Raw genomic sequence first — 56,433 nt, 5'->3', positions numbered from 1 at the left:
TTCTGCTGGAGATCGTCATGGAATGGCCTGATCGGGGTCGGTAGAGGGGTCCGGCGGGAAGGAGGAGGCGTCGGCAGCGGCGCGTGCGGGGCGGCCTCAGGCCGCGGCCGGCAGCGGCATCGCCTGCTCGATCAGGCCCGCGTGCAGCGCCGCGCCCAGCGGCAGGATCTCGTCGTTGAAGTCGTAGCGGCTGTTGTGCAGCGCGCTGTTGCCGGGGCCCGTGCCCTGGCCGATGCGCAAATAGGCCCCCGGCTTGCTCTGCAGCATGAAGGAGAAGTCCTCCGCGCCCATGCTGGGCTCCAGGTCGCGCACCACGTTCTCGGCGCCCACCAGCGACTCGGCCACGTCGCCCGCGAACTGCGCGTCGCCCTCGGTGTTGATCGTGGCCGGATAGATGCGCTCGTAGCGCACCGTGGCCGTCGCGCCGAAGCCCAGGGCCACGGCATTGCACAGCTCCTTGAGGCGCTGCTCCACCATGTCCTGCACCACGGGCGAGAACGTGCGCACGGTACCCACCAGCGTCGCCGTACCGGGCAGCACGCTGAAGGCGCCCAGGTCGCCCGCGTGCACCGCGCAGAGGCTGACCACCGCGCTGTCGAGCGGCCGCACGTTGCGCGAGACGATGCCCTGCACCGCCGTGATGATGTGCGCCGCCACCAGCACCACGTCCACCGTCTGGTAGGGATGCGCGCCATGGCCGCCGCGGCCCGCGATCTCGATCGTGATGCGGTCGGCCGAGGCCATCATGGCGCCGGAGTTGAGGCCGATGGTGCCGGGCTTCATGGCCGGCCAGTTGTGCATCGCGTAGACCGACTGCACGGGAAAGCGCTCGAACAGGCCGTCCTCGATCATCACGCGCGCGCCGCCGAAGCCCTCCTCACCGGGCTGAAAGATCAGCACCGCCGTGCCGTCGAAATTCCGCGAGGCTGCGAGGTAGCGCGCCGCGCCCACCAGCATGGCCGTGTGGCCGTCGTGCCCGCAGCCGTGCATCAGTCCCGGCTTGCAGGACTTCCAGGTGAAGTCGTTCTGCTCGGCCATGGGCAGCGCGTCCATGTCGGCACGCAGCCCGACCATGCAGCCGCTGGAGCGGCTGCGGCCGTGGATCACGGCCACGATGCCCGTGCGGCCGATGCCGTCGTGGATCTCGTCCACGCCGCAGACCTTGAGCGACTCCTTCACGCGCGAGCCGGTATAGACCTCTTCGAAGCCCAGCTCTGGGTGGGCGTGCAGGTCGCGGCGGAAGGCCGTGAGCTCGGGGTGGAACTGCGCGATCTGCGCGAAGGCCCGGCCCCCGGCCTTCAGGCGCGGCGCCTGGACGAGCGCTGCGGCGGCGGTGGCTGCTGCGGCGTTCATCTCAATGCCCTCCCGCCTTGCCCACGCGCAGGCGCGGATCGACGGCGAAATACAGCAGGTCCACCACGAGATTGATCGCCACGAAGATCAGCGCGATCAGGCACAGGTAGGCCGCCATCACGGGAATATCGGCGAAGGTCACCGCCTGGATGAAGAGCAGCCCCATGCCGGGCCACTGGAACACCGTCTCGGTGATGATCGCGAACGCGATCAGCCCGCCCAGCTGCAGCCCGGTGATGGTCATCACCGGCACCAGCGTGTTCTTGAGCGCGTGGCCGAAATGGATGGCGCGGTCCGAGAGACCGCGCGCGCGGGCGAACTTGATGTAGTCGGTGCGCAGCACCTCCAGCATCTCGGCGCGCACCAGCCGCATGATCAGCGTGAGCTGGAAGATCGCCAGCGTCACGGCCGGCAGCGTGATGTGGTGCCAGCCCTTGGCGGAGAGCAGCCCGGTGCTCCACCAGCCCAGCTGCATGACCGGGCCGCGCCCGAAGCTCGGGAACCAGCCCAGATACACCGCGAACACCAGGATCAGCAGGATGCCGATCAGGAACGTGGGCAGCGACACGCCCAGCAGCGACAGCGTCATGAACAACTGGCTGCTGAACGTGCCGCGCCGCAGCGCCGCATACACGCCCATCGGCACGCCGACCAGCAGGGCCAGCGCGGCGGCCACCAGGGCCAGCTCCAGCGTGGCGGGAAAACGCTCCGCGATCAGGCGCGACACCTTGGCGCCCTGGCGTAGGCTCAGGCCGAACTCGCCCTGCGCCGCATTCACGAGAAAGTGCCAGAACTGCACGATGAAAGGCTTGTCCAGCCCCAGCGAGGCCCGCATGTCGCGGATCTGCTCGGGCGTTGCGTCCTGCCCCAGCAGGAAGGTGACGGGATCGCCCACATACTGGAACAGCATGAAGGAGATGAAAGCCACCGCGACCATGACGATCACGGCCTGGATGAGGCGTCTCAGAATGAAGGCAAGCATCGGAGGTGCGGCAGAGAATCGGGCATGCTAGCAGGGCGCATCCCGGGGCATGCAATACCCGGGCCATCATGGAGCGTGAATGCATATACGGGAATCGGATAAGACGCCAATCCCACTGTGCGGGAAATCCCATCGGGCCTTCGCAATGCAAAAACCCCGCGCACCGCATGGCGCCAGGATGGGGCGGCCAGTGCCCCGTGCGTGCGCCGGCGCGGGCTGAATGCCGGTGCACCGCCCCAGGCCCCACCGATCGTCGGTGCCTGCCCACCCTCGGTGCGGGCGCACGGCCTGGGGGCTGGCCGGCTTGTTCCATCCACCGGCCCGGAGAAGAACGCCGCCACCGGCGAGCGCCGGTGGCAGGAGGCTCAGAAACGATGCCGCAGGCCGATGGTGTAGCCCGTGCGGCTCTTGGCCCCGTTGGGCTGGCCCGCGAAATTGTTCAGGCTCACCTGATCGCCCTTGAGCTTGGTGTGGTCCAGCTCGATGTAGGCATCGGTGCGCTTGGAGAAGGCGTAATCGAGGGCCATGGTGAAGAAGTCGGCCTTGCCCTCCGAGGTGGCGGCGGCCCCCTTCTGCTCCGCGCGGAAATAGTGCGCGCCGAGGTTGATCTGCGGCGTGATCTGGTAGCCCACGCCCACCTTGTAGATGGTGCGCTTGTTGGCCGCGGTGAAGGCCGGGCCGCCGAAGCCGCCATTGATACCGCCCTGCCACATGGCCGCGAGCACGGCACGGTCCACGGCGGTCAGGCCGTCATCCACCTTGTTCTGGCCGTAGCCGGCATTGAAATACCAGTCGCCCATGCGGTAGGAGCCGCCCACGGTCCAGGCATCGATCTTCTTGCCGGACGCGAACTCGTAGTTCTGGTAGCCCAGCCCGGCAGCCAGGCCACCCGCCGCGTAGCGCACGTAGCCGCCGGCCGTCTTGCCACCCGTCGGGCTTTTCTCATCGAACGAATACTGCAGCCCCCCACGCCACGGCCCCACCTCGGCCATGTACTTGATCATGTTGTCGGCGCGGGCGCCCAGGGCGAAACCGATCTCGGGCTTGTACACGTCCATGTACGGCGAATACGGATACGACGCATAGGTACTCGTCACCAGGTCGAAAAGAATGTTGTATTGCCGACCCAGCGTCACGCGCCCGAAGCCGCCCTGCAGCCCCACCCAGGACTGCTGGAAGTACGGCGTGGCGGGGGTTCCCGTATCCGCGCCAAAGCGGTTCTCCAGATTCACGAGGGCCCGCATGCCCCCTCCGAGGTCTTCGTTCACGTTGATGCCCCAGCGACTCTGGGACATGCCGCCACCCACCATCTGGTTCAGCGAAGCATTCGGATTGCCGGCCGGCCCCTCGTTGTTGGTATGGCGATAGGCCACGTCCACGATGCCGTAGAGCTGCAGGCTGCTGGCGCCTGCGGTCTGCGCAAAAACAAGGGGGGATACGGTGGCCACTGCTGCACAGGCAATGGTTCTTCTCACAAACGAAGTACGCATGTGTTGTCTCTTTCTGCCGTATGAATAAAGGGAAATTTCATTGTAGAAACGCCTTTTTTCATGGGCCAGCCCATGCGGCGGCTCATTCACAGTCGTTTTCCCTAACCTTTGTTACATAGGTGACAGCACACGCCCGCAGCGGCGGCACACAACAAAAAAGCCGCTGACCCGAAGGCCAGCGGCTTGATTTCTTCTGAAAAGCTGACGGTTACGTCAGCCCGTCATTAGAAGGAGTGGCGGATACCGACTTGGTAGCCGTTCACGTTGTTGCCCAGACCCACGGCAGCGCCGGTCAGGCCGTTCGTGCCGGTGGTACCGTTGCCCAGGATGCGGTTGGCGCCGTTCTTGTTGTCCAGACGGGCGTACGTGCCGTACACGGCGGTGCGCTTGGACAGGTCATACACGTAACCCACAGCGAAAACGCTGGAGTCGTTGTTCGTGTTCTTGTTGTTGACGTTGAAGTAGGCAGCCTTGACCGAGCCAGGACCCACGGGAGCCGTCAGGCCAACCAGGTACGTGTTGTACTTGGTCTGCACAGCAGCGTTGTCCTTCTCGGAGTGCCAGATGGCCACGGGCTTCACAACGCCCAGGTCGTACGAACCGGCGATGGAGTAGGTGGTCACGTCTTGGGCAGCCGTAGCGCCGCGCAGCTTGTCGGCAGCCAGGGTCACGCTCAGGGGACCGTTTTCGTAGCCACCGGCCAGGCCCAGGTAGTTGCCAGCCTTGTCGTAGGCAGCGTTGGAAGGCGTTTCGCCGAAGGCGTAGTGCACCACGCCGAAGAAGCCACCCAGGTTGCCAGGGGTACGGTAGCTCACGCCGTTACCGATACGGGAGGGGGAGCCCAGCACGCCGAAGCCGAAGAAGTTGGCCACGCCCACCTGACCGAACGGGTCATAGGAGCTGGGCTTGTCGTAGCCAGCGGTCAGTTCGCGGCCCAGACGCAGTTCACCGAAGTTGCCCATCAGGCTGACCGTGGCGCGACGCTTGAATTCGAAGCCGGGGCCTGCTGCACCGCCACCAGCGCCGGTGCCGGTGTCGTTCTGGATTGCGCCTTCGAGCCAGAAGCCAGCCTTCAGACCACCACCGAGGTCTTCAACGCCACGGAAACCCAGGCGGCTCGTTGCATTGCCGCTGTTGAAAACGCCGGTCACGGACGAGTCGCCAGCGATGCGGCCCACGCCTGCATCGACGATACCGAACATCGTGACGGAAGATTGAGCCATTGCAGCGCCGGAAGCAGCCAGCACAGCCAGGGCAATCAGAGATTTTTTCATTGCGAGTTACTCCAAGGTTAAACGAGGGCGCCGGTTCGGGGGGCTGGTACGCACAGGCGCAGTCCGCCAACCCCGGGCCAACCTCCTGGTGGGGAAGTTGCCCTTATTGCAACAGAGCCCGTTCCGTTTCGCAAAGGAATTCCCGCACAATCGCCGTGAAAGGGCCAATCCGTTGCGGTATCGCAACATCGCCCATAGTGTCTCGGAACTGAAATATGGCAAGACAGTAATGAGCTTCTTGCTATGCTTTTCGAAGCAGAATTTTTTTCGAACCATCGAAACCCAACGCCATGGACCACATCCTGATAGCCGCCGATAACGCATTGCGCACGCTCTTTGCCAAGCCCAGGGCCGCCCAGGCATCCCCCGCGAAAGGCATTCCGGAAGGCGACCTGTCGCCTGCGCAGCGGCGCGAGGCCGGCGCGCTCATGCGGGTCAATCACGTGGGCGAGGTCTGCGCGCAGGCGCTCTACATCGGGCAAGCCGCCGTCACGCGGGACCCGGCGCTTCGCGCGCACCTGATGGAAGCCGCCCGCGAGGAGACGGACCATCTCGCCTGGACCGCGGAGCGGCTGGAAGCCCTGGGCAGCCGCCCCAGTCTGCTCAATCCCCTGTGGTTCGCCGGCGCGTTCGCCATCGGCTGGACCGCGGCGCGGGTCAGCGACAAGGCCAGCCTGGGGTTCGTGGTCGAGACGGAGAAGCAGGTGTCTAGGCACCTCCAGGGGCATCTGAAACGGCTCCCTCCCGAGGATGCGGCATCCCGCGCCGTCGTGGCCCGCATGCAGACCGACGAAGAGCGCCACGCCGAGGCGGCCCTCGCCGCAGGCGCGGCCATCCTGCCCAAACCCGCGCGCGCCCTGATGTCCGTGGCCGCCCGGGCGATGACGGCAACGGCCCACTATATATAGAGCCCCCGGGCGTCCCGCCCCAGGAATCCGCCGCCCTCAGGCTTCCACGATGTCGAAGCCGGTGGTGATCTCTGCGGTCTTGCCCAACATGATGCTGGCGGAGCAGTACTTCTCGTGGCTCATGGCGATGGCACGCTCCACGGCCGCCGGGGTGAGCGCCTTGCCGGTCACTGTGAATTGCATGTGGATGCGCGTGAACACCTTGGGATCGGTGGCCGCGCGCTCCGACGTGAGCTTCACGCTGCAGCCGCGCACGTCGTGCCGGCCCCGCTTCAGGATGAGCACGACGTCGTAGGCCGTGCAGCCGCCGGTGCCCGCCAGCACGGTTTCCATGGGCCGCGGCGCGAGGTTCTGTCCTCCGTTGGCCGGGTTCGCGGCATCCGGCGCACCGTCCATCGCGAGCACGTGGCCGCTGCCGGTTTCCGCGATGAATCCCATGCCGGAGCGCGCGCCCGAGGCACCGGTCCAGGTGACTGTGCATTCCATGTTGTTTTTTCCCATCAAATGAACGGCAGCAGGGTTTTCCTGCTCGCCAATCTGCAATTTTGCTGCATCGCAGCATCGATTGCGCTACACTTCAAACCATGCGTTGCCCGCAAGGGTGAATGGCAAAGCCCCAAGGCCCCGCCCAACGCGCTGATTGTCTCCTCCATCTCCTCAAAGGATGGATTCGGCCCCGGGTCTCACGATCCGGGGCCGTTTTTTTTGTGCCGGCCCCAGTCTGCGCACCGCGCGGGCCCGGGCCTATGATGGCGGCCCGCCGCCGCTGCGGCGACCAGGCAGCATTCGGGCGGGCAGCCTCCTGCGCCCGCGGACCCCATGACGAAGACCACCCAGCCCTCCCCCGCCCTCACCCCCGCCGATTACCTCAAGAAGATCCTCACGGCGCGCGTCTACGACGTGGCCGTCGAGTCCGCGCTGGAGCCCGCGCGCGCGCTGAGCCGCCGGCTGCACAACACGGTGCTGCTCAAGCGCGAGGACCAGCAGCCGGTGTTCAGCTTCAAGCTGCGCGGCGCCTACAACAAGATGGCGCACCTCACCCCCGAGCAATTGCAGCGCGGGGTGATCTGCGCCTCGGCCGGCAACCATGCCCAGGGCGTGGCGATGAGCGCCAAGCGCATGGGCGCGCGCGCGGTGGTCGTGATGCCGACGACCACGCCGCAGCTCAAGGTGGATGCGGTGAAGACGTTGGGCGGCGAGGTGGTGCTGCACGGCGACAGCTATTCCGACGCCTACGAGCACGCGGCCCGGCTGCAGCACGAGGAAGGCCTGACCTTCGTGCACCCCTTCGACGACCCGGACGTGATCGCCGGCCAGGGCACGATCGCCATGGAGATCCTGCGCCAATTGCAAAGCCTGGGCAGCAACCGCCTGGATGCCGTGTTCGTCGCCATCGGCGGCGGCGGGCTGGTGAGCGGCGTGGCCAACTACATCAAGGCGGTGCGGCCGGAGATCCGCATCGTCGGCGTGCAGATGAACGATTCCGACGCGATGATGCAGTCGGTGGCGTCGGGCGGGCGCGTGGCCCTCGCGGACGTGGGCCTCTTTTCCGACGGCACGGCCGTGAAGCTGGTGGGCGAGGAAACCTTCCGCGTCGCGAGCGGCCTGGTGGACGAGTTCATCACCGTGGACACCGACGCCGTGTGCGCGGCGATCAAGGACATCTTCGTGGACACGCGCAGCATCGTGGAGCCCGCGGGCGCGCTGGCCGTGGCGGCGATCAAGCAGTACGTGGCCGCGCGCAAGACCCGGGGCGAGACCTACGCCGCCATCCTCTGCGGCGCCAACATGAACTTCGACCGCCTGCGCTTCGTGGCCGAGCGCGCCGAGGTGGGCGAGGAGCGCGAGGCCCTGCTGGCCGTGACCATCCCCGAAGAGCGCGGCAGCTTCCGGCGCTTCTGCGAGGCGGTGGGCCAGTTGCCGGGCGGCCCGCGCAACGTGACCGAGTTCAACTACCGCATCAGCGATGCCGCGCGCGCCCACGTGTTCGTCGGCCTCGCCACGCACGGCAAGGGCGAGTCGGAGAAGATCGCGCGCAACCTGCAGCGCCACGGCTTCGAGGCGCTGGACCTCACGCACGACGAACTCGCCAAGGAGCACCTGCGCCACCTCGTGGGCGGCCGCTCGGGGCTCGCGCAGGACGAGCGCCTGCTGCGCTTCGTCTTCCCGGAGCGGCCCGGCGCGCTCTTCAAGTTCCTGAGCCTGATGCAGCCGAGCTGGAACATCAGCCTCTTCCACTACCGCAACCAGGGCGCGGACTACGGCCGCATCCTCGTGGGCATCCAGGTGCCGGCGAGCGATGCCGCCGCGTTCGACGCCTTCCTGCAGACGCTGGGCTACCCCTACGTGGAGGAAACCCGGAACCCCGCCTACCAACTATTCCTGCAGGCCCCCGCGGCCCGTTCCTGAGATTTTGGGGGTCTTTCAGGCTCCATGTCGCCGTATTTGCTACGGATATTGCTACATAAACAATAGCAAATGCAAGCCCTTCGGCATTTCCTGCTGGCCGTGCAGTTCTTCACGCGGATTCCGGTCACGGGCCGGCTGGCCGCGTGGGTGGGCTACAGCCCGGCGATGCTGCGGGCCAGCGCGGCGCATTTTCCGGGCGTGGGCTGGATCGTGGCGGCCGGGGCGGTGGCCGTGTACGCGGCGCTGCACGGGGCGCTGGGTGCGCAGCCGTTCGCGGCGCTGGTGTGCGCGGCCCTGAGCACCGTGGCCACGGTGCTGCTGACGGGCGGATTCCACGAGGACGGCCTCGCCGACGTGGCGGACGGCCTGGGCGGCAGCGCGCAACGCGACCGGGCGCTGGAGATCATGAAGGATTCGCGCATCGGGGCCTTCGGTGCCATGGCGCTGTCGCTGGCGCTTGCCAGCAAGCTGGCGCTGCTGGCGCTGCTGGGCAGCCAGGGGCCGGGCGTGGCGCTGTGCGCGCTGGCGGGCGCGCACGTGGCCTCGCGCTTCTGGCCGCTGCTGCTGGTGCGCACGCTGCCCCACGCGGGCGATGCCGCCACCTCGAAAAGCAAGCCGCTGGCCGACCGCATCTCGGGCCCGGCGCTCACCGTGGCCGGGGCCTGGACCGCGCCCGCGCTCATGCTGGTGGGCGGGGTGCTGGGCACCGCCGTGCTGGCCGCGAGCCTCTTGGCCGGCGCGGTCGCGGCGGGCGTGATGCGCGCATGGTTCGCGCGGCGCCTGCAGGGGTTCACCGGCGACTGCCTGGGCGCCACGCAACAGGTGTGCGAGATCGCCTTCTACCTGGGCACGGCCGTGGCCCTGGGCCCGGCGCTGCGGTGACGGAAACCCGCCCCCAGCCTTCCCACCCACCGGCGCGGCTCTGGCTGGCGCGACACGCGGCGCCCCGCGTGGCCCCGGGCCTGTGCTACGGGGCGCTGGACGTGCCCGCCGATGCGCGGGCCACCGCCGAGGCCGCGCGCCGGCTGGCGGCGACGCTGCCCGCCGCGGTGGCCGCCATCCGGCACTCGCCGCTGCGAAGGTGCGAGCAGCTCGCCCGGCTGCTGCACCGGCATCGGCCGGACTGGCGCCCGGCGCCCGATCCCCGGCTGGCCGAGATGGACTTCGGCCACTGGGAGGGCCAGGCCTGGAACGCCATCGCGCGCGCCGAGATCGATGCCTGGACGGCCGACTTCGCCGGCCACGCCCCCGGCGGCGGCGAAAGCCTGACCCGCATGATGGCCCGTGTGGACGCGGCACTGGCCGACGCGCGCCGCGCGGCCTCGGCGGCCCGGGCGCGGGAGGGCGTGGCGGATGTGGTCTGGATCACCCACGCCGGCGTGGCGCGGTGCGTGCGCTGGCGCCTGGAGCACCCCGAGCGGCTGCCGTGCGCCGGCGAATGGCCATCGCAGGCGCCGGGTTGCGGCGAATGGCACTGCGTGGAACTGCCAACCGATGCTCCGCCGGGCTGACGCGCCAAGGCCCGGCGAAGGCCCCGCGCGGCGCCGATTTCAGGTCTTCGGCGGGGTATGTCACAGGCTGTTACGCCGGTTGCTCAGCCTCCTTTTTCCGGCACTTCGAGGGTGACGGTGGTCTCTCCGCCCGGCGTGGACCCCAGGCGCACCTGCTTGCGGCCGAGGGCCTGCACCACGAGGCCATCGGCCACGGTGGCGCCCAGGCGGAACGGACGGGCGGGCTGGTTGTCTACCGCGATGAGCGCCGCGCCGCCGCCGCTCGCGGTGCCCGCCAGCACGCCCTCCAGCGCGAAGCGGCTGGGCTCGCGCGCGGCGGGCGCGCTGGGCGCCGCCGGCCCGGCGCCGAGCAGGCGCGCCAGGGCGAGCGCATCGGGTTGGGGCGGCGCGGGAGCGGCCACCGGCGCAGCGAGCGGCGCGGGCCGCACCGAGAGCTTCAGGCCCCAATAGACGACGCTGGCGCCCGCCAGCGCCCAGAGCACGAGCGTGCCCAGCCGAACGCCCCAGGGGCCGGATATGTTTGTCACCATTGCACGATTATCATTGACCGGATATGCCCCAGACCCTCCCGAAGAACGCGATCTCCCGCAACGCCCACGCCTTCGCGCGGCACGCACGCAACGCCCGCCGCCGGATCGCGCGCGGCTTCACGCTGATCGAGTTGATGGTGGTGCTCGTCATCATCGGCGTGCTGGCCGCGCTGATCGTGCCGAACGTGCTCGACCGCGCCGACGACGCGCGCGTGACGGCCGCCCGCACCGACATCACCAACATCGTCCAGGCCCTGAAGCTCTACCGCCTGGACAACCAGCGCTACCCCACGGCCGAGCAGGGCCTGCAGGCCCTCATCGTGCGGCCATCGAACAGCCCCGTGCCGAACAACTGGCGCCCCTATCTCGAAAAGCTGCCCAACGATCCGTGGGGCCGGCCCTACCAGTACCTGAGCCCCGGCATCAAGGGCGAGGTGGACGTCATGTCCTTCGGTGCCGACGGCCAGTCGGGCGGCGAGGGCAAGGATGCCGACATCGGCAGCTGGCAATAAGCACGTGCCCATGACCTCCAGGGGGCCGCGCCGCGGCCCTTGCGGAGCAGGGTGCGTGCCGCGGCGCGCCGCCCGGGGCTTCACCCTGCTCGAACTGCTGGTGGTGATCTCCATCATCGCGCTCGCCACGGCAGGCGTGGCCTTCGCGATGCGCGACGACGGCCAGGCCACCCTGCAGCGCGAGGGCGAGCGGCTGGCCGCGCTGCTGGAGGCCGGCCGCGCGCAGTCGCGCGCGTCGGGCGCACCCGTGCGCTGGCGCGCGGCGGGCGGCGCCTTCCGCTTCGAAGGGCTGGCCGGCAACCCCGCGCCCGGGGCCTGGCTGGACGCCTCGACCTACGTGCGCGGCCAGGCGCTGCTGCAGCTCGGGCCGGAGCCGCTGATCCCGCCGCAGCAGGTGGTGCTGGCGAGCCAGGCCCATCCAGGCCGCGCGGTCCGCGTGGCGACCGACGGGCTGCGGCCCTTTTTCGTGGAGGCGCTGCCGTGAGCGCGCCGCGCCGCGCCGCGCCGGCCGGCCGCGCAGGCCACGCCGGCTTCACGCTCGTGGAGGTGCTGGTGGCGCTGGCCATCGTGGCCATCGCGCTCATGGCCGGCACGCAGGCCACCTCCGCCCTCACGCGCAACGCGGCGCGGCAGGCCGACGTGCTGCTCGCGCACGTCTGCGCCGAGAACGAGCTCGTGAAGGTGCGCCTGTCGCGGCAGATGCCCTCCATCGGCGACAGCACGGTGCCCTGCGAGCAGGCCGGGCTGCGCTACGACGTGGCGGTGGCCGTGCGGCCCACGCCCAATCCGCAGTTCCGCCGGGTGGACGCGCAGGTCTTCGACGGCACCGGCCCCGTGCTGCGGCTCTCCACCATCGTGGGACGGTACTGATGGCCCCCCTGAGTCGCCTTCGGCGCCTTCCCCCCGAGGGGGACGACGCCAGTGGCCGGGCCAAGCCCGTTCCACGGCGTCTGCTGGCCTGGCCTGCTCCGCGGCCTTCCGACGGGAAGCGCGGCGCCGGGTCCAAGCGCTGTGGACTGTGCGTTGCCCCCCCGACCCCTGGCACATCGAGGGCGTGCCGCGCCCAGATGCCGGTTCAGCGCCGCGCCGCAGGCTTCACCCTCGTGGAGCTGCTGGTGGCGATCGCCGTGATGGCCCTGCTGGCCTTGATGAGCTGGCGCGGCATCGACGGCATGGTGCTCGCGCAGGAGCAGACGAACGAGCGCGCCGACGAGTTGCTGGTGCTGCAGGCCGCGCTCACGCAGTGGAGCGCCGACCTGGATGCGTTGCAGGCCATCGACCAGACCGAGCCCATCGCATGGGACGGCCAGGTGCTGCGCCTCACGCGCCGGGGCAGCGCCACGCCCGACGAGGGGGCCTACGTGGTCGCCTGGGCGCGGCGCGCGGTGAACGGCACCGACCACTGGCTGCGCTGGCAATCGCCCCCGGTGCGCACGCGCGGCGAATGGCGCAACGCCTGGCAGCGCGCGGCGCTCTGGGCCCGCTCGGGCGGCGCCGGCAGCGCGGGCGGGGAGCGCGGCGAGACCGCCCTCATGCCGCTGCAGGACTGGCGGCTGTTCTATTACCGCGACGGGGCCTGGTACAACGGCCTGTCGAGCAGCGCCACCAACACGGCGGCGCAGACCATCGGCCCCACCGCCCCGACCAACATTCCCGACGGCGTGCGGCTGCAGATCGTGCTGCCGCCGGGCCGGGCGCTCGCGGGCACCATCACGCAGGACTGGGTCAACCCCACCAACGGCGGAGGCAAGTCATGACGCGCCGCGCCGCACGGCATCCCGGCCCCCGCGCGCGTGGCGCGGCGCTGCTGGCCGCCATGCTCACCGTGACCCTCGTGGCCACGTTCGCGGCGGCGGCCATGTGGCGGCAGTGGCGCGCGATCGAGGTGGAGACCGCCGAGCGCGCGCGCGTGCAGTCGGCCTGGCTGCTGGCGGGCGCGCTCGACTGGTCGCGGCTCATCCTGCGCGAGGACCTGCTCGCGCGCAACGGCGACGGCACCGACCACCTCGCCGAACCCTGGGCCGTGCCGCTGGAGGAAGCGCGCCTGTCCACCTTCCTCGCGGCGGAGCAGGGTGCCGCGGCCGTGCAGGATGCCAGCACCGACACGGCCAACGCCTTCCTGTCGGGCCAGATCATCGACCTGCAGTCGCGGCTCAACGTGTACAACCTCGTGGACAACGGCGCGGTGTCGGCCACCGCGCTGCGCCAGTTCACCCGCCTCTTCGAGGCGCTGGGCCTGCCGCAGCAGGAGCTGGGCCAGCTCGCGAACGGGATGCAGAAGGCCCTCGCGCAGAGCAGCGCCTCCGGCACGGGGACATCGGGCACCGGCACCTCCGGCACGTCGTCCAGCGACCCGTCCAGCGTGCCGCTGATGCCCCGCAGCTTCTCGCAGCTCACCTGGATGGGCCTCTCGCCCGCCACCATCGCGGCGCTGGAGCCCTACGCCACGCTGCTGCCCCGGCGCACGAGCGTCAACCTCAACACCGCGAGCGCGCAGGTGCTGCAGGCCAGCATCGAGGGCCTGGACCTGGCGGGCGCGCAGCGGCTCGTGCAGGCGCGGGAATCGCGCCACTTCAAGACCGCCGACGACGCCAGCAAGCAGCTCGGCGGCACGCTCCAGATCGATACCGGCACCCACACGATTGCGTCCGCCTACTACGAGGTGCGCGGCCGCCTGCGCATGGGCAGCACCGTCGTGGAAGAGCGCTCCCTGGTCTACAAGGCCGGCAGCACCGCGCGCACGCTGTGGCGCGAGCGCGGCGCGTTCGTGAGGAGCACCGCCGCCACCCGCTGACCGCTGCGGCGGCCCGCGCGGCCGTTCATGCCACGCCCCTAAAATGGCCCGCGAATTCCATCCATGAGCACCCTCATCCTTTTCCTGCCCCAGGGCAGCGCCCCCGGGCCGGCCACCGAACTCGGCTACACGCTGACCGCCGACGGCCACACCGCCACACGCCACGCGAGCGCGCCGGCGCCCCTGCTGCCCGACCCAGGCCGCGCGGGCGAGGTGGTCGCCGTGGTGCCCGCGCGGGCCCTTTCCTGGCAGCGCGTGACACTGCCGCAGGGTGCCGCCGCGCAGGCCGGGCGGCTGCGCGCGGTGCTCGAAGGGCTGCTGGAAGAGCGGCTGCTGGACGACCCCGCACAACTGCATTTCGCGCTGGAACCCGGCGCGCGTCCCGGCACGCCCGCCTGGGTGGCCGTGTGCGACCGGGGCTGGCTGCGCACCGCGCTGCAGGCGCTGGAGGCCGCGGGCCGGCCGGTGCAGCGCGTGGTGCCCGAATTCGCGCCCGGCCCCACAGCCGGCGGCGCGCCCGAATACTTCGCGCTCGGCACGCCCGAGGACCCGCAGCTCGTCGCCACCAGCCAGGGCGCCGACCAGGCACTGGCGATCCTGCCGCTCTCGCCGGCGGCGCTCCAGCTCACCGGCGCCATGGGCCATGCCCATGACGAAGAGCCCCCGGCCCTGCGCGCCGAGCCCGCCGTGGCCGCGATCGCCGAGCAGATGCTCGGCCGCCCGGCCGTGCTGCACACCGCGAGCCAGCGCGCCCTGGCGGCCGCGCGGGGCGACTGGGATCTCGCGCAGTTCGAATTCGCCAGCAACCGCCGCACGCGCACGCTGCGCAAGGCCACGGCGTCCGCCAGCGCCTTCGCGCGCGCGCCGCAGTGGCGCGCGGCGCGCTGGGCCCTGGGGGTGTGCGTGGCCGCGCAGCTCGTGGGCCTGAATGCCTGGGCCTGGCAGGAGCGGCAGGCGCTGGCGGCCAAGCAGGCCGGCGTGCGCGCGGCGCTCACCCAGACCTTTCCGCAGGTGCAGGTGGTGGTCGATGCCCCGGTGCAGATGGAGCGCGAGCTGGCCCAGTTGCGCCAGGCGGCGGGCAGCGTCTCGGCGCGCGACCTCGAACCGCTGCTGGCGGCGGCCGGCGGCGCGCTGCCGCCCGGGCGCCTGCCCTCCGCGATCGACTATGCCCCCGGAGAGCTGCGCCTGCGCGGCATCGAGCTGCAGCCCGAGGAACTGGCCTCGGCCAATGAACGCCTGGCGGCCAACGGATACCGCGCCAGCCAGCAGGACGGCATGGTGGCGCTGCGCGAAGGAGAGCGCCCATGAAGCCATCCCCCCGCCCCACCGCGGCCACCGGAGCCGCCGGCGCCGTGCTGCGCGAGCGCTGGAAGGCGCTGGAGCCGCGCGAGCAGATCCTCGTGCTGGCCGCATCGGGCCTGATCGCGCTGGCGCTGCTGTGGTGGCTGGCCATGGCGCCCGCCCTGCGCACGCTGAGCGAGGCGCCCCAGCAGCACGCCACGCTCGATGCGCAGTTGCAGCGCATGCAGGCGCTGCAGGCCGAGGCGCTGCAATTGCAGGCCGCGCCGCGCCCGCCGGCCGGCGATGCGGCGCAGGCGCTGCGCGCCTCGCTCACGCAGCGCCTGGGCGCCAGCGCGCAGATCGCCATCCTGGGCGACCGGGCCACCGTCACCCTCAAGGCGGCGCCGGCCGACGGCGTGGCCGAGTGGCTGGCCCAGGCCCGCGGCAATGCGCGCGCCGTGCCCGTCGAGGCGCGGCTCGTGCGCAGCACCGCCGGTGCGCCGGCCACGGCCGGCGCGGCCGTGATCGGCCCCTCCTCGCCCACCCGGCCCGCCGGCGGCGCTCCGGCCAGCCGCACCCCGGCCGCGCCCGCGCCGGGCGATGCCATGCCCCGCTGGGACGGCACGCTGGTGCTGGCCCTGCCGCCGGCACGGTAACCCCCGACCCCGATCGTTTTCCCCAGCCGACCCCCCACCACCGTGTCCCGCTCCTTCCGCGCTCCCCGCTCCGCCGCCCTGGCCTCCCGCGCGCCCCGCTCGCCGAGGGCCTGGGCCCTGGCCGGCTGCCTGCTGGGCGCCCTGCCCGCCCTGCTGGCCTTCGCGCCCGCGCAGTGGCTGGCCCAGGGTGTGGAGTGGGTCAGCGGCGGGCAGGTGCTGCTCGCGCAGGCCCGCGGCACGGTGTGGACGGGCTCGGCCCAGGTGGTGCTGACCGGCGGGCACGGCAGCGCCGACCAGGCCGCCCTGCCCGGCCGCCTGCAATGGCAGGTACGGCCCGCATGGACCGGGCTGCGCGCCCTGCTGAGCGCCGACTGCTGCACGGCCGCGCCACTCGCGGCGCGGATCACGCCGCGCTGGGGCGGCGTGCACGTGGCCATCGCCGACGGCCAGAGCCAATGGCCCGCCGCCGTGCTCTCCGGGCTCGGCACGCCGTTCAACACGCTGCAGCCCCAGGGGCAGCTCGCGCTGCGCACGCAGGGCCTCGCGCTCGACAGCGCCGCCGGGCGGCTGGTGGTCGAAGGCCAGGCCCAGCTCGACGCGCTCGGCATGTCCTCGCGCCTGTCCACGCTGCGGCCCATGGGCAGCTACCGCCTGGCCCTGCGGGGCGGCGAGGTGACCACGCTCACGCTCTCCACGCTGGATGGCGCGCTGCGCCTGACGGGCAGCGGCCGCTGGATCGGCCAGCGCCTGCGCTTCGAGGGCGAGGCCACGGCCGCCCCCGAGCGCGAGGGGGCGCTCGCCAACCTTCTCAACATCATCGGGCGGCGCACCGGCGCCCGGTCCCTCATCACCGTGGGTTGAACCCTATGACATCCATGACTTCGCAGCGCCTGCGGTTTGCTCTTAATTCCATAGCATTCGGAGCAATGATCGCCACGACATGCGGCCCGCTGCAGGCCCAACCGGCTGCGGGCGCCGGCACGGCCAGCGTGCGCCCGGGCGAACCCGTCACGCTGAATTTCGCCGGCGCCGAGATCGAGGCGGTGGCCCGCACCATGGCCACGATCACTGGCCGCAACGTGGTGGTGGACCCCCGCGTGAAGGGCCAGCTCACGCTGGTCACCGAGCGGCCGGTGCCGCCGGCGGCGGCCTTCCAGCAGTTCCTCGCGGCGCTGCGGCTGCAGGGCTTCACCGTGGTGGAGTCCGCGGGCCTCTACAAGGTGGTGCCTGAGGCCGACGCCAAGCTGCAGGCCGGCTCGGTGAGCGTCACGCAGGGCGGCTCGGGCAGCGCGCCGGGCGGCGGGCAGATCGTGACGCAGATCTTCAAGCTCAATTTCGAGAACGCGGCCAACCTCGTGCCGGTGCTGCGCCCGCTCATCAGCCCGAACAACACGATCAACGTGAACCCGGGCAACAACTCGCTGGTCGTCACCGACTACGCCGACAACCTGCAGCGCATCGCGCGCATCGTGGCGGCCATGGACGTCTCCAACGCGAGCGACGTGGAGGTGATCCCGCTGCGCAACGCCGTGGCGAGCGAACTCGCGCCGCTCGTCTCGCGCCTCATCGACGGCACCGGCAGCGCCACGGGCACGACCCCCACGGGCACGGCCGGCGCCACGCCGGGCCAGAGCGACACCGGCTACCGCACCACGCTGCTGCCCGAGCCGCGCAGCAACTCGCTGATCGTGCGCGCAGCCAACCCGGCGCGCCTGTCGCTGGTGCGCACGCTGGTGCAGAAGCTCGACCAGGCGCCGGTGCCCGGCAGCGGCGCCGCCACGGGCAACATCCACGTGGTGTACCTGAAGAACGCCGACGCCACCAAGCTCGCGACCACCCTGCGCGCCGCCCTGTCGGCCGCCATGGGCAGCGGCGCCTCGGGCTCCAGCGCCCCTTCGGGCGCGGGCGCCACCAGCACCGGGGGCCTGGGCTCCACCGGGCTCTCCAGCTCGGGCCTCACGCAGACCAGCAGCACGAGCGGCTCGATGACCGGCGGCGGCCTGGGCAGCGGCACCAGCGGCGGCCTGGGCAGCAGCTCGGGCAGCCTGAACTCGGCCAACAGCAACCAGCCCTCCACGGGCGGGCAGATCCAGGCCGACCCCTCGACCAACTCGCTCATCATCTCCGCGCCCGAGCCGCAGTACCGCCAGTTGCGGGCCGTGATCGAGCAGCTCGACGGGCGCCGCGCCCAGGTGCTGGTCGAGAGCCTGATCGTCGAGGTGGCCGCCAGCAAGGTGGCCGACTTCGGCATCCAGTGGCAGGGGGTGATGGGCAACTACGGCAGCGGCACCGTCGGCGTCGTCGGCACCAACTCCACCGCGGGCGGCGGCGCGAACATCCTCAACCTGGCCCTGGCCGCCGCGAGCGGCACGTCGGGCCTGAGCACGGCCCTCTCCAGCTCCAGCGCGACGCCCAGCCGCGGCCTCAACGTCGCCATCGCGCCGCGCATCAACGGCAACTACTACCTGGGCGCGCTCGCCAACTTCCTGGAGAACACGGGCGACGCCAACGTGCTCTCCACCCCGAACCTGATGACGCTGGACAACGAGGAGGCCCGCATCATCATCGGCAACAACGTGCCGTTCGTCACCGGCTCCTACGCCAACAGCACGGGCAGCAGCACGGTGAACCCGTTCACGACGGTGGAGCGCAAGGACGTGGGCCTGATGCTGCGCGTGCGCCCGCAGATCAACGAGAACGGCACCGTGAAGCTCACGCTCTACCAGGAGGTGTCGCAGGTGGACGCATCCACCCTGTCCGCGACCAACGGCCCGACCACCAGCGTGCGCTCCATCGAATCCACGGTGCTCGTGAACGACGGCAACGTGATCGTGCTCGGCGGCCTGCTGGAGGACCGCTACTCGCTCGGCCAGGACAAGGTGCCCGTGATGGGCGACCTGCCGCTGGTGGGAGCGCTCTTCCGCAACGAGAACCGCTCGCGCCGCAAGACCAACCTCATGGTCTTCCTGCGGCCCGTGGTGATCCGCGACACGGCCACCAGCGACGCGCTCATGGTGGACCGCTACGAGGCCATCCGCGCGCTGCAGCAGAACATCCAGCCCGCGCCCAGCACGGTGATGCGCGCGGTGTCGGAAACCCCCGTGCTGCCGCCGCTGGCCGCGCCCGCGCCCAATCCGCAGGCGCCCGCCCGCGCCGCGCCGCCCGCGCCGCCCGCACCGCTGGCGCCGCTGATGCCCGAGCGCTCCGCCCCCGCGCCGACGGACACCACGGCCCCCGCGGAAAAGCTGAGCCCGCAATAGTCCCGCCACCGCCATGCGACACCCGCTCCCCTACGCCTTCGCGCGCAGCGCCCAGCTGCTGCTGGAGGACGACGGCCACACCTGCGTGCTCTGGCACGGCCCCGCGCCGGACGCCAGCGCGCTCTCCGAGATCATGCGCAAGCATGCCGTGCAGCAGCTCATGCCGCTGGAGCCCCATGCCCTCGCGCAGCGCATCAGCGCGGCCTACTCGCAGGGGGAATCGAGCGCGGCCACCGTGGTGAGCGAGGTCGAATCCGACGCCGACCTCTCGCGCATGATGCAGGAGCTGCCGGCCGTGGAGGACCTGCTGGAGTCGGCCGGCGACGCGCCCATCATCCGCATGCTCAACGCGCTGCTCACGCAGGCCGCGCGCGACGGCGCGAGCGACATCCACATCGAGCCCTACGAGCGCCATTCGAGCGTGCGCTTCCGCGTGGACGGCACGCTGCGCGAGGTGGTGCAGCCCAACCGCGCGCTGCACGCGGCGCTGATCTCGCGCCTGAAGATCATGGCCGACCTCGACATCTCCGAGAAACGCCTGCCGCAGGACGGCCGCATCAGCCTGCGCCTGGGCACGCGCGCCATCGACGTGCGCGTCTCCACCCTGCCGAGCGCCCATGGCGAGCGCGCCGTGCTGCGCCTGCTGGACAAGAGCGAGAGCAAGCTGAGCCTGGAGGCCGTGGGCATGCAGGGCGAGACGCTGCGGCGCTTCAACCACCTCATCCACCAGCCGCACGGCATCGTTCTCGTCACCGGCCCCACGGGCTCGGGCAAGACGACGACGCTCTACGCGGCGCTTGGCCGCCTGGACGCGACGAGCGGCAACATCATGACGGTGGAAGACCCCATCGAATACGAGCTGCCGGGCGTGGGCCAGACGCAGGTCAACAGCAAGATCGACCTCACCTTCGCCAAGGCCCTGCGCGCCATCCTGCGCCAGGACCCGGACGTGATCATGATCGGCGAGATCCGCGACTTCGAGACCGCGCAGATCGCCATCCAGGCCTCGCTCACGGGCCACCTGGTGCTGGCCACGCTGCACACCAACGACGCGGCCAGCGCCGTCACGCGCCTGACCGACATGGGGGTGGAGCCCTTCCTGCTTTCCAGTTCGCTGCTGGGCGTGCTCGCGCAGCGCCTCGTGCGCAAGCTCGACCCCACCGAGCCGAGCGGCTACCGGGGCCGCACGGGCGTGTTCGAGCTGCTGGTGGTGGACGACACGCTGCGCGCCCAGATCCACGGGCAGGCCGCCGAGGCGGACCTGCGCGCCACGGCCATCGCGGGCGGCATGACGCTCATGCGCGAGGACGGCGAGCGCCTCGTGCGCGCGGGCATCACCAGCCCCGAGGAAGTGCTGCGCGTCACGCGCGAGTGAACGCGCGAGTGACGGCGCGCCCGCCCATCAGCCGGCCGGCAGCAGTTCCAGCACCGTCTCCGGCGGCCGGCACAGGCGCGCGCCCAGCGGGGTGACCACGATGGGCCGGTTCATCAGTTCGGGGTGCCGGGCCACGGCGGCGACCAGCGCCGCATCGCCGATGCGCTCGTCGGCCAGGCCGAGCGCCTGGTAGGCCGCCTCCTTGGCACGCAGCAGCGCGCGCACCGGCCCGCCCACGGCGACGAACAACGCCCGCAGCGCGGCCTCGTCCAGCGGTTCGGCGAGGTAATCCACGATGCGTGGCTCGATGCCGCGCTCGCGCAAAAGCGCCAGCGCGCCGCGCGAATTGCTGCAGCGGGCGTTGTGGTAGATCGTGATGTCGGGGCGATGCGTGGAGGCGTTCATGCCCGCGAGTGTAGGAGCGGGCCATGCACTTTGGCGTACCCGCAAAACTAGCGGGCGCTGGAGGCCCGCAGCGTGCGGCTCAGCAGGATCACCGGCACCAGCCCCACCGCCACCAGCGCGAGCGAGGGCAGCGCCGCCTCGCCCAGCCGCTCGTCGCGCGCGAGCTGGTAGGCCACCACGGCCAGGGTGTCGCTGTTGAAGGGCCGCAGCACCATCGTGGCCGGCAGCTCCTTCATCACGTCCACGAACACCAGCAGCGCCGCCGCCGCCGTGGAGCGCCGCAGCAGCGGCCAGTGCACCCGCGCCAGCAGGCCCGCGCCGCCGGCGTCGAGCATGCGCGCGGAATCGTCCAGGCTCGCCGGGATGCGCGCATAGCCGCTCTGCACCGACTGCAGCGCCACGGCACAGAAGCGCACGAGGTAGGCCCACACGATGCCCACCGCCGTGGCCGTGACGATCGCGGGCACGCCCCAGTCCGGCGCCACGGCCTGCAGCCAGCCCACGGGCAGCAGCAGGCCCACGACGATCACCGCGCCGGGCACGGCATAGCCCACGCTGGCGAGCTGCACCACGGCCTGCGTGAGGCGCCCGGCCTGCCGGCGCGCCGCGAACGCCAGCGCCAGCGCCACGCCCACGGCCAGCGCGGCGGTGATGGCGCCCAGCCGCACGCTGTGGCCCGCCCATTCCAGGAAACGGTCCCAGGGCAGCACCGACCAGTCCGCCGCCAGGGGCCGCAGCATGAAGGCCACCGGCGCGAAGAACCCCATCAGCACGGGCAGCCCGCACACCGCCCACGCCGCGGCGCAGCCCCAGCCCGTGAGCCGTTGCGGCTGCGCCTCGGCCGAGCCGGCGCGGCCCACGCCGCCCGCGGCGAAGCGCATGCGCCGCTGCGCGCGCAGCTCCAGTTGCAGCAGCAGCACCACGAAGACCAGCAGGATGGTGGCGAGCTGCGCGGCCGCGAGGCGGTTGTCCATCGACAGCCAGGCCTTGTAGATGCCCGTGGTGAAGGTCTGGATGCCGAAATAGCTCGACACGCCGAAGTCCGCCAGCGTCTCCATCAGCACCAGCGCCACGCCCGCCGCCACCGCCGGGCGCGCCAGCGGCAGCGCCACCGAGCCCACGCGCCGCGCGAGCGGCGCGCCCAGCAGGCGGGCCGCCTCCATGAGATGCGCCGCCCGCTCGCCCAGCGCCGTGCGCGCCAGCAGGTACACGTAGGGATAGAGCGCGAAGATGAACACCCACACCGCCCCGCCCAGGCTGCGCACCTCGGGCAGCAGCCGGCCCTCCAGGCCATAGGTGGCGCGCAGCCAGACCTGCAGCGGCCCGCTGAACTGCAGGAAGTCGGTGTACGCATAGGCCGTGACGTAGGCCGGCATGGCCAGCGGCAGCAGCAGCAGCCACTCCAGCGTGCGCCGGCCCCGGAAATCGAACAGCGTCACCGCCGCGGCCGTGGCCGAGCCGACGATGCCCGCGCCCAGGCCCACGGCCAGCCCCAGCCACACGGTGGTGGCGAAATACCCGGGCAGCACGGTCGCCGCCATCTCGCGCAGGATGGCCAGGGCCTCGGCGCCGCCATGGCCCCAGGGGAGCCAGGACGCCAGCACGGCCAGCACCGGCAGGGTCAGCAGCGCGGCCAGCAGCAGCAGGGGAAGGGAACGCAGGGCGGGCAGGAGGCGGCGCAAAACGGAGGGAACGGTGGAGAGGGATGGACGGATGGCGGCGGCGCGGCAGGGCGCGGCGGAGCCGCCCCGGATGCAAATGCGAATTCTACGCATTGCCCCCTTCTAGAATCGGCGCCATGTTCCTCGAAGTCACCCAACTGGAAGTGCGCTACCCGGGCCGCGCGCAGGCGGCCGTGCGCGGTGTCACCATGGGCCTGGCGGCCGGCGAGATCGGCGTGCTGATCGGCCCCTCGGGCTGCGGCAAGACCACGCTGCTGCGCGCGGTGGCGGGCCTGGAGCCCGTGACGGCCGGCGAGATCCGTCTGGCCGGCGCCAGCGTGGGCAGCGCGGGGCGCAGCCTGCCGCCGGAGCAGCGGCGCATCGGCATGGTGTTCCAGGACTATGCCCTCTTCCCCCATCTCTCCGTGGGCCGCAACGTGGCCTTCGGCATCCACCGGCTGCCCCGGGCCGAGCAGGCCGCGCGCGTGGACGAGGTGCTGCGCCTCGTGGGCCTGGAAGGCAGCGCGGCGCGCTATCCGCACGAGCTCTCGGGCGGCCAGCAGCAGCGCGTGGCGCTGGCCCGCGCCCTGGCGCCCCGGCCGCAGCTCATGCTGCTGGACGAGCCTTTCTCCAACCTCGACGTGGACCTGCGCGAGCGCCTCGCGCACGAGGTGCGCGGCATCCTCAAGGCCGCGGGCGCCACGGCGCTCTTCGTCACCCACGACCAGCTCGAAGCCTTCGCCATCGGCGACCGCATCGGCGTGATGGAAAGCGGCGCGCTCCACCAGTGGGACGATGCCTACGCGCTCTACCACCGCCCCGCCACGCGCTTCGTGGCCGACTTCATCGGCCACGGCGTCTTCGCGCCCGCTACGCTGGAGCAGCGTGGCGACACCGTGGTGGCGCGCACGCCGCTGGGCGATCTGGCGGATCTGGCGGAATGCCCCCTGCCCTCCAGCTACGCAGGCGGCGAATGCGACGTGCTGCTGCGCGCCGACGACGTGGTACACGACGACGCCGCCCCCGTGCAGGCGCGCATCGTGCGCAAGGCGTTCCGGGGATCGGAGTTCCTCTATACGCTGCAGCTGGCCGACGGGCTCACGGTGATGGCCCACGTGCCGAGCCACCACGACCACGCCGTGGGCGAGTGGATCGGCATCCGGCCGCAGGTGGACCATGTGGTGACGTTTCCGCGCGGATGATGCTCGGGTAACGCTTGAGTAATGGGCCGGTGCCGGCCGCGCCCCCGGGCGATCGGATCGTTCAGGGCTGCCGCAGGCCGTCCACCACGCGCCGCAGGTCCTCCGCCCACACCCGCCGGTCGCGCCCCGCGGCCCGCTCGGGCGGGCCGTAGTGCACGAAGGCCGTGATCGCATCGGCGCGCAGCACGCGCCAGAGCGAGCCCACCAGCGTGTCGTCGCCCACGTAGAGGACGGCATCGCTGGGTCGGCCCGTGGCGCGGTCGATGAAGCCCAGGCCCACGGGCTGCACCGGCGCGTCGGCCAGCACGGCCGCCTGCAGCAGGTTGGCGTGGAAGGGCAGCAGCGCGCTGCCATCGCCCGTGGTGCCCTCGGGGAAGACGCCCAGCACCTCGCGCCGCGCCAGTGCCTCCTGCATGAGGCGCACGATGCGCATCGCGTCGCGGCGCGTGTTGCGCTCGATATAGAGGGTGCCCGCCGCCGTGGCCAGCCGGCCGATCACCGGCCAGCGCTCCACGTCCGACTTGGAGATGAAGCGGCAATGCCGCGCCGCATGCATCACCGGGATGTCGAGCCAGGAAAGGTGGTTCGCCACCAGCAGCACCGGGCCGTCCACGGGCGGCGTGCCCCGCACCTCCAGCGCGATGCCGGCATGCGCCAGCAGCTCGCGCGCCCAGGCCTGCACGCGCGCGTGCCGCTGGTCGGGCGAGAGCCGGGGAAAGCGCAGCAGCACCGTGCCCAGCCCCCCCAGGATGTGAACGATGAGCCGCAGCAGGCGCGCCACGGCGCGCACGGAACTCGGCATGCGCGCCGCGTCAGCCGCGCTCGAACGCCACGAAGCCGCCCACCAGGGTCCAGCGCACCCGGCCCGGCAGTTCGTACCCCGCGAACGGCGTGTGCTTGCCCTGGCTGCGCAGCGCCCCGGGGGACACGGTCCAGGCGGCTTCGGGATCGAACACGCAGAGGTCGGCCACGCCGCCCTCCACGAGGCGGCCGGCGCTGGCCGCGAACGTGCCGAGCGCGGCGCCCAGCACGCGGGCCGGCTCGGCGGTGACCGCCGCGAACGCCCGGGCCAGCGGCACGCCGTGGTCGCGCGACCACTTGAGGGCGATGCTTGGCAGCAGCTCCAGCCCCGTCGCGCCGGGCTCGGCCTCGGCGAAGGGCAGCGTCTTGGCGTCTTCATCGACCGGGGTGTGGTCGGACACCAGCGCGTCGATGGTGCCGTCGGCCAGCGCGGCCAGCAGCGCATCGCGGTCGCGCTGCTGGCGCAGCGGCGGCGAGAGGCGCGCGCGGCTGTCGAAGAAGCCGATGTCGGTGTCGGTGAACAGCAGCGAGTTGATGCTCACGTCGCAGGTCACCTGGAGGCCGTCGGCCTTGGCCTGCCGCACGAGCTGCACGCCCGCCGCGCTGGAGAGGCGGCACAGGTGCACGTGCGCGCCGGTGGTCTTGAGCAGCTCGAAGATGGTGTGCAGCGCGATGGTCTCGGCCGCCACGGGAACGCCCGAGAGGCCCAGCCGCGTGGCGAGCGGCCCGCTGGCCGCCACTCCGCGGCCCAGGTGCAGCTCCTGCGGGCGCAGCCACACGGTGTAGCCGAAGGTGGCCGCGTACTGCAGCGCGCGCTGCAACACCTGCGTGCTGGCCAGCGCCACGTCGGCCTGCCCGAAGCCCACGCAGCCCGACTCGGTCAGCTCGGCCATCTCGGTCAGCACCTCGCCGGCCAGGCCGCGCGTAAGCGCGCCCAACGGGAAGAGGCGCGCCTGGTGCAGCTTCTCGGCGCGGAACTTGAGCATCTCCACGAGGCCAGGCTCGTCGAGCACCGGATCGGTGTCGGGCGGGCACACGAGGCTGGTGACCCCGCCGGCCACGGCCGCCGCCATCTCGGATTCGAGCATGCCCTCGTGCTCGTGCCCCGGCTCGCGCAGGCGCGCGGCGAGGTCCACGAGGCCCGGCAGCACGAGGCAGCCCGTGGCGTCGATCGTGCGCGCGGCCTTGAAGTCCTGCGGCGCCTGCCCGATCGCGATCACGCGCCCGGCCGCCACGGCCACATCGCCCGCCTGGTCGAGCCCGCTGGCCGGATCGAGCACACGGCCGTTCTGGATCAGTATCTTCATGATTTCATGCCAAAAGCACTGCTTGTCGCCGAATTTTCTACGCAAGCAGCTATTAAAAACATAGCAACCATCAGGCCTCGTTGCCCGCCACGATGGACATCACCGCCATGCGCACGGCGATGCCGAAGGTGACCTGGGGCAGGATCACGCTCTGCTGGCCGTCCACCACGGCGGAGTCGATCTCCACGCCGCGGTTGATCGGGCCGGGGTGCATCACGATGGCGTCGGGCTTGGCCAGCCGCAGCTTCTCGGGCGTGAGGCCGAAGCTCTTGAAGTATTCCTGGCTGGAGGGCAGCAGCGCGCCGCTCATGCGCTCGTTCTGCAGGCGCAGCATGATGACCACGTCGGCGTCCTTGATGCCCTCCTCCAGCGTGTGGCACACGCGCACGCCCATCTGCGACAGGTCGCCGGGCACCAGCGTGCGCGGGCCGACCACGCGCACCTCGGGGCAGCCGAGCGTGGTGAGGCCGTGGATGTCCGAGCGCGCCACGCGCGAGTGCAGCACGTCGCCCACGATGGCCACCGTGAGGTTGCTGAAGTCCTTCTTGTAGTGGCGGATCGTGTACATGTCGAGCAGCCCCTGCGTGGGGTGCGCATGCCGGCCGTCGCCCGCGTTGATCACGTGCACGTGGGGCGCCACGTGCTGCGCGATGAGGTAGGGCGCGCCCGATTCGCTGTGCCGCACCACGAACAGGTCGGCCGCCATGGCCGAGAGGTTGGCGATGGTGTCGAGCAGCGACTCGCCCTTGCTGGCCGAGCTGCGCGCGATGTCGAGGTTGATCACGTCGGCCGACAGGCGCTTGGCCGCGATCTCGAAGGTGGTGCGCGTGCGCGTGCTGTTTTCGAAGAACAGGTTGAACACGCTCTTGCCGCGCAGGAGCGGCACCTTCTTGACCTCGCGCTCATGGACCGAGACGAAGTTCGCCGCCGTGTCGAGGATGTGCGTGACGATGGCCCGGGGCAGGCCCTCGATGGAGAGCAGGTGGATCAACTCGCCGTTGCGGTTGAGCTGGGGATTGCGCTTGGACAGCACGGCTCAGGCCTCCTGGACGTGGAAATGGAAGGCGCCGTCGTCCGCGCGGGCGAGCGCCAGGGACTGGCGGGCCGGCAGCGCGACACGCGCCGCGGCGAAATCGGCCTGCACCGGCAGCTCGCGGCCGCCCCGGTCCACGAGCACGGCCAGGCGCACGCGCGCGGGGCGGCCGTAGTCGAACAGCTCGTTGAGCACGGCGCGGATCGTGCGGCCCGTGTAGAGCACGTCGTCGAGCAGCAGGATGTCGGCGCCGGCCACCTCGAAGGACAGGCGCGTCTGCGCGCTCGCGGACAGCCCCCGTTGGGAGAAGTCGTCGCGGTGCAGCGCGGACGAGAGCACGCCGGCATCGCCCGGCAGGTCCAGGTCCCGCTGCAGGCGCTCGGCCAGCCAGGCGCCGCCGGAGGCGATGCCGGCAAGCTGCGTCTGCGGCGTGCGCAACGCGCGCACGCCGGCCAGCAGCTCGCGGTAGAGCGCCTCGGCATCGAGGGTCAGGGCCCCGGCGGGGGCGGAAGAAGAAGTAGGACTCATGGAAGTTGCCTCAAAAACTGCTCCAGGATGATGCAGGCCGACGCCGCGTCGGCATCGCGCGCGCCGCCCGCATGCGCCTCGGTGGTGCTGTAGCGCTCGTCCACCTCGAACACCGGCAGCCCGAAACGGCCGCGCAGCTGGCGCGCGAATTTCTGCGCGCGCGCCGTGTTCTCGTGCGGCGCGCCATCGGGGTGGAAGGGCACACCCACCACCAGCGCATCGGGCTGCCACTCGCGCAGGCGCTCGGCCACGGCGGCGAAGCGGGCATCGGCACCCTCGGCGCGGATGGTGGCCTGCGGCGTGGCCGTGCGCAGCAGCCGCGAGCCCACGGCGACCCCGGTGCGCTTGGCGCCGAAATCGAAAGCGAGAAAGGAATGGAGGTGCTCGGGGATGGCGGGGGATGCCGGCACGCTCATGCGTGCCCCGCCTCGGGCGAAAGCATCCAGCTCTGCAGGCCCAGCAACCCGAGCGCGCGGTCGTAGCGCTGGCCCACGGGCGTATCGAAGATCACGGACAGGTCGGCCCCCACGGTGAGCCAGCTGTTCTCGGCCAGCTCCGATTCGAGCTGCCCCTCGCCCCAGGACGCGTAGCCCAGGGTCACGAGCACGCGGCGCGGCCCGGCGCCGGTGGACAGCGCCTCCAGCACGTCCTTGGACGTGGTCATCTCCAGGCCGCCGGGGATGGACATGGTGGAGGCGTAGGCGGATTCGTCGGTCTCGCCTTCCTCGCTGCTGACGGGCGTGCTCATGGGCTCGTGCAGCACGAAGCCGCGCTCGGTCTGCACCGGCCCGCCACGGAACACGGGCTCCTGCGACAGGTCTTCCCGGCGCAGCGAGAGGTCCACCTTGTCGAAGAGGTTGCGCAGGCTCAGGTCGGAAGGCTTGTTGATGATGAGCCCGAGCGCGCCGCGCTCGCTGTGTTCGCACAGGTACACGACGCTGCGGGCAAATGACTCGTCTTCCAGACCCGGCATGGCAATCAGGAAGTGGTGCGTCAGGTTCATGGGCGCAGAATCGGCAGGCATCCACCAATTTTAGCGATGATCATGGAGCCCTCCTTTTCCGCCGGCCTGGTCTGGTTCCGCCGCGACCTGCGCAGCGACGACCACGCGGCGCTCTACCACGCGCTGCGCCAGTGCCGCCAGGTGCACTGCGTCTTCGTCTTCGACCAGGCCATTCTCGCGCCCCTGCCCCGCGCCGACCGTCGCGTGGAGTTCATCCGCGCCTCGCTGGTGGAGCTGGATGCCTCTTTGCGCCAGCTCTCGGGCCACGCCCACGGCGGCCTGATCGTGCGCCACGCGGTGGCCTCCGACGACATTCCCGCCCTGGCCCGGCGCCTCCGGGTGGAGGCCGTCTTCGCCAACCACGACGACGAACCCCTGGCGCTCGAACGCGATGCGCGCGTGCGCCGCGCGCTGGACGCCGCCGGCATGCGGCTCCTGACCTTCAAGGACCACACGGTCTTCGAGCGCGCCGAGATCCTCACCCAGGGCGGCACGCCCTACACGGTCTTCACGCCCTACAAGAACGCCTGGCTGCGCAAGATCGACGCGTTCTACCTGAGCGCCTACCCCGTCGAGCGCCATGCCCGGCACCTCGCCCCGCGCCCGGACTGGGCACGCAGCGATGTGCCGGCGCTGGCCGACCTCGGGTTCGAGCCCTCCGGGCTCGACCACCTGCCGCTGCCCGCCGGGATGGGCGGCGCGCGCACCCTCTTCGACGACTTCCTCGCGCGCATCGACCGCTATGCCGATGCGCGCGATTTCCCGGCCGCCAAGGGCCCCAGCTACCTCAGCGTGCACCTGCGCTTCGGCACGCTCTCGCCCCGGCTCGCCGCGCGCACCGCCCACGCCCGCATGCGCGAGGGCAGCGCCGGCGCCGCCACCTGGCTGAGCGAGTTGATCTGGCGGGACTTCTATTTCCAGATCCTCGCGCACCATCCGCAGGTGGCCTCGGGCGCGAGCTTCAAGCCCGCCTACGACGCCATCGCATGGGAAGCCGGGGACCCGGCCCAGGCGCTCTTCGCCGCATGGTGCGAGGGCCGCACGGGCTACCCGCTGGTGGATGCCGCCATGGCCCAGATCAACCGGACGGGGTACATGCACAACCGCCTGCGCATGGTGGTGGCCAGTTTCCTCGTGAAAGACCTGGGGGTGGACTGGCGCTGGGGCGAGCGCTACTTTGCCGAGCGGCTCAACGACTTCGACTTCGCGGCCAACAACGGCGGCTGGCAATGGGCGAGTTCGAGCGGCTGCGACGCGCAGCCCTACTTCCGCATCTTCAACCCGGTGAGCCAGAGCCGGAAGTTCGACCCCGAGGGGCGCTTCATCCGGCGCTACCTCCCACAGCTCGCCGCGCTGCCCGACACCCTGCTGCACGCGCCCTGGAAAGCCAGCCCCCTGGAGCTGCAGGCCGCAGGCGTGGCCCTGGGCGGAAACTACCCGTGGCCCCTCGTGGACCATGACGAGGCGCGCGCACGCACGCTGGCCCGGTACGCCGTGGTGAAGTCCGCAGCTACGCCGGACTGACCGGCCAGGGCCGGCATGAAAGCGGCAACGGCCCCGAAGGGCCGTTGCTCCATGCCTGGGGCCTCCCCGCGGCCAACCCGTCAACCCGCTGCCGCGGTTTCCGCCTGCGAAGCCGCCGCACGGGCGTAGTGCTGCACCAGGCTCAGCAACTCCTCGTCGGAATACGGCTTGCCCAGATAGTGGTTGACGCCGAGTTCGGCCGCGTGCTCGCGGTGCTTCTGCGCGATGCGCGAAGTGATCATGATGATCGGCAGGTCGCGCAGCTGTGCATCGGCGCGGATGTTGCGCGCCAGATCGAAGCCATCCATGCGCGGCATCTCGATGTCCGACAGCACCACGGCGGGCCGCTCGTCCTGCAGGCGTTCGAGCGCCTGCAGGCCGTCGGCCGCGAGCGTCACGCGGTAGCCCTCGCGCTTGAGCAAACGCTGCGTCACCCGGCGCACGGTAATGGAATCGTCCACCACCAGCACCAGCGGAACCTGGTTGGTCTGCCCGAAGGGCACAGCGGCATCACCGCCCGCCGCCGCATCCGCAGCCGGCGCGGGCGAAGCGCCATCGGCTTCGGTGACTGCGGCGGACAGTGCAGCCACCTGCGCGCGCACCTGATCGCCGTACACGGTCGCCAGCGCCACCGGGTTGTAGATGAGCACCACGGCCCCGGAGGCCAGCACCGACATGCCGGCCAGACCCGGCAGGCGCGAAAGCTGCGGCCCCAGGTTCTTCACCACCACTTCCTGGTTGCCCAGCACTTCGTCCACGTGCATCGCGATGCGCTGCGAGGCGCTGCGCAGGATCACCACCGGCCGGGTGCGCCCCGCGGTCTCCTGGCTGCGGGTGGACGACTGCAGCAGCATGCCCGCCCAGAAGAAGGGCAGCGTCTCCACGCCGTCCTCGAACGCGCCCAGCCGGTAGGCTTCGTCCATTTCGCCGGAGCCCGTGCGGCGGACGATCTCGACGAGGTTGGCCGGCACGCCCAGCGTGAGCTGGCCCGCGCGCAGCATCACCACCTGCGTCACCGCGGTCGTGAGCGGCAGCACCATGCGGAACGACGTCCCCTGGCCCGTGGTGGTCGTGGTCTCGATGCGACCGCCCAGGGCGTTCACCTCCGACCGCACCACGTCCATGCCGATGCCGCGCCCAGACAGCCCCGTGACCTCGGTCGCCGTGGAGAAGCCGGGCATGAAAATCAGGTTCGCGGCCTCGGCGGGACCGACGGTGGCGCCTTCCGCGACCAATCCCTGGGCCACGGCCTTGGCCCGGATGCGGTCCAGGTCCAGCCCCGCGCCATCGTCGCGGAACTCGACGGACACGTCGTTGCCGTCGTGCTTGAGCGCCACGGTGATCATGCCCGTCGCCGGCTTGCCAGCCGCCGTGCGGACCTCGGGCGCCTCGATGCCGTGGGCCACGCAGTTGCGCAGCAAGTGCTCGAAGGCCGGAGTCATGCGGTCGAGCACGCCCCGGTCCATCTCGATCGAGCCGCCCGAGAGATCGAGCTTGATCTGCTTGCCCGTCTCCTTGGATGCCTGGCGCACCACCGCATAGAGACGCTCGGAGATGCCTTCGAACTCCACCATGCGGGTGCGCAGCAGATCGCGCTGCAATTCGCGCGCCTGCCGCCCCTGGGCGATCAGGTCGTCCTCAGCGCCTTCCATCGTGCGCTGCAGGTTGCGCTGCACGGTGGCCACGTCGTTCACCGACTCGGCCATCATGCGGGTGAGCTCCTGCACGCGGGTGAAACGGTCGAACTCCAGCGGGTCGAAGCCGACCGCCGAATCCTTCGACAGCGCGAGCCGCGACTGCATCTGCGTCTCGGCCTGCACCTCGATGTCGCGAAGCTGCTGGCGCAGGCGTTCCAGGTTGCCCGTGAGATCGGCCAGCGACCCCTTCATCTGGACCATGCGCGCATCCAGGCGCGAGCGGGCGATCATCACCTCGCCCGCCTGGTTGACGAGGCGGTCGAGCAATTGCGCGCGCACGCGCACCGACTGGCTCGCGACCGGCCGCACGGCCGTCATCTGCGACGCCGCGGGCAGGCGCGCCACGGGGCGCGGCGGAACCGCCGCATTGCCCTCGCCGGCCGCCACTCCAGCGGCGGCGGCGACTGGCAGCGGCGCGGCATCGGACAGCGTGGACACAGCCACCGGCTCGGCCAGCCCCTGGGAGCCGATGTTGCGCAAGGCATCGAAGCTGGCCTGCAGCCCGTCGAAACCCGCGAGCAGGAGCTCGATCAGGTCCGCCTGCGGGGCCTCCGTATCCACCTGCTCCACCGCCGATTCCAGACGGTGCGCCATTTCGCCCAGGCGCATCGCACCCGCAAGGCGCGAACTGCCCTTGAGCGTATGCAGGGCGCGCAAGGCCTCGTTGCGGGCCCCGAGGTTTTCGGGCCGCGCGGCCCACTGGCGCAGCGCAGCGCCCAGAACCGGCAGCAGCTCGATGGCCTCTTCCTCGAAGATCGGGAACAGATCCGGATCGATGACATCGAGGGCATCGATGTCGTCATCGATATCCGTGCCCGTCGGCGCCGCATGGACGACGACGTTGTCCACCGGCTCCTCGAACACGGGAACCGGCACCGACAGCGCGGGCACCACGTGCCCCCGCGGCGCGGCCACCTCTTCTGCGGCCGGCACGGGCAGGACCGGCGAGGAATCCGCCTCGGAGACGGCCTCCGGCACGGCATCGTGCAGGTCCGCTCCCTCCACGGCGAAGCTGGCAGACCCGCGGTCGTCCACATCGGTGATGGCCTCTTCGGCCAGATCGCCCAGCCCATCCAGACCCGAGGGGATCACCTCGGCTTCAAGAATCTGCCGCAGCTCCATCAACACCTGCGGGTTCGGCTCCTTCAGGAAGCCCGCGGCGAACTGGTGCAGCAGGCGCCGGATGTCTTCCGCCGCCGCCATGAATACCCGGGCCTGCTCTGGCGTGCCATGCGCCTGCAGTTGCACGTGCTGCAGCGCGTGCTCAAGCGCGCGGGCCATCTCGGACAGCGCGTGGAACCCCACCGTGGCGGAGCTGCCGGCCAGCGAATGCGCCAGGGCCACGGCCGTGTCGGGAAGGGGGTCGGGAAGCTCCAGCGCCCATTCCTGCAGGCAGGTGACCAGCCGGCGCGACCACTCGTCGGCCTCGTTCAGGTAGACGTTGTAGAGCGGGATACCGATGCGCAGCGTCTCGATGACCTTGACGGCCTCATCATGCGCCTCTTCCGCCGCGGGCACGGCGGGGGCCTGCTCCTCGGGTACCTCGATCAGGGCTGCGACCTCGGCGCCCGGCGGCACGGTGTCTTCCTCCACACCGGACAATGCACCCACGCTGGCATCGAGCGCCTCAGGCGTGTCGGCTCCCAGCGAAGAACCGTGCGCAGCGGCCGCATCGGCCTCCGCGTCCAGAGGGGACCGCTCGGACATGGCGGCCACGTCTTCGGCCGCAGGCACGGCCGTCGGCTCCAGCGGCACGGCGACCTCCGGCCCCTCACCCGCTTCCTGCACCGGCAACGCCAGATCCGCCCATTCGGCATCGGACAATTCCGGCAGGGGTGCCAGAGCATCACCGCCCAGCGCCGCGCTCTCCAGGGGAACGGGCAGTGCCGCTGACGGCGCAGCGGCCTCGGCGTCCAGGGGCACATCGAGCACCAGATCCGGGAACGATACCGGCTCTGTCGGCGCCTGGGCCTGCAGCGCATCCGCAGGCTGACTGGCACCGGTATCGGACGGGCTCGCGGAGAACGCGGAAAAATCGATGTCTTCGACCATCTCCACGGCCGGCACCTCGGCGGGCGCGACGTCGGAGAGATCCAGCAACGCATCGAATTCCGGAGGCTGCGTGTCGGCAAAATCCGGTCCGGCCTCGCGCACAGGCTCGGCATCGGATCCGAGATCCAGGTCCAGCGCGAAAGGCTCGTCCGCGACGGCGGCGGCCTCGGTGCTTTCCACGCCCGCCAACGCAGACATAGACGCAGACGCAGGCGTGGACTCCAAACCCAGCGGCAGGGCAACCTCGGGGGTCTCCGAGAGGTCGGCGACGGCACTGCCCGACGGTTCTTCCGCGGTAGCCGCCGGTGCGGATTCGGGCAACACCTCCGCGGCCGGCGCGTCCTGCGGCAACGGGGTGGGCAGGTTCGACGCATCGTCCACCGAAGCCAGTCCTGCCAGGGGCACATACTCGCCCCGCTCGCGCATCGCTTGCGCGGATTCCGCGAAAGGATGGGGGCTCCAGCCCTCGGCCCGGCCTGCCGCGATGTCGTCCGCCCACTGGCCGAATGCGCGCAGCGCCTCGCCGGAAAGCCGCACCATCGGCGGCTGCATGGGCTTTTGCTCGGCCAGCCAGGCATTGAGCACCTGCTCCAGCGCCCAGGCGGCTTCTCCGAAGGCATCGAGCCCCACCATCCGCGAACTGCCCTTGAGCGTATGGAACGCCCGCCGCAGCGTGGTTTGTTCGCTGAGGTCACCGGGATTGGTATCCAGCGCCTCGACGGCCGCCAAGCCATTGCCGACGACCTCGCGGGCCTCTTCCAGGAAAATATCGAGCAGTTCGCCTTCGTCCTCGCCATCCTCCTCGGCCACGGCGACAGGCGGGGCCTTCGGCGGCAGGGCCGCAGGCGACGGCACCGGAACGGCGGCTGGCGCCGGTGCGGGGGCGATGCTCAAAGGTGCGGGCACGGCCACCGGCTGCGGCTCCGCTGCCGGCACGGGCTGCGCGCCGCGCGCCTCGATATGGTTCTCCTGCTCTTCGGGCAGATCGCTGGCCCGGGTGCGGGTGCGGCCCATCAGGATGCGCAACTCGCCCAGCGCCTCGTCGTACACGAACAGCTTGCGCGCCATCGTGCGCTGGTAGCTGAGCATGTCGATCAGGAAGCCCAGCGCCCCGAGATTGCCGCCGAGCTTCTCGAACACCGCCTGGCGTTCAGCTTCCGGCACTTCGTTGAGCAGCAGCCGCTCGACGGTATCGCGCATGCGGACGACTGCCAGCGACGCCTGGTCCAGCCCCAGCACCGACAGCACGCCGCGCATCTGCGCCAGCCGGCTCGGAACGCTCGACAGCGCCGAGAGATCGCCGGGGTTGCGGAAATACTGGTCCATCGCCTTCTCGGCTTCGCCGAGCGTGGACCTCAACTCGTCCACCACGCTGCCCATGGTCTGGTGGTCGCTCACCCGGCGGTAGAGCTCCTCCATCCAGGGCTCCAGCGGGGCCGAATCCCCGCCAGCCGCCACGCGGTCGAGCCGCGCGGCAAGCCGGGCGGCGCGCTCTGCCATGTGATCCTGGGCGGACTCCAGCTCCTCGAAGGATGCCTGCAGGTACAGGACGGCGGTGGCGACCTCCATCGCCAGCGCGGGCGATGGCGGCTCGCCGGCGCGGGTGGTGGCGTCCACGGCCCGGGTCAACGCCTGCGCCAGGGCTTCGCTGCCGGGATGCAGCTTGGTCAGGGAATCGCAGACCAGGCTGAACTGGTCTGCCGCGGGCTTGAGCTTGTTGCGGTCCCCGCCGGCCAGCGCCGACCAGGTTTCCGTGGCGGCGGCAATGCGCTTGCGGGCCTGCGCGAGCAAAGCCGGATCGTAGAGGCCGAAACGCGGGGTGGCGTAGTCGATCGGCTTGAAGCGCTCCAGGCCGAAGGCCTGCCGAACGGCTTGCAGCGCCGAACGCTCTCCGGCGTCCGCCCCTGAAGGCGCACGGACCTGCGAGCAGAAGAAGAGCAGATCCTGCACGAGCCGATCGACGATCGTGGGATCGCCCTTGGCCAGCGTCGCATACTGCATCAGCACACGCGAGGCGACCCGCTTAACGTACACGTCGGGCACGAGGCGCTGCTGCGCCAACGCTTCGAAAAAGCCGGAACAGATCTTCCAGAATGCACGGGCCTGCCGGTCGGTCTGCGCAGCCGCGAAGCCCAGGCAGATGTCCTGCATGTCGCGCGCGGCGGCGGCATCGCCCGTCTTCACGATCCGCAGCACGGCCGCGTCCAGCCGGCTGCGCGCCTCGGCGCCATAGGCCAGCGGCTCGACATCGACGACGATGTCCGGCTCCCGGAAACGCCGCTCCACGGGCCACAGGTCTGCGGGATGCACGCGCTCGGCTCCCGTGAGCGCCTGCGCATCGCGGTACTGCGGGAACAGGGCCACCGGCGATACGGACTTGCCCGCCAGAACGCTTTCCAGATACTCCACCAGCGCGAAGCTGGCACGCTCGATCACCGCGGCGGCATCGTCGCTGCACAGCTCCGGCCGCTGGACGAACTTCTGGACCGCCGCCTCCATGGACCGCAGCACCAGCGCAGGCGGGCCCATCCCCACCATTTCGAGGGCACCGCTGGCCTGGTGCAACTGCTGCCGGGCAATGCGCAACGCCCCGGCATCCAGCGATGCGAGGTCGGATTCGCGTGCGACTTCGGCATCGCGCACGAAACGGCGCATGGCCTTGACGGCGCCATCGAGCGACTTGCGCAACTCATCGAGCACCCAGGCCAGGGGGCCCAGGTCTTGCTCCCCCTGGCTCCAGTCGGCTGCCGGTGCGTTTGCGGCGTCAATAGGTGACATGAATTCGTCCCCGGCTCCGCGAGCCGTTTCGTTGATGCAAGCGAGCGTGTCAGGCGATCTTGAAACGCGCAACCGATTGGCGGAGTTCTTCGGCCATGTGCGACAGCTCACGCACCTGCTGGGCCGTGGTACGCGTGCCTTCACCGGTCTGCTCGGTCACCGCGAAGATGTGCTGGATGTTGTCGGCCACTTCGTTGGCCAGTTCGGCTTCGCGCGATGCCGAGGACGAGATCTGCTCGATCAGCTCGGCGAGACGCCGGGACACGCGATCGATCTCGGTCAGTGCCGTACCTGCGGAGTCGGAGAGGCGGGCCCCCTCGACCACGCCCTGCGTGGAGCGCTCCATGGCGGCCACGGCATCCTGGGTGTCGGTCTGAATGGCCTTCACGAGCGCCGAGATCTGGCGCGTGGCGTCCGCTGAGCGTTCGGCGAGGCGCTGCACTTCTTCCGCCACCACCGAGAACCCGCGCCCCGCCTCGCCGGCCGATGCGGCCTGGATCGCGGCGTTCAGGGCCAGCACGTTCGTCTGTTCGGTAATGTCGGAAATCAGTTCCGTGATTTCACCGATCTCCTGCGACGACTCGCCCAGGCGCTTGATCCGCTTGGAGGTGTCCTGGATCTGGTCGCGGATGGAGTTCATGCCCCCGATGGCGTTCTGCACGGCCTGCAGGCCCGAGTCGGCGGCCTGCAACGACTGGCGGGCCACCGAAGCGGATTCCTGCGCCTGGGCGGACACCTCGTTGATTCGCGTCGCCATGTCGAGCACCGAACGGCCCGTTTCGCGAATTTCACGCAGCTGCTCGGTGGAGGCGGCCAGCAGCTCGGTGGACGTGCTGTCCACCTGCGCCGTCGTCTGGGCCACGCGGGTCGCCGTGTTCTGCACACTGCCCACGAGCTGGCGCAGCTCTTCCACCGTGTAGTTCACCGAGTCGGCGATGGCACCCGTGATGTCTTCGGTCACGGTGGCTTCCTGCGTCAGATCACCTTCGGCGACCGACTGCAGTTCGTTCATGAGACGCAGAATGGCGGCCTGGTTGGCGTCGTTGACGCGCTTGGCCTCCTGCTCCTGGCGGCGGGCATCGCGCTGCTGCATTTCGGCAGACGCCTGCCGGGCCCGGCTGTCCATCAGCTGCACGCGGGAGATGCCGACACCGCACAGCAGCACGAACAGACCCGCAGCCACGAGCGCGGCCAGCTGGCCGGCACCCAGGCCGGTCTGCTCCGACAGCTTGGTCTGCAGCGCTTCGAGCTGGCGGCGCAGCGGTTCGCTGTCGGCGATGATCGCAGACTGCGCCTCGCGGGCGGACACGAGACCTTGCAGGTTGCCCAGGATGGCGCCGGCCTGCGTGCGGGTCTGGTCGTAGACCTTGATGAGGTTCTCGAGCTGCTCGCGGGTCTGCGCATCGCGCGTGGGGGCCAAGCGCAGATCGGCGCTGCCGTCGAGCATGCCCTGGGCGATTTCGCGGAACGAGTTCAAGTCCTTGCCCAGCAGGAACACGGCCTCGGGGCTCACGCCTTCGGTCGTCTGGAATTCGTTGGCCGACTTGCCGATACGCTGCGTCAGCATCACGAGTTGGCCGGCGGCGGAGATTTCGGACGACGGTGCGTTCTGCTGCAGCTTGAGCGAGGAGATCGTCTCGGCGATTTCCAGCAGATCGGACGACTGGCGGTTGATGGTGCGCAGGGCGTCGCCGACCTGCGTCAGGATCTTCTGCTGCCCCATCACGACACCGGCATTGCGCTCGGCGCGCTCCATGAGCGGCATGATGGCATCCAGCTCGGGCTTGAAAGGCTCGCCGAGCGCCTGGACGCGCAGTTCATTGTCACCACTGCCCATGGCCCGGACGTTGCGGGCCAGCACGCCCGAGCTGTCCACCACGTCGGGGAACGCCTGCGGACTGCCCACCAGGGCCTGGGACACCGATTTGGCCAGGCGCTGCGACTGCATCAGCGCCTGACCGGTGGAGGCCAGTTGCTGGGCGGACCGGTCGGCCTGCTGCAACACCCAGCCGGCGATCAGCGCCAGCACCACCACGCCGATAGCCAGCAGCAACAGCAGCCTGCGCTGGTGCTGCGCAGGCGTCGCACGTCCCAGCAGGGGCAGGGCAACCAGGTCCTCATCGGCCAGCTCGCCTTCAGGAAACTGGGAGACCACCGACGGATCGCCCTGCACGCTGTGCATGCCGTCCGACTGGTACGACGCGGCGGAGAGAGAGTCCTGACCGGCGTCGCCCTCCGGAAGCGCGGCAGCGGCGTCCCCCGCGGGCTTGCGGTTGAAGAGTTTTGCAAACGGGTTCACGACGGACATGATGGTTCGGCCTTCAAGAAGAAAAGCTCAAGCGCTGATGCTGAGGAATGCGGGGTGTTGGGACAGGGCCTGCAGGTTGAGCTCCTGCCAGGGAGCACCATCGGCATCCCGGTACGTGGTGCCGAAATACGGCGGAGCGCCATCGGCGGGAGGATCCGAGTCCACGAAGGCATCGGTGCCGCGCAGTCCCGAGAGACGATCGACCAGCAGCGCCGCGTTCACTTCGAGAGCGCCATTGAGTGCGAGCAGGCTGGCCTCGGAAAGCGCCTGCTCCGTGCGGGCAACGGAATGCCCCAGCAGGCCGGCCAGATCCACGACGCCGATCAGCGAACCCCGCAGATTGGCGACCCCCAGGAACCAGCCCTGGGTATATGGCACGGGCTGGACCCCCGTCCAGGGAAAGATTTCCCCTGACTGCCCGAGCGGCAACAGGAAACGGCGGCCGGCCGACTCGACGGCCAGCCAGGATGACACGGACGAACCCTCGACCCGCGCGGCCTGCAGGCGGGCGGCCAGCCGGGTCTGGAGCTCTCGGAGCGCTTCACGATTGGCCATGGGACGGACGGACGAATCAGTTCAGGGCATCGATCTTGGCCTGCAACTCGGCAGGATCCACCGGCTTGGTGATGTAGCCGCGCGCACCCTGGCGCATCCCCCACACCCGATCGGTTTCCTGGTTCTTGCTGGTGCACATGATGATGGGCACGTCGGCGTACTGGGGGTCGCGGCTGATGGCGCGCGTGAGCTGGAAGCCGTTCTGGCCCGGCATGACCACGTCCATCAGGATGAGGTCGGGCTTTTCCTCGGCCAGGCGCCGGAAAGCCTCGTCGGCATTTTCCGCGGTACGAACCTGCATACCCTTTTTTTGCAGCAAGTCGGTCAAGAACATCAACTCGGTCTTCGAGTCGTCAACGACCAGAACTTTCTGGATAGGCATTACATCGCTCCTTGTTGGGCATTACCGAACTGCTGAACTGCTTTCAGCAGCTGGTCTTTGGTAAATGGTTTGGTGAGATATTCCTGGCACCCCACCATGCGCCCCCGTGCCTTGTCGAACACACCGTCTTTTGACGAAAGCATGACAACGGGCGTATCGGCAAAACGCGCATTGCGTTTGATGATGGCGCATGTCTGATACCCGTCGAGTTTCGGCATCAGGATGTCGCAGAAAATCAGTTGGGGCTGATAATCGTTCACCTTGGCCAGCGCATCGAAACCATCATCGGCAAGCAGGACCTCGTGCCCCCCCTGCTTGAGGAAGATCTCGGCGCTGCGTCGGATGGTGTTGCTGTCATCCACGACAAGCACCTTGAAGGTAGCGCCATTTGTGTTGGTCAATTTCGTCACCGCTCTTGATGGTAAAAAACGACGCTGACAGGAACCGCTCTCAGATCTGGACCATTTCGAAGTCTTCCTTGCGGGCTCCACATTCAGGACAGGTCCAATTCATGGGCACATCCTCCCAGCGGGTCTGGGGCGCTATTCCGTGCTCGGGAGAACCTGCGGCTTCGTCATATATCCAGCCGCAAATCAGGCACATCCAGGTTTTGAGGTCCGTCACAGCTTAAGGGGCCTTCACATAGAATGCAACGATTGTATCTAGACATCACCACGGGATGCAGCTTCCGTGCCACCCGTTACGCTGGTGCGGCGCAATGACCACAGATTTTCCATCTTCACTTACCCCTCCTCCTTCCAGCAGCCCGGAAAACGTTCCGGACGATGAAAATGGCGCACTGGTCTGCGTGATGGCTTTCAATGCCAGCGACCCGAGCGGCGCCGGCGGCCTCACGGGGGACATCGCCACCATCGCATCGGTGGGGGGCCACGCCGTGGCCATCGTGACCGGCGCGTACGTACGGGACACGGCCCAGGTGTTCGACCATTACGCGATGGACGACGAGGCCGTGGCCGAGCAGGCGCGCACGGTGCTCGAAGACCTCACCGTCCAGGCGATCAAGGTCGGGTTCGTGGGAAGCCCCGAGAACCTCAGCGCGATCGCTTCGATCGCCTCCGACTACGACGACGTGCCGGTGATCGCCTACATGCCCAACCTGTCTTGGTGGCGCGACGATCTCATCGACCAGTACCTGGATGCATTCCAGGAACTCCTGCTGCCCCAGACTTCCGTGCTCGTGGGCAACCACAGCACGCTCTGGCGCTGGCTGCTGCCGGACTGGGCGAGCGACCGCAAACCCTCCGCGCGCGATCTGGCCATGGCGGCGGCCGAACTCGGCGTGCCTTATCTGCTGGTCACCGGGATTCCCGCGCCGGAGCAGCATGTCGAGAATGTCCTCACCTCGGCACAGACGGTGCTGGGCACCACCCGCTTCGAGCTGTTCGATGCCACCTTCACGGGCGCGGGCGACACGCTCTCCGCCGCGCTCGCGGCGCTCGTGGCCAGCGGCAACGACCTCGGCGAGGCCACCAGCGAAGCCCTGACCTACCTCGACCGCTGCCTGGACAGTGGGTTCCGGCCCGGCATGGGGCACATCCTGCCGGACCGCATGTTCTGGGCCCAGCCGGACGACGAGGACGAAGACTCCGACGATGAGCCCCCGGTCGATCCCACGTCCACCGACGGCTTCGTGATGCCACCCCATGACACCCAGCACTGACCTCAATCTACCCCTCTTCGAGCGCGCCAAGGCGCTGATTCCCGGCGGCGTGAACTCGCCCGTGCGGGCCTTCAAGGCCGTCGGCGGCACGCCGCGCTTCGTGCAGCGCGCCCAGGGCGCCTACTTCTGGGACGCCAACGGCCAGCGCTTCATCGACTACATCGGCTCCTGGGGCCCCATGATCCTGGGCCATGGCCACCCGGCCGTGCTGGAAGCCGTGCAGAAGGCGGCTCTCGACGGCTTCTCGTTCGGCGCGCCCACCGAGCGCGAGGTGGATCTGGCCGAGGAGATCCTGCGCCACGTGCCATCGATGGAGATGATCCGCCTCGTCAGCTCGGGCACCGAGGCCGGCATGAGCGCGATCCGCCTCGCGCGCGGGGCGACGGGCCGCAGCAAGATCATCAAGTTCAACGGCTGCTACCACGGCCATGCCGATGCGCTGCTGGTCAAGGCCGGCTCGGGCCTCGCCACCTTCGGGCATGCGACCAGCGCCGGCGTGCCGCCCGAAGTGGTGCAGCACACGCTGGTGCTCGAATACAACGACGTCGCCCAGCTGGAAGAAGCCTTCGCCCTGCACGGCGCGGACATCGCGGGCCTGATGATCGAGCCCATCGCGGGCAACATGAACTTCGTGCGCGCCAGCGTGCCCTTCATACGCTGCTGCCGCGAGCTGTGCACGCAGCACGGCGCGCTGCTCGTGATGGACGAGGTGATGACGGGCTTTCGCGTGGCGCTGGGCAGCGCGCAGAGCGTCTATGCCCGCGAGATCCCCGGCTTCGCACCCGACATCACGGTGCTGGGCAAGGTGATCGGCGGCGGCATGCCGCTCGCCGCGTTCGGCGGCCCCCGCGCGGTGATGGAGCAACTGGCGCCGCTCGGCCCGGTCTACCAGGCCGGCACGCTGTCGGGCAACCCGGTGGCCACGGCCTGCGGCCTGGCGACGCTGCGCGAGATCAGCCGCCCGGGCTTCTACGAAGCGCTCGGCGCGCGCACGCGCGGCCTCATCGACGGGCTGGGCGAGGCGGCGCGCGCCGAAGGCGTGCCCTTCTGCGCGGACAGCGAGGGCGGAATGTTCGGCTTCTTCCTGCTGCCCGACCTGCCGCAGAACTACCCCACGGTCATGGCCACGGACGGCGCCCGCTTCAATGCGCTGTTCCATGGCCTGCTGGAGCGCGGCGTGTACATCGCGCCCGCGCTGTACGAGGCGGGGTTCGTGAGCAGCGCCCACACGGACCAGGACATCGCCGAGACGGTGGCGGCCGCCCGCGAAGTGTTCCGCACGCTCGCCCGCCGGTAACGCCCTGGCGCACGGCAGGCACTTCGGGCGGCAGGCACCCGCTTCGCGCCTCCCGATCGCGCCCGGGGGTTTCGCTGCACAGTGGCTGCGAAGCCGCGCATCGGGCGCGGCATCTGCCATCACAAACCAGCGAGCCAACCATGAGCCCCATAGATAACTTGGCATCTTCCCTGATCGCATGGAGCATGCGGCGGCAAAACCCGGTCGATGGAGGCAAAACGTCCTCCGCCGCATCGGGCGCCGACAGCCAGCCCTTGCAAAAGGCCATTGGAACCCTCCTGCAGGGATTCCTCCAAAAACTGTTCCAGGACCTCCGCTCCCAGTTCCAGGACAACGGCAGCCAGAACGACCAGAGCCCCCCCTCCGCGCCTCCTGCCAGCCCGCAGTCGCAAGCCCCGGCCTCCCGGAGCACCCCGTCGGCACAGCCCCCGGCGAGCGCCCCTTCCGACACAGCGGTGCCGAAGGACAAGGCGACATCGCCTCCACCCGCACCCGCACCCGCACCTGCGCCCGCACCCGCACCTGCACCTGCGCCTGCGGCGGACTCCACCGGGAACAAGGCCTCCGTGCCCGCCAAGTCCTCCGCGGCGTCGCCCGCGACGGCCCCGGCCACCACCGATGCAACGGCCGGTACGGGAGCCACCAAGCCGCCCGCGAACATGGCCGTCGGCCAGCCCAGCGGTGTCGTGGAGGTGAACAAGCCCATCGTGGTGAAGGCCGGAACGACCTTCAACGGAGAAGGCCAGTTGTTCCGCGCCGGCTCGGGACTGAACGGAGGAGGGACGGCCGAGACGAAACTGCCGATCTTCATCCTCGAACCCGGCGCATCGGTCAAGAACCTGCAGTTCGAAGGCGGCGACGGCATCCACCTGCTGGGCGATGCCAAGCTGAACAACGTGCACGGCCTGCAGACCGACGATGACTTCGTGACGGTGGACGGCGCCGAGAACCGCGCGGTCGATGCGCAGCGGGCCGGCTTCCCGCTGGCGAACATTCCCAACGACCGCCCGGCGGACGTGGAGATCACCAACTCCTCGTTCCGCAACAGCCACGACAAGGCCATCCAGATCAACGGGGACGCCAACCTCAAGCTCGACGGCATCTATGCCGAGAACATCGGCCAGTTGGCGGTCACGCGGGGCGGCTACCCGATCACGGCCCACGTGGACCTTGCCAACGCCACGCTGCAGGACCTCAAGGCCTTCGTGTTCCGCTTCGACTCGAAGAACTCCACCGCCAACATCACGAACACCGACGTGGACGGCGGCAAGACGCCCGTGAACGTGATGGCCGGCGCCCCCGGCAATATCCAGGGCGCCGGCAACGTCCGCCAGTCGGTCCAGACCGTCTGAACCCGTCCTGTACGGACACCCGACCCCACCCCGGGGCCGGGCAGGGATGCGCCGCTCAGTGGCGGAAGTGGCGTACTCCGCTGAACACCATGGCCACGCCGCGCTCGTTCGCGGCGTCGATCACTTCCTGGTCGCGCAGGGAGCCGCCCGGCTGGATGACGCAGGTCGCGCCGGCGTCCACCACCACGTCCAGGCCGTCGCGGAACGGGAAGAACGCATCGCTGGCCACCACCGTGCCGGCCAGCGACAGACTGGCGTGCTGGGCCTTGATGCTGGCGATGCGCGCGGAATCGAGGCGGCTCATCTGGCCCGCGCCCACGCCCATGGTCATGCCGCCCTTGCAGAAGACGATGGCGTTGCTCTTGACGTACTTGGCCACCTTCCAGGCGAAGAGCAGGTCTTCCATCTCTTCGAGCGTGGGCTGCTTCTTCGTGACCACCTTCAGGTCCATGAGCGACAGCTCGTGGTTGTCGGCCGACTGCAGCAGCAGGCCCGAGCCGATGCGCTTGCAGTCCATGGCGTTGCGGCCACGGTCCCAGGCGGTGGTGCCGCCGTGGTCCGGCAGCGCGATGCGCAGCAGGCGCACGTTGGCCTTGGGCTTGAAGATCTCCAGCGCCTCGGGCGTGAACGCGGGCGCCATCAGCACCTCGACGAACTGCTTGCTCACGAGTGCCGCGGCCGCGCCATCCACCGGGCGGTTGAAGGCGATGATGCCGCCGAAGGCGCTGGTCGGATCGGTCTGGAACGCCTTTCCGTAGGCCTGGGCCGCATCCAGGCCCACGGCCACGCCGCAGGGGTTGGCATGCTTGACGATCACACAGGCGGGCGCGTCGAAGCTCTTGACGCATTCCCACGCCGCGTCGGCGTCGGCGATGTTGTTGTAGGACAGCTCCTTGCCCTGGAGCTGTTCGCCCGTGACGATGGAGCCCGGGGCCGGATACAGGTCGCGGTAGAGCGCGGCCTGCTGGTGCGCGTTCTCGCCGTAGCGCAGGTCCTGCACCTTCACGAAGATGCCGTTGCTCTGGTCGGGGAAGCCCGTGCGCTCGGGCACGTAGCCGGCGCCGGGCTTGTCGGCCTCGAAGGCGATGGAGGAGAGGTAGTTGCTGATCGCGCCGTCGTACTGCGCGATGCGGTTGAACGCCGCCACCGAGAGCGCGAAGCGCAGCGCGTCCGTCAGCTTGCCGTGGGCCTGCAGCTCCTGCAGAACGGGGGCGTACTGCGCGGCGTCGGTCACCACACCCACGTCCTTCCAGTTCTTGGCGGCGCTGCGCACCATGGCCGGGCCGCCGATGTCGATGTTCTCGATGGCGTCGGCCAGCGTGCAGCCGGGCTGGGCCACGGTGGCCTCGAAGGGGTAGAGGTTGACCACGAGCAGGTCGATGGTGTCGATGCCGTGCTCGGCCAGCGCCGCCATGTGCGCCGGCACGTCGCGGCGGGCCAGCAGGCCGCCGTGCACCTTGGGGTGCAGGGTCTTCACGCGGCCGTCGAGCATCTCGGGGAACTGCGTGACCTCGGCCACCTCCGTGACGGGCAGCCCTTCCCGGGCGAGCAGCTGGGCGGTGCCGCCGGTGGACAGCAGGCGGATGCCCAGGGCATGCAGCGCGCGGGCGAATTCGACGATGCCGGTCTTGTCGGAGACGGAGAGGAGTGCGTTCATGGCGGTGGTGGGAGGGTTTTGGAATGAAATCTGGCCTATGTCGCCGAGATAATTGGATTGTTTGCTATTAAAAAGTGAGCAACCACCCAAAAATGGTTGCGTGGTGCCTCAAAGCAGCTTGTGGTCGACGAGCTTCTTGCGCAGCGTGTTGCGGTTCAGCCCCAGCCATTCGGCGGCGCGGGACTGGTTGTTGTCGGCGTGGCTCATCACCACCTCCAGCAGCGGCTTCTCGACGAGGCGCACGAGCATGTCGTACATGCCGTCGGGCGTCTCGCCGCCCAGGTCGCGGAAATAGCCCTGCAGGCTCTCGCGCACGCAGTCTTCGATGTTCTTCTTGCTCATGCGGGCAATCCTTCTTGTTCTTGTGTGCCGGTATCCAGATCGGCGTCCGTGCCGGCCCCTTCGGCCGGCGCGGCGGGGAGGCGGTCCATCTGCTGGCCCAGCGCCTCGAAATAGTCGGCCACGGCCTGCCATTGGGCGGCGCAGTCGTCGATGGTGTTGATGTGCTGGCGCAGCGCCTCGCCGCCGGGCAGCGCGCGCACGTACCAGGCGATGTGCTTGCGCGCGCTGCGCACGCCGGTCGGCTCGCCATAGAGGCCGTAGTGGTCCTGCAGGTGGTCGAGCAGCAGGCGGCGCACCTCGGCCACCAGCGGCGGCGCCAGGTGCTCGCCCGTGGCGAGGAAATGGCCGATCTCGCGGAAGATCCACGGCCGGCCCTGGGCCGCGCGGCCCACCATGACGGCGTCGGCGCCCGTGCGCGCCAGCACGTCGCGTGCCTTCTCGGGCGAGGTGATGTCGCCGTTGGCCACCACCGGCACGCGCACGGCCGCCTTCACGGCGGCAATGGTGTCGTACTCCGCGTGGCCGCGGTAACCCTGCTCGCGCGTGCGGCCGTGCACCGTGAGCATCTGGATGCCGACGCCCTCGAAGGCGCGCGCCAGCGTGACGGCGTTGCGGTGCTGCTCGCACCAGCCGGTGCGCATCTTGAGGGTGACGGGCACGTTGCGCGGCGCGCAGGCCGCCACCACGGCCTGCGCGATCTCCACGGCCAGGGCCTCGTTCTGCATCAGGGCGGAGCCCGCCCACTTGTTGCAGACCTTCTTGGCGGGGCAGCCCATGTTGATGTCGATGATCTCGGCGCCGCGGTCGATGTTGTAGAGCGCGGCCTCGGCCATCATGGCCGCGTCGGTGCCGGCGATCTGCACGGCGATCGGCCCGGGCTCGCCCTCGTGGTTGGCCCGGCGCGAGGTCTTGAGGCTGTTCCACAGGTCCTTGCGCGAGGTGACCATCTCGCTCACCGCGTAGCCCGCGCCGAGGGCCTTGCAGAGCTGGCGGAACGGCCGGTCCGTCACGCCCGCCATGGGCGCGACGAACAGATGGTTCGCCAGGGGGATGTGGCCGATGAGCATGGCGCGCGAGGGTGCTGAAAAAACAGGCGGCGGAAAAAAGAGGCGGGATTGTACCTGCTTAAATTTTCAGCAAATGAAAAGCAGACACCGGCATCCCGGACATGCCTGCCGGCGGCGGTGCGCGGACCGCCGGCCGGGTGCCTTCAGCGCGCGGGCCGGCGCTCCTGCGCCATGTGCCGCAGATAGGCCAGCAGGTCGTCCAGTTCGGCATCGCTGATCTGCCCGGGCCCGAAGCCCGGCATCGATTGCCCCGGCCAGCGGCGCACGCCGGCGGGGTCGCGGATGAGCTGGCGCAGCGCCTGCGGCTGGAAATACTCCACCGGGCTCATGGGCAGGTTCAGGTCGGGGCCCACCCGGGCCTCGCCGCCGCCATTCATCGCGTGACAGACGAAACATTGCGTCAGGAAGATGGCCTGCCCGCGGCGGCGCGCATCCGAGGCCGGCACCTGCGGCGCCACGGTGATCTGCGGCCACCGCGCCTCGGGCGAGGCGCGCACGTGCAGCCACGCCACGGCATAGGGCCATTGCTCGCTGCGCACGCCCGTGGCATCGGGCCACACGATGTAGAACGGCCCCGCCGTGCCCGTCTTGCCGGGCAACGCGGGCCACGGCGCGCCGGCCGGCTCGATGGCCAGCCAGGGCTGGGGGCGGGGCGCGCGCTGCAGGACCAGCGCCCCGGGCAATTGCGCCACGAAACCGTCGAGCGCCACCACCTCCAGCGTGTCCCGGGCCGACAGGCCCAGGCCTTCCAGCACCACGGCGAGCGGCACGGCGCGGTAGCGCATCGGGCGCTGGTAGGCCACGTCGGCGGGCACCGCGATCTCGCGCGCCTCGGGGTGGCGCTCCAGCGCGGCCGTCTCGTAGCGGCGCGCGGAGCCAGCGGCGTCCTCCGCCTGCAGTTGCGCGGCCGGGGCGGCCGTGCAAAGCAGCGCCGCCCCCATGGCACAGACCATGCCGCGCACCCACCGGCGCAGCGCTTCGCGGCCTTGGGCCGGCACATCGTGGAACCAACGCATGAAACAACTCCCCGGCCCCGCCGCGGAAGCGGCCGGACCCACGTCAACAGGCAAGGAACGCCATGGCGGCGCGGTCAGCGGCACATGGCGCGCCGCAGCGTAGTGGAGCCCGGCCCCACCGGCAAGCGCGGGCGCCTTTTCGCCACACCGCTTGACAGCGGGGAGCCGGCCACCCGCCTCCCGCCGCCCCTGGTCTTCAGAACGTGTTCACGATCTCAGAAGTACCCGTGCGCCGGCGCCTGCGGCTCGCCCCCTCGGGACGGGCCGTGGGGGCCCACCGGCTCCTGCACCACGACCTGGTTGCGCCCGCCCTGCTTGGCCATGTACATCGCCGTGTCCGCGCGCGAGAAAAACTCCAGCACCGATTCGCCCAGCATGTACTGCGTGACGCCGATGGACACCGTGACGCGGCCGCGCAGCGGCCCCTCCCAGGGGTGCGACTCCACCTGCGCGCGGATGCGCTCGCAGCTGTTGAGCGCGGGCAGCAGCGGCGTGGCCGGGAAGACCAGCAGGAACTCCTCGCCCCCGTAGCGGCCGAAGAAATCGTCCGTGCGCACCACCTGCTGGGCCAGTTGGGCAAACGTGCGCAGCACCTCGTCGCCCCCCAGGTGCCCCAGTTCGTCGTTGATGCGCTTGAAGTGGTCCAGGTCCACCACCGCGAGGCACAGCGGGATGCCGCTCTCGTCGGCCAACTGCTTCTGCTCCTCCAGCGCCGCGAGGATCGAGCGCCGGTTCAGGCACCCCGCCAGCGCGTCGCGGCGCGCGCTCTCGGCGATCGAGCGCATCTCGCTGCTGGTTTTCTGCAGCAGGCGGTGCAGCAGCCGCACGCGCCCCATCAACAGCACATAGGCCGGCAGCGCCAGCGCCAGCGCCACGAAATGCAGCACTTCCAGCCGCAGCAGCGCCGGGTTGCGCAACTGGACGTGGTGCAGCACCACGACCAGCGCATAGCCGGCCAGGATGCCCGCGCACACCAGCAGCGCCGCGCGGCGCGACAGCGTCAGCAGCCCATAGGCCATGGCCACGAACAGGAACGGCGCCAGGGCGATCTGCGTGGCGGGGTCGAGATAGAACACCAGCAGCAGGCACGCGGCCGCGGCCACCACGATCGGCAGGCGCAATTGCCGGTCGCGGAACCTCTCGTGCAGGCCTGCCCGGAAAATCGCCAGGAACAGCGCCACGCACGCGGCGATCAGCCCGGCCGTCACCAGCACCGTGGACAGCGAGGCCATGCCCAGCGCATGGAACACCAGCATGCACAGCAGATACAGCGTGCACAGCAGCACGGGCACAAGGCGCTTGTACGGGCGCCCCAGCCGGCGCCCCAGCATGCGCGCGGCCTGCAGCCCCGATCCCCGGAACTGGGCAGACTCCTCGAACTCGGAGAAAGCCTCGCTCTGCGGGAAAACGTCGGTATGGTCGAAACGCTCCCGCCCCCGCGTGCGCAACGTGACCCAGATGTTGGAAAAACCCATGGCGACTGAAGACCCCTCCACAAACACCAGACACCGCGCGATACGGCGCACAAGCGGCAGCAAGGCGCGGCCGGCGCGATTCGCGCTTTACCCGATGTTACAGAGTGATCGACCATATGTGTTGATTGCAATCACTCGATAGATAAAGCTTATCAAAACCAAGAAACGCCCGGTATTGACGGCATAGCGCACGCTACAGAGCCGATCATGGCCGCAACGCCAGACGGCGTGCCGGGCTACAGCGCCCGCAAGAACGGGCCCCTACACTCTGGCGCACCTATGGAAATCTGGATGCAACACCTGCTGGACCTGCTGGCCATGCCCCAGTACGGCCTCAGCACGGTCTTCATGGTGTCGTTCGTTTCGGCCACGCTGCTGCCCCTGGGATCGGAGCCCGCGGTGTTCGGCCTCATCCAGCTCAACCCCTCGCTCTTCTGGCCCACCATTCTCGTGGCCACCGCCGGCAACACCCTGGGCGGCGCCGTGAGCTGGTGGATGGGCCTGGGCGCCCACAAGGCCGTGGACAAGGCGCGCGGCGAGCACACCAACGTCCGCGCCCTCGCCTGGCTGCAGCGCTTCGGCCCCAAGGCCTGCCTGCTGAGCTGGTTGCCCGTGGTGGGCGACCCGCTCTGCGCCGTGGCGGGATGGCTCAAGCTGCCGTTCTGGCCCTGCGTGGCCTACATGGCGGCCGGCAAGTTCCTGCGCTATCTGGCGATGACGGCGGGCTTGCTGTACCTCTGGCCGGGGTCCATGCTGCACTGAATGCCGGCATGCCGCGCCGGAGGGCACGGCCCCTATCGGTCATCCATTCAAAGGCCGCTGAACCGTGCTCAGGGCGCCATCTCGCGCCGGCGCCGCCAGGCCCCTTCCAGCGTGTAGAGCAGCAGGGCTCCCCAGATCAACGCAAAGCCCGCGGCGCGCGCCGGCTGCACCGTCTCGCCGAACAGCCACACGCCAAGCCCGAGCTGCAGGCTGGGGGCGATGTACTGCAGCACCCCCATCGTCGCCAGCGGAATGCGCCGCGCACCCGCCGCGAACAACAGCAGGGGCACGGCAGTGATCGGCCCGGCCGCCACGAGCCAGCCGAGGGTGGCGGCATCCGCATGCACCCAGGCCGCCTGCCCGGTGAGGCTCAGCCAGGCCAGGCCGCCCACCGCCAGCGGCGCGAGCAGCGCCGTCTCCAGCGCCAGCCCCTCCAGCGCACCCAGCGCCGCCGTCTTGCGCAGCAGGCCGTAGAAGCCGAAAGTACCCGCCAGCACCAGCGCGATCCACGGCAGCCGGCCCGCCTGCACCGTGAGCCAGACCACGCCTCCCGCGGCCACGGCCAGCGCAAGCCACTGCCCCGGCCGGGGACGCTCGTGCAGAAAGAAATAGCCGATGGCCACATTCACCAGCGGCAGGATGAAATAACCCAGGCTCGCATCCACCACGTAATGGTGGTGCACGGCCCACACGAAGATCAGCCAGTTGGCAGACAGCAGCAGCCCGGAAAGCAGGAAGGAAGCCACCACGCGCGGCTGCCGGCGCAGCCTGACCAGCCAGGCCAGTTGCCGCTGCGCCGCCAGCACCACGAAGAGCAGCGCCATGGACCAAAGCATGCGGTGCATGACCACCTCCAGCGCCGGTACCGAAGCCACCCGATGGAAATACAGGGGCAACACCCCCCACACCGCATAGGCGAGCATGGCGTAGAGGATGCCGGGTTGCATGGAGCGGAGAGATTCGGCGAGGGGGCGGGGGAAGAAAGACGTGCGCGAACGACAAGGCAGCGCTGGAGGCCGCCGATGCTATCGCAGGCCCATGACGCCTGCATGGCGGCCGCACCGCCAGCCGCCATGGCCCCTCAAACTAGACGTTGAACAGGAAGTTCATCACATCGCCGTCCTTGACGACGTATTCCTTGCCTTCCGCCCGCATCTTGCCCGCGTCCTTCGCGCCCTGCTCGCCCTTGTACTGGATGAAGTCGTCGAAGGCGATGGTCTGCGCACGGATGAAGCCGCGCTCGAAGTCGCCGTGGATGACACCTGCGGCCTGTGGCGCGGTGTCGCCCACATGGATGGTCCAGGCACGCACCTCCTTCACGCCGGCGGTGAAGTAGGTCTGCAGGCCCAGCAGCTTGAAGCCGGCCCGGATCAGGCGGTTCAGGCCGGGCTCGTCCTGGCCCATCTCGGCGAGGAACATGTCGCGGTCCTCGTCGCTCATCTCGGCCATCTCGGATTCGATCTTGGCGCAGATGGCCACCACGGGCGCGTTCTGCGCGGCGGCGTATTCCTTCAGGCGGTCGAGCAGCGGGTTGTTCTCGAAGCCATCCTCGGCCACGTTGCCCACGAACATCGCGGGTTTGGCGGTGATGAGGCAGAACTGCTTGAGCAGGGGCGCGTCCTCCTTGCTCACGGCGACCGTGCGGGCGGGCTTGCCCTCGTTGAGCGCGTCCTGGATGGGGTTGAGCAGCGACACGAGCTTGGCGGCTTCCTTGTCGTTGCCGGACTTGGCGGCCTTGCTGTAGCGGTTGAGCGCCTTCTCGACGGTGGCGAGGTCGGCCAGGCACAGCTCGGTCTGGATGACCTCGATGTCGGCGATGGGGTCCACGCGGCCGGCCACGTGGATCACGTTCGGGTCTTCAAAGCAGCGGACCACGTTGACGATGGCATCGGTCTCGCGGATGTGGGCCAGGAACTGGTTGCCCAGGCCCTCGCCCTTGCTCGCGCCGGCCACGAGGCCCGCGATGTCCACGAACTCGACGATGGCCGGCACGACGCGCTCGGGCTCGATGATCCCGGCCAGTTGCTGGAGGCGCGGATCGGGCACCTCGACCACGCCGGTGTTGGGCTCGATGGTGCAGAAGGGATAGTTCTCCGCCGCGATGCCGGCCTTGGTCAGCGCGTTGAAGAGGGTGGACTTGCCGACGTTGGGCAGGCCCACGATGCCGCATTTCAGGCTCATGGCAGGGCTTCCTGGGGTTTCGGGAAAAACCCGTGATTTTACGGGCTCGCGCCCGCCCGGCCCGGGGAGTACGCCGGCGCGCGGCGGAGGACAGGCGGCGCCGTCAATCGAAGCGCATGTCCGCCGAGATGCGCTGCCCCACCCTCAGCACGCGGCCGGCGCCTTCGCGCACGATGGCATTCATGCCGAAGGTGATGGCGCCCTTCACGCGGACGTCCTGCCGGTAGGCGCGCAATGCGGTGCTCACCTCGGGGCTACTGCGCGCGGTCTCGGGGTCGATGTCGGGCACGGGGCAGCGAATGCAGGGTTTGGCGGGCTGGACGCAGGCCGCGTGCCCATCGGTGTCGATGAAGAGCAGGTCGATGCGGTCTTCGTCATGGGCCTCCACGCCATCGATGACGATATTGGCGCGAAAGCGCTCCACGCCCACGGCCGCCGCGCCCATGGCCGCCAGCCGGCCATTGAGTTCCCGCAGGGATGCCTCGCTGACCACCAGCAGGGGGTAGGCATCCGCGAACTGGTTGGGCGCCTCGATCCCGCCGGTCCAGCGCAGGCTGGAAAGCCGCCGGTGGCCCGGATCGAAGCGCACCAGGCGGCTGGACTGCCCGAGGAAGTCGGAGAACCACTGCGCGGCCCCGTCGCCCATGTCCCAGGCGGGCACGGTGTCGTCCCACACGCGCGCCGTGGCGGGCGCCCCGGCCGCGTCCAGCGCCACGTGCAGCGCCCGCATGCCGGGCGCGCGCAGCACCATCTCGTGCGCCTGGAGCTGCGGGCGGACCAGCGCCATGCGCGGCAGGGTGCGCTGGGTCAAAAACTCGCCCTGCGCATCGACCACCATCCACGCACGGTCCAGCTCCAGGCCCGTGGGCATGAGCAGGGCTTCCTGCACCGCGATGCCCGCGCAGGACTTGACGGGGTGGACAAAAAGGCGGGAGATGGTGCCGGCCAGATCTCGGTCGGTGGGGAAAGTCACTCGGAGGCTCCGGGCATGCATGGAAAGGGAAAGACCGCCGGAAGACCTCGGCGGCCCCGGCCTGGCGCCGATTGTGCCCCCGGCACGGCAGGCCGGGGGACGGCTCCTACAATGCCCGCCATGGCGCAAACCTTTGATGTCTGTATTCGCGGCGCTGGCGTGGTGGGCCGCGCGCTGTCCCTGCTTCTGGCGCGCGAACGCCTGCGCGTGGCGCTGGTCCCGGGTCCGGCCCCCGCCGAACAGGGGGAGGACGTGCGGGCCTACGCCCTCAACGCCGCATCGCGCAGCCTGCTGGAGTCGGTGCGCAGTTGGCCCGGCCCCGGACATGCCACGGCGGTGCGGAGGATGGACGTGCATGGCGACCAGGGAGGAGAAGTCACCTTCGACGCGCACCGGCACCCAGGCGCGGACGCGCTCGCCTGGATCGTGGACGTGCCCGCGCTGGAGGGGCAACTGGCCGACGCGGTGCGCTTCCAGCCACAGGTGGAAGTGGTCGATGCACCCGTGAATGCCACGCTCACCGTGGTGTGCGAAGGCCGAGTCAGCCGCACGCGCGAGGAGTTCGGCGCACGCTACACCGAGATGCCCTACGCCCAGCACGCGGTGGCCACACGGCTGCGCTGCGAGCAGCCCCACGGCCAGGTGGCACGCCAGTGGTTCCTGCCGGATGGCATCCTCGCGTTCCTGCCGCTGGACGGGCCCGAGGGCAACGCGGTGGCCGTCGTCTGGTCTGTAACGCACGAAGAAGCGCAGCACCTGCTCGCCACGGACCCCGCCGATTTCGAGCAGCGCATCGGCGCCGCCAGCCAGGGCACGCTGGGCCACGCCACCCTGATCGCCCCCCGCCGCGCCTGGCCTCTGGTGCAGGCCCACGCCGACCGCTGGTGCGGCCCGCTGCCCGCCAGGGACGATTCGGCCACCAAAGCGCCCGCCCGCAGCTGGGCGCTCGCGGGCGACGCGGCCCACACGGTGCATCCGCTCGCGGGACAGGGCCTGAACCTCGGCCTCGCCGACGCCCTGGCGCTGGCGCGCGTGCTGCGCGAGCGCGACTACTGGCGAGGGGTGGCCGACCTGCGGCTGCTGCGCCGCTACGAACGCGAACGCAAGACCGCCCTGCTGCCCATGGGCTGGGCCATGGACGGCCTGCAGCAGCTCTTCGCGCGCCACGAGGGCCCCGTGCCCTGGCTGCGCAACTGGGGCATGCGAGGATTCGAGCGCAGCGGCCCGCTGAAAGACTGGGTGACACGCCAGGCCATGGGCTTGGGCTGACGTCAAGAGTGCCCCCATCCCGGCGCGCGCTCCCCGCGCAGGGCCTTTTCCACAAGAACATTCACGCATCAAGAGAGAACACCATGAAACTGCTTCCCGCCCTGCTCGCCGGTGCTGCGGCCCTGTCCATCGGCTTCGGCGCCCACGCGCAGGAATCCGCGATCCGCAAGGCGCTGGCCGGCCGCATCCCGCAATTGCAGAAGATCGACGAGGTGCGCACAACGCCCATGCCCGGCCTGTACGAGGTCCGTGTCGGCACCGACCTGTTCTACACGGATGCCAAGGGCAACTACCTCATCCAGGGCGAACTGATCGACACCAAGGCCCGCCGCAACCTCACCGAAGACCGCATCAACAAGCTCACGGCCGTGGATTTCCCGTCCCTGCCGTTCCAGGATGCGTTCACCATCGTGCGCGGCAACGGGCAGCGCAAGATCGCCGTCTTCGAGGATCCGAACTGCGGCTACTGCAAGCGCTTCGAGAAAGACCTGCAGAACGTGGACAACGTGACCGTGTACCTGTTCCTCTACCCCATCCTGAGCCCGGACTCGGCCGAAAAATCGCGCAACATCTGGTGCGCCAAGGACCGCGTGACCGCCTGGCAGGACATGATGGTGCGCGACAAGCCCCCGGCGGCCGGAAGCTGCGACACGGCGGCGCTGCAGCGCAACCTCGCCTTCGGCAAGAAGCACAAGATCACGGGCACGCCCACGATCATCTTCACCGACGGCACGCGCGTGCCGGGCGCCATCGACTCGCGCGAGGTGGAAAAGCGCATCGCGGAAGCCGCGGCCGCGCCCGAAACGCCCACGGCGAACTGACCCCCCAGCCCCCTTCCCGCCATCCGCACTGCCCAGCGCCGACGCATGCCCTCCTCCAGCACCCACGCCCCCGCCGTCCACTACCGCGTGGAGCCCACGCAACTGCATGCGCACCTCTATCACGTCACGCTGACGGTGGAGCATCCCGCCGCGCGGCAGGAGATGTCGTTGCCGGTCTGGATTCCCGGCAGCTATCTGGTGCGGGAGTTCTCCAGGAACCTGCAGAACCTGCGCGCGCGCCAGGGCGGCCAGGATGTGCCGCTCGTGCAGCGCAGCAAGTGCCTGTGGCAGGCCGAATGCCGCGACGGCGAGCCGCTGGTGCTGACCTACGAAGTCAGCGCCTACGACACGTCCGTGCGCACCGCCTGGCTCGACGCTGGACGGGGGTTCTTCAACGGCACGAGCCTGTGCCTGCGCGTGCACGGCCAGGAAGACGCCGTCCATGGCCTCGAAATCGCCAGCAACCCGGCCGTGGCGCATTGGTCCGTCGCCACGGGCCTGACCGCCGAGACGACGACGGACTCGGGCTTCGGCACCTACCGCGCGGCGAGCTACGACGAACTGGTGGATTGCCCCGTGGAAATGGGGCCTTTCTGGAGCGCCCGCTTCATGGCCTGCGGCGTCCCGCACCGCCTCGTGGTGTCGGGCGCCGCGCCCTCCTTCGACGGCGACCGCCTCGTGGAGGACACGCGCCGCATCTGCGAGGCCGGCATCCGCTTCTGGCATGGCAACGGCCAGCCCCCCTATGCGCAGTACCTCTTCCTGCTGAACGTGGTGGACGACGGCTATGGCGGCCTGGAGCACCGCAACTCCACCGCCCTCATCTGCGGTCGCCGCGACCTGCCACGCGCGGGCGAGACCAAGACGCCCGAGGGCTACACCACGCTGCTCGGGCTCATCAGCCACGAGCATTTCCATACCTGGAACGTCAAGCGCCTGCGGCCGGCGGAACTGGCCCGCTACGACTAC

Annotated in this window: 52 protein-coding genes (2 of these 52 running past the window's edge); 23 read left to right on the top strand and 29 right to left on the bottom strand. The window is 70.1% G+C overall.

The genetic code is table 11. The features are described from left to right. The 5 genes from AX018_RS03150 to AX018_RS03130 all read right to left on the bottom strand — a co-directional run. Positions 1-19: the start of an ABC transporter substrate-binding protein gene (locus AX018_RS03150; RefSeq protein ID WP_111875856.1), read on the bottom strand. 1,565 nt of this gene lie to the left of the window's left edge; only the first 19 of its 1,584 coding nucleotides appear in the window; its start codon is at positions 17-19; its stop codon lies beyond the left edge, outside the window. Between the two features lie 77 nt (positions 20-96). Next, on the bottom strand, positions 97-1,353 hold the full coding sequence (locus tag AX018_RS03145; RefSeq protein WP_111875855.1) for a M20 aminoacylase family protein: 1,257 nt from the start codon (positions 1,351-1,353) through the stop codon (positions 97-99). A 1-nt stretch (position 1,354) separates the two neighbouring features. Then, a complete protein-coding gene (locus AX018_RS03140) occupies positions 1,355-2,335 on the bottom strand; it encodes an ABC transporter permease (protein ID WP_111875854.1) in 981 nt (326 codons plus the stop codon). 365 nt (positions 2,336-2,700) lie between these two features. Then, positions 2,701-3,825 carry a porin gene (locus tag AX018_RS03135; RefSeq protein ID WP_111875853.1) on the bottom strand — a complete coding sequence of 375 codons (1,125 nt, stop codon included), beginning with the start codon at positions 3,823-3,825 and terminating at the stop codon, positions 2,701-2,703. 224 nt (positions 3,826-4,049) lie between these two features. Beyond that, a complete protein-coding gene (locus AX018_RS03130; protein ID WP_111875852.1) occupies positions 4,050-5,099 on the bottom strand; it encodes a porin in 1,050 nt (349 codons plus the stop codon). 290 nt (positions 5,100-5,389) lie between these two features. Between AX018_RS03130 and coq7 the strand changes: the two genes are divergently transcribed. Further along, positions 5,390-6,007, top strand: a complete 618-nt coding sequence (coq7, locus tag AX018_RS03125) for a 2-polyprenyl-3-methyl-6-methoxy-1,4-benzoquinone monooxygenase (protein WP_111875851.1) — start codon at positions 5,390-5,392, stop codon at positions 6,005-6,007. A gap of 36 nt (positions 6,008-6,043) precedes the next feature. Here the strand turns inward: coq7 and AX018_RS03120 are convergent, their stop codons facing one another. Beyond that, positions 6,044-6,493 (bottom strand): OsmC family protein, encoded by a 450-nt coding sequence (locus AX018_RS03120; RefSeq protein ID WP_111875876.1) that lies wholly within the window; start codon positions 6,491-6,493, stop codon positions 6,044-6,046. A 333-nt stretch (positions 6,494-6,826) separates the two neighbouring features. On the opposite strand from AX018_RS03120, the gene ilvA reads away from it, so the two are divergent. The 3 genes from ilvA to AX018_RS03105 all read left to right on the top strand — a co-directional run bounded on the left by ilvA (position 6,827) and on the right by AX018_RS03105 (position 9,927). After that, entirely contained in the window at positions 6,827-8,416 is a 1,590-nt protein-coding gene (gene ilvA / locus AX018_RS03115) for a threonine ammonia-lyase, biosynthetic (RefSeq protein ID WP_111875850.1), read from the top strand. Between the two features lie 69 nt (positions 8,417-8,485). Then, positions 8,486-9,298 (top strand): adenosylcobinamide-GDP ribazoletransferase, encoded by an 813-nt coding sequence (locus AX018_RS03110; RefSeq protein WP_111875849.1) that lies wholly within the window; start codon positions 8,486-8,488, stop codon positions 9,296-9,298. Beyond that, entirely contained in the window at positions 9,295-9,927 is a 633-nt protein-coding gene (locus AX018_RS03105) for a histidine phosphatase family protein (RefSeq protein WP_245951405.1), read from the top strand. The genes AX018_RS03110 and AX018_RS03105 overlap by 4 nt, the downstream gene beginning before the upstream one ends. An 83-nt stretch (positions 9,928-10,010) precedes the next feature. On the opposite strand, the gene AX018_RS03100 is transcribed toward AX018_RS03105, so the two are convergent. Next, the gene (locus AX018_RS03100; protein ID WP_111875847.1) at positions 10,011-10,457 is read right to left on the bottom strand and encodes a general secretion pathway protein C; all 447 of its coding nucleotides are present in this window, start codon (positions 10,455-10,457) and stop codon (positions 10,011-10,013) included. Between the two features lie 23 nt (positions 10,458-10,480). Here AX018_RS03100 and gspG point away from each other — a divergent pair, with 23 nt between their 5' ends. The 10 genes from gspG to AX018_RS03050 all read left to right on the top strand — a co-directional run bounded on the left by gspG (position 10,481) and on the right by AX018_RS03050 (position 20,335). Then, positions 10,481-10,969: a type II secretion system major pseudopilin GspG gene (gspG, locus tag AX018_RS03095; RefSeq protein WP_211322355.1), complete on the top strand. Its 489-nt coding sequence runs from the start codon at positions 10,481-10,483 to the stop codon at positions 10,967-10,969. Then, positions 10,944-11,453 carry a pilus assembly FimT family protein gene (locus tag AX018_RS03090; protein WP_111875846.1) on the top strand — a complete coding sequence of 170 codons (510 nt, stop codon included), beginning with the start codon at positions 10,944-10,946 and terminating at the stop codon, positions 11,451-11,453. The genes gspG and AX018_RS03090 overlap by 26 nt, the downstream gene beginning before the upstream one ends. After that, positions 11,450-11,839, top strand: a complete 390-nt coding sequence (gene gspI / locus AX018_RS03085; protein ID WP_111875845.1) for a type II secretion system minor pseudopilin GspI — start codon at positions 11,450-11,452, stop codon at positions 11,837-11,839. The genes AX018_RS03090 and gspI overlap by 4 nt, the downstream gene beginning before the upstream one ends. 197 nt (positions 11,840-12,036) lie before the next feature. Next, positions 12,037-12,726: a PulJ/GspJ family protein gene (locus AX018_RS03080; RefSeq protein WP_111875844.1), complete on the top strand. Its 690-nt coding sequence runs from the start codon at positions 12,037-12,039 to the stop codon at positions 12,724-12,726. Continuing rightward, on the top strand, positions 12,723-13,763 hold the full coding sequence (gene gspK, locus AX018_RS03075; RefSeq protein ID WP_111875843.1) for a type II secretion system minor pseudopilin GspK: 1,041 nt from the start codon (positions 12,723-12,725) through the stop codon (positions 13,761-13,763). The genes AX018_RS03080 and gspK overlap by 4 nt, the downstream gene beginning before the upstream one ends. Before the next feature lie 63 nt (positions 13,764-13,826). After that, on the top strand, positions 13,827-15,071 hold the full coding sequence (gene gspL, locus AX018_RS03070; protein ID WP_111875842.1) for a type II secretion system protein GspL: 1,245 nt from the start codon (positions 13,827-13,829) through the stop codon (positions 15,069-15,071). Then, positions 15,068-15,700 (top strand): type II secretion system protein M, encoded by a 633-nt coding sequence (locus AX018_RS03065; protein ID WP_111875841.1) that lies wholly within the window; start codon positions 15,068-15,070, stop codon positions 15,698-15,700. The genes gspL and AX018_RS03065 overlap by 4 nt, the downstream gene beginning before the upstream one ends. A gap of 42 nt (positions 15,701-15,742) precedes the next feature. Beyond that, on the top strand, positions 15,743-16,561 hold the full coding sequence (gene gspN / locus AX018_RS03060) for a type II secretion system protein N (RefSeq protein WP_111875840.1): 819 nt from the start codon (positions 15,743-15,745) through the stop codon (positions 16,559-16,561). Between the two features lie 5 nt (positions 16,562-16,566). Beyond that, the gene (gene gspD / locus AX018_RS03055; protein ID WP_111875839.1) at positions 16,567-18,960 is read left to right on the top strand and encodes a type II secretion system secretin GspD; all 2,394 of its coding nucleotides are present in this window, start codon (positions 16,567-16,569) and stop codon (positions 18,958-18,960) included. A 13-nt stretch (positions 18,961-18,973) separates the two neighbouring features. Next, a complete protein-coding gene (locus AX018_RS03050) occupies positions 18,974-20,335 on the top strand; it encodes a GspE/PulE family protein (protein WP_111875838.1) in 1,362 nt (453 codons plus the stop codon). A gap of 27 nt (positions 20,336-20,362) precedes the next feature. Here the strand turns inward: AX018_RS03050 and arsC are convergent, their stop codons facing one another. Both arsC and AX018_RS03040 read right to left on the bottom strand, forming a co-directional pair. Then, positions 20,363-20,740 carry an arsenate reductase (glutaredoxin) gene (gene arsC / locus AX018_RS03045; RefSeq protein WP_111875837.1) on the bottom strand — a complete coding sequence of 126 codons (378 nt, stop codon included), beginning with the start codon at positions 20,738-20,740 and terminating at the stop codon, positions 20,363-20,365. Positions 20,741-20,787: 47 nt separating this feature from the next. Then, complete coding sequence (locus AX018_RS03040; protein ID WP_111875836.1) at positions 20,788-22,422, bottom strand: ABC transporter permease; 1,635 nt, start codon at positions 22,420-22,422, stop codon at positions 20,788-20,790. 116 nt (positions 22,423-22,538) lie between these two features. On the opposite strand from AX018_RS03040, the gene AX018_RS03035 reads away from it, so the two are divergent. Beyond that, positions 22,539-23,603 carry an ABC transporter ATP-binding protein gene (locus AX018_RS03035; protein ID WP_111875835.1) on the top strand — a complete coding sequence of 355 codons (1,065 nt, stop codon included), beginning with the start codon at positions 22,539-22,541 and terminating at the stop codon, positions 23,601-23,603. Between the two features lie 61 nt (positions 23,604-23,664). On the opposite strand, the gene AX018_RS03030 is transcribed toward AX018_RS03035, so the two are convergent. From AX018_RS03030 to AX018_RS03005, 6 genes are all read right to left on the bottom strand, one after another. Continuing rightward, the gene (locus AX018_RS03030; protein WP_111875834.1) at positions 23,665-24,405 is read right to left on the bottom strand and encodes a lysophospholipid acyltransferase family protein; all 741 of its coding nucleotides are present in this window, start codon (positions 24,403-24,405) and stop codon (positions 23,665-23,667) included. A gap of 10 nt (positions 24,406-24,415) precedes the next feature. Beyond that, positions 24,416-25,711, bottom strand: a complete 1,296-nt coding sequence (locus tag AX018_RS03025; RefSeq protein WP_111875833.1) for a dihydroorotase — start codon at positions 25,709-25,711, stop codon at positions 24,416-24,418. A 70-nt stretch (positions 25,712-25,781) separates the two neighbouring features. Then, positions 25,782-26,744: an aspartate carbamoyltransferase catalytic subunit gene (locus AX018_RS03020; protein WP_111875832.1), complete on the bottom strand. Its 963-nt coding sequence runs from the start codon at positions 26,742-26,744 to the stop codon at positions 25,782-25,784. A 3-nt stretch (positions 26,745-26,747) separates the two neighbouring features. Further along, positions 26,748-27,272 (bottom strand): bifunctional pyr operon transcriptional regulator/uracil phosphoribosyltransferase PyrR, encoded by a 525-nt coding sequence (gene pyrR, locus AX018_RS03015; RefSeq protein ID WP_111875831.1) that lies wholly within the window; start codon positions 27,270-27,272, stop codon positions 26,748-26,750. Beyond that, positions 27,269-27,688, bottom strand: a complete 420-nt coding sequence (gene ruvX / locus AX018_RS03010) for a Holliday junction resolvase RuvX (protein WP_111875830.1) — start codon at positions 27,686-27,688, stop codon at positions 27,269-27,271. Before ruvX ends, pyrR begins: the two co-directional genes overlap by 4 nt. Continuing rightward, positions 27,685-28,296: a YqgE/AlgH family protein gene (locus tag AX018_RS03005; protein ID WP_111875829.1), complete on the bottom strand. Its 612-nt coding sequence runs from the start codon at positions 28,294-28,296 to the stop codon at positions 27,685-27,687. Before AX018_RS03005 ends, ruvX begins: the two co-directional genes overlap by 4 nt. Positions 28,297-28,317: 21 nt before the next feature. Between AX018_RS03005 and AX018_RS03000 the strand changes: the two genes are divergently transcribed. Continuing rightward, positions 28,318-29,799 (top strand): cryptochrome/photolyase family protein, encoded by a 1,482-nt coding sequence (locus AX018_RS03000; RefSeq protein ID WP_111875874.1) that lies wholly within the window; start codon positions 28,318-28,320, stop codon positions 29,797-29,799. Between the two features lie 80 nt (positions 29,800-29,879). On the opposite strand, the gene AX018_RS02995 is transcribed toward AX018_RS03000, so the two are convergent. Genes AX018_RS02995 through AX018_RS02970 form a run of 6 tightly spaced genes read right to left on the bottom strand, consistent with a single transcriptional unit; the run spans position 29,880 to position 40,195 of the window. Beyond that, positions 29,880-36,326: a FimL-related protein gene (locus AX018_RS02995; RefSeq protein WP_111875828.1), complete on the bottom strand. Its 6,447-nt coding sequence runs from the start codon at positions 36,324-36,326 to the stop codon at positions 29,880-29,882. 49 nt (positions 36,327-36,375) lie between these two features. Continuing rightward, positions 36,376-38,634: a methyl-accepting chemotaxis protein gene (locus AX018_RS02990; protein ID WP_111875827.1), complete on the bottom strand. Its 2,259-nt coding sequence runs from the start codon at positions 38,632-38,634 to the stop codon at positions 36,376-36,378. Between the two features lie 27 nt (positions 38,635-38,661). Next, the gene (locus tag AX018_RS02985; RefSeq protein ID WP_111875826.1) at positions 38,662-39,189 is read right to left on the bottom strand and encodes a chemotaxis protein CheW; all 528 of its coding nucleotides are present in this window, start codon (positions 39,187-39,189) and stop codon (positions 38,662-38,664) included. Positions 39,190-39,205: 16 nt separating this feature from the next. Beyond that, complete coding sequence (locus AX018_RS02980) at positions 39,206-39,571, bottom strand: response regulator (protein ID WP_011794058.1); 366 nt, start codon at positions 39,569-39,571, stop codon at positions 39,206-39,208. Beyond that, complete coding sequence (locus AX018_RS02975; protein ID WP_092952619.1) at positions 39,571-39,981, bottom strand: response regulator; 411 nt, start codon at positions 39,979-39,981, stop codon at positions 39,571-39,573. Before AX018_RS02975 ends, AX018_RS02980 begins: the two co-directional genes overlap by 1 nt. A 40-nt stretch (positions 39,982-40,021) precedes the next feature. Continuing rightward, a complete protein-coding gene (locus AX018_RS02970; RefSeq protein WP_111875825.1) occupies positions 40,022-40,195 on the bottom strand; it encodes a rubredoxin in 174 nt (57 codons plus the stop codon). A 94-nt stretch (positions 40,196-40,289) separates the two neighbouring features. Here AX018_RS02970 and thiD point away from each other — a divergent pair, with 94 nt between their 5' ends. The 3 genes from thiD to AX018_RS02955 all read left to right on the top strand — a co-directional run bounded on the left by thiD (position 40,290) and on the right by AX018_RS02955 (position 43,901). Beyond that, on the top strand, positions 40,290-41,252 hold the full coding sequence (thiD, locus tag AX018_RS02965; protein WP_111875824.1) for a bifunctional hydroxymethylpyrimidine kinase/phosphomethylpyrimidine kinase: 963 nt from the start codon (positions 40,290-40,292) through the stop codon (positions 41,250-41,252). Continuing rightward, the gene (hemL, locus tag AX018_RS02960; protein ID WP_111875823.1) at positions 41,236-42,549 is read left to right on the top strand and encodes a glutamate-1-semialdehyde 2,1-aminomutase; all 1,314 of its coding nucleotides are present in this window, start codon (positions 41,236-41,238) and stop codon (positions 42,547-42,549) included. The genes thiD and hemL overlap by 17 nt, the downstream gene beginning before the upstream one ends. 566 nt (positions 42,550-43,115) lie before the next feature. Next, positions 43,116-43,901 (top strand): pectate lyase, encoded by a 786-nt coding sequence (locus AX018_RS02955; RefSeq protein WP_245951403.1) that lies wholly within the window; start codon positions 43,116-43,118, stop codon positions 43,899-43,901. Between the two features lie 55 nt (positions 43,902-43,956). On the opposite strand, the gene purH is transcribed toward AX018_RS02955, so the two are convergent. The 5 genes from purH to AX018_RS02930 all read right to left on the bottom strand — a co-directional run bounded on the left by purH (position 43,957) and on the right by AX018_RS02930 (position 49,458). Then, positions 43,957-45,558 (bottom strand): bifunctional phosphoribosylaminoimidazolecarboxamide formyltransferase/IMP cyclohydrolase, encoded by a 1,602-nt coding sequence (gene purH, locus AX018_RS02950; protein WP_111875821.1) that lies wholly within the window; start codon positions 45,556-45,558, stop codon positions 43,957-43,959. A 108-nt stretch (positions 45,559-45,666) separates the two neighbouring features. Further along, a complete protein-coding gene (locus tag AX018_RS02945) occupies positions 45,667-45,900 on the bottom strand; it encodes a Fis family transcriptional regulator (RefSeq protein WP_111875820.1) in 234 nt (77 codons plus the stop codon). Continuing rightward, positions 45,897-46,967 carry a tRNA dihydrouridine synthase DusB gene (gene dusB, locus AX018_RS02940; protein WP_111875819.1) on the bottom strand — a complete coding sequence of 357 codons (1,071 nt, stop codon included), beginning with the start codon at positions 46,965-46,967 and terminating at the stop codon, positions 45,897-45,899. Before dusB ends, AX018_RS02945 begins: the two co-directional genes overlap by 4 nt. Positions 46,968-47,110: 143 nt before the next feature. Beyond that, positions 47,111-47,983, bottom strand: a complete 873-nt coding sequence (locus AX018_RS02935; protein ID WP_170146165.1) for a c-type cytochrome — start codon at positions 47,981-47,983, stop codon at positions 47,111-47,113. 215 nt (positions 47,984-48,198) lie between these two features. Then, positions 48,199-49,458 carry a GGDEF domain-containing protein gene (locus tag AX018_RS02930; RefSeq protein WP_111875818.1) on the bottom strand — a complete coding sequence of 420 codons (1,260 nt, stop codon included), beginning with the start codon at positions 49,456-49,458 and terminating at the stop codon, positions 48,199-48,201. A 279-nt stretch (positions 49,459-49,737) separates the two neighbouring features. On the opposite strand from AX018_RS02930, the gene AX018_RS02925 reads away from it, so the two are divergent. Next, positions 49,738-50,220, top strand: a complete 483-nt coding sequence (locus AX018_RS02925; protein WP_111875817.1) for a YqaA family protein — start codon at positions 49,738-49,740, stop codon at positions 50,218-50,220. Between the two features lie 68 nt (positions 50,221-50,288). On the opposite strand, the gene rarD is transcribed toward AX018_RS02925, so the two are convergent. The 3 genes from rarD to AX018_RS02910 form a co-directional block, all read right to left on the bottom strand. Then, positions 50,289-51,167, bottom strand: coding sequence for an EamA family transporter RarD (gene rarD / locus AX018_RS02920; RefSeq protein ID WP_111875816.1), 879 nt, complete (start codon positions 51,165-51,167; stop codon positions 50,289-50,291). Positions 51,168-51,306: 139 nt separating this feature from the next. Then, positions 51,307-52,401: a redox-regulated ATPase YchF gene (gene ychF / locus AX018_RS02915; RefSeq protein WP_111875815.1), complete on the bottom strand. Its 1,095-nt coding sequence runs from the start codon at positions 52,399-52,401 to the stop codon at positions 51,307-51,309. Between the two features lie 103 nt (positions 52,402-52,504). After that, a complete protein-coding gene (locus tag AX018_RS02910) occupies positions 52,505-53,374 on the bottom strand; it encodes an MOSC domain-containing protein (RefSeq protein WP_111875814.1) in 870 nt (289 codons plus the stop codon). 120 nt (positions 53,375-53,494) lie between these two features. Here AX018_RS02910 and AX018_RS02905 point away from each other — a divergent pair, with 120 nt between their 5' ends. The 3 genes from AX018_RS02905 to AX018_RS02895 all read left to right on the top strand — a co-directional run. Further along, on the top strand, positions 53,495-54,643 hold the full coding sequence (locus AX018_RS02905; RefSeq protein ID WP_111875813.1) for an FAD-dependent monooxygenase: 1,149 nt from the start codon (positions 53,495-53,497) through the stop codon (positions 54,641-54,643). An 83-nt stretch (positions 54,644-54,726) separates the two neighbouring features. Further along, positions 54,727-55,464, top strand: coding sequence for a DsbC family protein (locus AX018_RS02900; RefSeq protein WP_111875812.1), 738 nt, complete (start codon positions 54,727-54,729; stop codon positions 55,462-55,464). Between the two features lie 45 nt (positions 55,465-55,509). Then, positions 55,510-56,433: the 5' portion of a M61 family metallopeptidase gene (locus AX018_RS02895; protein ID WP_111875811.1), read on the top strand. 858 nt of this gene lie beyond the right edge of the window; only the first 924 of its 1,782 coding nucleotides appear in the window; it begins with the start codon at positions 55,510-55,512; the stop codon falls past the right edge of the window.

The organism is Paracidovorax anthurii (assembly GCF_003269065.1).
GTDB lineage: Bacteria > Pseudomonadota > Gammaproteobacteria > Burkholderiales > Burkholderiaceae_C > Paracidovorax > Paracidovorax anthurii.
This window is presented reverse-complemented; position numbering and strand designations above follow the sequence as displayed.

What these genes read in the sequence shown, in the direction of transcription:
- AX018_RS03035 (WP_111875835.1), top strand. Translation starts at nt 22,539, where the DNA reads ATGTTCCTCGAAGTCACCCAACTGGAAGTGCGCTACCCGGGCCGCGCG.
- thiD (WP_111875824.1), top strand. Translation starts at nt 40,290, where the DNA reads ATGACCACAGATTTTCCATCTTCACTTACCCCTCCTCCTTCCAGCAGC.
- AX018_RS02985 (WP_111875826.1), bottom strand. Translation starts at nt 39,189, where the DNA reads ATGGCCAATCGTGAAGCGCTCCGAGAGCTCCAGACCCGGCTGGCCGCC.
- arsC (WP_111875837.1), bottom strand. Translation starts at nt 20,740, where the DNA reads ATGAACGCCTCCACGCATCGCCCCGACATCACGATCTACCACAACGCC.
- AX018_RS03025 (WP_111875833.1), bottom strand. Translation starts at nt 25,711, where the DNA reads ATGAAGATACTGATCCAGAACGGCCGTGTGCTCGATCCGGCCAGCGGG.
- AX018_RS02945 (WP_111875820.1), bottom strand. Translation starts at nt 45,900, where the DNA reads ATGAGCAAGAAGAACATCGAAGACTGCGTGCGCGAGAGCCTGCAGGGC.
- AX018_RS03080 (WP_111875844.1), top strand. Translation starts at nt 12,037, where the DNA reads ATGCCGGTTCAGCGCCGCGCCGCAGGCTTCACCCTCGTGGAGCTGCTG.
- coq7 (WP_111875851.1), top strand. Translation starts at nt 5,390, where the DNA reads ATGGACCACATCCTGATAGCCGCCGATAACGCATTGCGCACGCTCTTT.
- dusB (WP_111875819.1), bottom strand. Translation starts at nt 46,967, where the DNA reads ATGCTCATCGGCCACATCCCCCTGGCGAACCATCTGTTCGTCGCGCCC.
- AX018_RS03135 (WP_111875853.1), bottom strand. Translation starts at nt 3,825, where the DNA reads ATGCGTACTTCGTTTGTGAGAAGAACCATTGCCTGTGCAGCAGTGGCC.
- AX018_RS03005 (WP_111875829.1), bottom strand. Translation starts at nt 28,296, where the DNA reads ATGCCTGCCGATTCTGCGCCCATGAACCTGACGCACCACTTCCTGATT.
- ruvX (WP_111875830.1), bottom strand. Translation starts at nt 27,688, where the DNA reads ATGAGCGTGCCGGCATCCCCCGCCATCCCCGAGCACCTCCATTCCTTT.
- AX018_RS03145 (WP_111875855.1), bottom strand. Translation starts at nt 1,353, where the DNA reads ATGAACGCCGCAGCAGCCACCGCCGCCGCAGCGCTCGTCCAGGCGCCG.
- AX018_RS02935 (WP_170146165.1), bottom strand. Translation starts at nt 47,983, where the DNA reads ATGCGTTGGTTCCACGATGTGCCGGCCCAAGGCCGCGAAGCGCTGCGC.
- gspG (WP_211322355.1), top strand. Translation starts at nt 10,481, where the DNA reads ATGCCCCAGACCCTCCCGAAGAACGCGATCTCCCGCAACGCCCACGCC.
- purH (WP_111875821.1), bottom strand. Translation starts at nt 45,558, where the DNA reads ATGAACGCACTCCTCTCCGTCTCCGACAAGACCGGCATCGTCGAATTC.
- AX018_RS02900 (WP_111875812.1), top strand. Translation starts at nt 54,727, where the DNA reads ATGAAACTGCTTCCCGCCCTGCTCGCCGGTGCTGCGGCCCTGTCCATC.
- AX018_RS03030 (WP_111875834.1), bottom strand. Translation starts at nt 24,405, where the DNA reads ATGCCGAGTTCCGTGCGCGCCGTGGCGCGCCTGCTGCGGCTCATCGTT.
- pyrR (WP_111875831.1), bottom strand. Translation starts at nt 27,272, where the DNA reads ATGAGTCCTACTTCTTCTTCCGCCCCCGCCGGGGCCCTGACCCTCGAT.
- AX018_RS02930 (WP_111875818.1), bottom strand. Translation starts at nt 49,458, where the DNA reads ATGGGTTTTTCCAACATCTGGGTCACGTTGCGCACGCGGGGGCGGGAG.
- ilvA (WP_111875850.1), top strand. Translation starts at nt 6,827, where the DNA reads ATGACGAAGACCACCCAGCCCTCCCCCGCCCTCACCCCCGCCGATTAC.
- AX018_RS03110 (WP_111875849.1), top strand. Translation starts at nt 8,486, where the DNA reads ATGCAAGCCCTTCGGCATTTCCTGCTGGCCGTGCAGTTCTTCACGCGG.
- ychF (WP_111875815.1), bottom strand. Translation starts at nt 52,401, where the DNA reads ATGAGCCTGAAATGCGGCATCGTGGGCCTGCCCAACGTCGGCAAGTCC.
- AX018_RS03000 (WP_111875874.1), top strand. Translation starts at nt 28,318, where the DNA reads ATGGAGCCCTCCTTTTCCGCCGGCCTGGTCTGGTTCCGCCGCGACCTG.
- gspD (WP_111875839.1), top strand. Translation starts at nt 16,567, where the DNA reads ATGACATCCATGACTTCGCAGCGCCTGCGGTTTGCTCTTAATTCCATA.
- AX018_RS03140 (WP_111875854.1), bottom strand. Translation starts at nt 2,335, where the DNA reads ATGCTTGCCTTCATTCTGAGACGCCTCATCCAGGCCGTGATCGTCATG.
- AX018_RS02995 (WP_111875828.1), bottom strand. Translation starts at nt 36,326, where the DNA reads ATGTCACCTATTGACGCCGCAAACGCACCGGCAGCCGACTGGAGCCAG.
- AX018_RS03090 (WP_111875846.1), top strand. Translation starts at nt 10,944, where the DNA reads ATGCCGACATCGGCAGCTGGCAATAAGCACGTGCCCATGACCTCCAGG.
- AX018_RS03050 (WP_111875838.1), top strand. Translation starts at nt 18,974, where the DNA reads ATGCGACACCCGCTCCCCTACGCCTTCGCGCGCAGCGCCCAGCTGCTG.
- AX018_RS02990 (WP_111875827.1), bottom strand. Translation starts at nt 38,634, where the DNA reads ATGTCCGTCGTGAACCCGTTTGCAAAACTCTTCAACCGCAAGCCCGCG.
- gspL (WP_111875842.1), top strand. Translation starts at nt 13,827, where the DNA reads ATGAGCACCCTCATCCTTTTCCTGCCCCAGGGCAGCGCCCCCGGGCCG.
- rarD (WP_111875816.1), bottom strand. Translation starts at nt 51,167, where the DNA reads ATGCAACCCGGCATCCTCTACGCCATGCTCGCCTATGCGGTGTGGGGG.
- AX018_RS03120 (WP_111875876.1), bottom strand. Translation starts at nt 6,493, where the DNA reads ATGGAATGCACAGTCACCTGGACCGGTGCCTCGGGCGCGCGCTCCGGC.
- AX018_RS03130 (WP_111875852.1), bottom strand. Translation starts at nt 5,099, where the DNA reads ATGAAAAAATCTCTGATTGCCCTGGCTGTGCTGGCTGCTTCCGGCGCT.
- hemL (WP_111875823.1), top strand. Translation starts at nt 41,236, where the DNA reads ATGACACCCAGCACTGACCTCAATCTACCCCTCTTCGAGCGCGCCAAG.
- AX018_RS02925 (WP_111875817.1), top strand. Translation starts at nt 49,738, where the DNA reads ATGGAAATCTGGATGCAACACCTGCTGGACCTGCTGGCCATGCCCCAG.
- gspK (WP_111875843.1), top strand. Translation starts at nt 12,723, where the DNA reads ATGACGCGCCGCGCCGCACGGCATCCCGGCCCCCGCGCGCGTGGCGCG.
- AX018_RS02905 (WP_111875813.1), top strand. Translation starts at nt 53,495, where the DNA reads ATGGCGCAAACCTTTGATGTCTGTATTCGCGGCGCTGGCGTGGTGGGC.
- AX018_RS03065 (WP_111875841.1), top strand. Translation starts at nt 15,068, where the DNA reads ATGAAGCCATCCCCCCGCCCCACCGCGGCCACCGGAGCCGCCGGCGCC.
- AX018_RS02980 (WP_011794058.1), bottom strand. Translation starts at nt 39,571, where the DNA reads ATGCCTATCCAGAAAGTTCTGGTCGTTGACGACTCGAAGACCGAGTTG.
- AX018_RS03100 (WP_111875847.1), bottom strand. Translation starts at nt 10,457, where the DNA reads ATGGTGACAAACATATCCGGCCCCTGGGGCGTTCGGCTGGGCACGCTC.